At 53.7% G+C, this 56,097-nt stretch carries 56 protein-coding genes and 2 pseudogenes (1 of these 58 only partly in view); 27 read left to right on the top strand and 31 right to left on the bottom strand.

Translation table 11 applies throughout. From position 1 onward, the window contains the following. Positions 1-239: 239 nt before the first annotated feature. From ABLU96_RS06975 to ABLU96_RS07010, 8 genes are all read right to left on the bottom strand, one after another. Positions 240-434: a hypothetical protein gene (locus ABLU96_RS06975; RefSeq protein ID WP_064406390.1), complete on the bottom strand. Its 195-nt coding sequence runs from the start codon at positions 432-434 to the stop codon at positions 240-242. Between the two features lie 10 nt (positions 435-444). Next, entirely contained in the window at positions 445-1,143 is a 699-nt protein-coding gene (gene urtE, locus ABLU96_RS06980) for an urea ABC transporter ATP-binding subunit UrtE (protein WP_064406392.1), read from the bottom strand. A gap of 9 nt (positions 1,144-1,152) precedes the next feature. Beyond that, positions 1,153-1,950, bottom strand: a complete 798-nt coding sequence (urtD, locus tag ABLU96_RS06985; protein ID WP_025105756.1) for an urea ABC transporter ATP-binding protein UrtD — start codon at positions 1,948-1,950, stop codon at positions 1,153-1,155. Beyond that, positions 1,950-3,023, bottom strand: a complete 1,074-nt coding sequence (gene urtC, locus ABLU96_RS06990; protein ID WP_014229497.1) for an urea ABC transporter permease subunit UrtC — start codon at positions 3,021-3,023, stop codon at positions 1,950-1,952. Before urtC ends, urtD begins: the two co-directional genes overlap by 1 nt. Further along, the gene (gene urtB, locus ABLU96_RS06995) at positions 3,023-4,597 is read right to left on the bottom strand and encodes an urea ABC transporter permease subunit UrtB (protein WP_348862404.1); all 1,575 of its coding nucleotides are present in this window, start codon (positions 4,595-4,597) and stop codon (positions 3,023-3,025) included. The genes urtC and urtB overlap by 1 nt, the downstream gene beginning before the upstream one ends. 84 nt (positions 4,598-4,681) lie before the next feature. Beyond that, positions 4,682-5,953, bottom strand: coding sequence for an urea ABC transporter substrate-binding protein (gene urtA / locus ABLU96_RS07000; RefSeq protein WP_014229499.1), 1,272 nt, complete (start codon positions 5,951-5,953; stop codon positions 4,682-4,684). Between the two features lie 177 nt (positions 5,954-6,130). Further along, a complete protein-coding gene (locus tag ABLU96_RS07005; protein ID WP_032719179.1) occupies positions 6,131-7,234 on the bottom strand; it encodes a cobalamin-independent methionine synthase II family protein in 1,104 nt (367 codons plus the stop codon). A 149-nt stretch (positions 7,235-7,383) separates the two neighbouring features. Continuing rightward, on the bottom strand, positions 7,384-7,776 hold the full coding sequence (locus ABLU96_RS07010) for a rhodanese-like domain-containing protein (RefSeq protein ID WP_049082190.1): 393 nt from the start codon (positions 7,774-7,776) through the stop codon (positions 7,384-7,386). 67 nt (positions 7,777-7,843) lie between these two features. Between ABLU96_RS07010 and ftrA the strand changes: the two genes are divergently transcribed. From ftrA to ABLU96_RS07025, 3 genes are all read left to right on the top strand, one after another. After that, a complete protein-coding gene (ftrA, locus tag ABLU96_RS07015; protein ID WP_064377322.1) occupies positions 7,844-8,854 on the top strand; it encodes a transcriptional regulator FtrA in 1,011 nt (336 codons plus the stop codon). Positions 8,855-8,989: 135 nt separating this feature from the next. Then, complete coding sequence (gene mgtS / locus ABLU96_RS07020) at positions 8,990-9,085, top strand: protein MgtS (RefSeq protein ID WP_004102377.1); 96 nt, start codon at positions 8,990-8,992, stop codon at positions 9,083-9,085. Between the two features lie 494 nt (positions 9,086-9,579). Continuing rightward, the gene (locus ABLU96_RS07025) at positions 9,580-11,034 is read left to right on the top strand and encodes a DASS family sodium-coupled anion symporter (protein WP_064406395.1); all 1,455 of its coding nucleotides are present in this window, start codon (positions 9,580-9,582) and stop codon (positions 11,032-11,034) included. A gap of 180 nt (positions 11,035-11,214) precedes the next feature. On the opposite strand, the gene ABLU96_RS07030 is transcribed toward ABLU96_RS07025, so the two are convergent. Then, positions 11,215-12,246 (bottom strand): methionine synthase, encoded by a 1,032-nt coding sequence (locus ABLU96_RS07030; RefSeq protein WP_049083439.1) that lies wholly within the window; start codon positions 12,244-12,246, stop codon positions 11,215-11,217. Between the two features lie 27 nt (positions 12,247-12,273). Further along, the gene (locus ABLU96_RS07035; RefSeq protein WP_025105763.1) at positions 12,274-13,251 is read right to left on the bottom strand and encodes a DUF1852 domain-containing protein; all 978 of its coding nucleotides are present in this window, start codon (positions 13,249-13,251) and stop codon (positions 12,274-12,276) included. Positions 13,252-13,432: 181 nt separating this feature from the next. Between ABLU96_RS07035 and ABLU96_RS07040 the strand changes: the two genes are divergently transcribed. Then, positions 13,433-13,714: a hypothetical protein gene (locus tag ABLU96_RS07040; RefSeq protein ID WP_064406398.1), complete on the top strand. Its 282-nt coding sequence runs from the start codon at positions 13,433-13,435 to the stop codon at positions 13,712-13,714. A gap of 127 nt (positions 13,715-13,841) precedes the next feature. Continuing rightward, on the top strand, positions 13,842-14,153 hold the full coding sequence (iraP, locus tag ABLU96_RS07045; protein WP_004851215.1) for an anti-adapter protein IraP: 312 nt from the start codon (positions 13,842-13,844) through the stop codon (positions 14,151-14,153). A gap of 188 nt (positions 14,154-14,341) precedes the next feature. On the opposite strand, the gene ABLU96_RS07050 is transcribed toward iraP, so the two are convergent. From ABLU96_RS07050 to ABLU96_RS07060, 3 genes are all read right to left on the bottom strand, one after another. Beyond that, positions 14,342-15,550 (bottom strand): diguanylate phosphodiesterase, encoded by a 1,209-nt coding sequence (locus ABLU96_RS07050; RefSeq protein ID WP_064406400.1) that lies wholly within the window; start codon positions 15,548-15,550, stop codon positions 14,342-14,344. A 236-nt stretch (positions 15,551-15,786) separates the two neighbouring features. Next, on the bottom strand, positions 15,787-16,221 hold the full coding sequence (locus ABLU96_RS07055) for a GNAT family N-acetyltransferase (protein WP_064377314.1): 435 nt from the start codon (positions 16,219-16,221) through the stop codon (positions 15,787-15,789). Between the two features lie 386 nt (positions 16,222-16,607). Next, the gene (locus ABLU96_RS07060) at positions 16,608-17,678 is read right to left on the bottom strand and encodes a LacI family DNA-binding transcriptional regulator (protein ID WP_064406403.1); all 1,071 of its coding nucleotides are present in this window, start codon (positions 17,676-17,678) and stop codon (positions 16,608-16,610) included. A 207-nt stretch (positions 17,679-17,885) separates the two neighbouring features. Between ABLU96_RS07060 and ABLU96_RS07065 the strand changes: the two genes are divergently transcribed. Both ABLU96_RS07065 and ABLU96_RS07070 read left to right on the top strand, forming a co-directional pair. Continuing rightward, positions 17,886-20,993, top strand: a complete 3,108-nt coding sequence (locus ABLU96_RS07065) for a beta-galactosidase (RefSeq protein ID WP_064406404.1) — start codon at positions 17,886-17,888, stop codon at positions 20,991-20,993. Between the two features lie 55 nt (positions 20,994-21,048). Further along, entirely contained in the window at positions 21,049-22,299 is a 1,251-nt protein-coding gene (locus ABLU96_RS07070; protein WP_025105768.1) for an MFS transporter, read from the top strand. A gap of 73 nt (positions 22,300-22,372) precedes the next feature. Here ABLU96_RS07070 and ABLU96_RS07075 read toward each other — a convergent pair whose 3' ends face one another. From ABLU96_RS07075 to ABLU96_RS07085, 3 genes are all read right to left on the bottom strand, one after another. After that, on the bottom strand, positions 22,373-23,461 hold the full coding sequence (locus ABLU96_RS07075) for an AAA family ATPase (RefSeq protein WP_064406407.1): 1,089 nt from the start codon (positions 23,459-23,461) through the stop codon (positions 22,373-22,375). Between the two features lie 102 nt (positions 23,462-23,563). Further along, positions 23,564-23,824: a hypothetical protein gene (locus ABLU96_RS07080; protein ID WP_014229513.1), complete on the bottom strand. Its 261-nt coding sequence runs from the start codon at positions 23,822-23,824 to the stop codon at positions 23,564-23,566. 28 nt (positions 23,825-23,852) lie between these two features. Then, on the bottom strand, positions 23,853-24,107 hold the full coding sequence (locus ABLU96_RS07085) for a hypothetical protein (RefSeq protein WP_032694471.1): 255 nt from the start codon (positions 24,105-24,107) through the stop codon (positions 23,853-23,855). Between the two features lie 381 nt (positions 24,108-24,488). Between ABLU96_RS07085 and ABLU96_RS07090 the strand changes: the two genes are divergently transcribed. Further along, entirely contained in the window at positions 24,489-24,761 is a 273-nt protein-coding gene (locus ABLU96_RS07090) for a CsbD family protein (protein WP_004851233.1), read from the top strand. 63 nt (positions 24,762-24,824) lie between these two features. Here the strand turns inward: ABLU96_RS07090 and ABLU96_RS07095 are convergent, their stop codons facing one another. Next, the gene (locus ABLU96_RS07095) at positions 24,825-25,136 is read right to left on the bottom strand and encodes a hypothetical protein (protein ID WP_025105771.1); all 312 of its coding nucleotides are present in this window, start codon (positions 25,134-25,136) and stop codon (positions 24,825-24,827) included. Positions 25,137-25,298: 162 nt separating this feature from the next. On the opposite strand from ABLU96_RS07095, the gene ABLU96_RS07100 reads away from it, so the two are divergent. The 7 genes and pseudogenes from ABLU96_RS07100 (at position 25,299) to ABLU96_RS07130 (ending at position 31,532) form a co-directional block, all read left to right on the top strand. Beyond that, positions 25,299-25,838: a DUF2058 domain-containing protein gene (locus tag ABLU96_RS07100; protein ID WP_025105772.1), complete on the top strand. Its 540-nt coding sequence runs from the start codon at positions 25,299-25,301 to the stop codon at positions 25,836-25,838. A gap of 114 nt (positions 25,839-25,952) precedes the next feature. Further along, on the top strand, positions 25,953-26,429 hold the full coding sequence (locus ABLU96_RS07105) for a cold shock domain-containing protein (RefSeq protein ID WP_032749004.1): 477 nt from the start codon (positions 25,953-25,955) through the stop codon (positions 26,427-26,429). Positions 26,430-27,374: 945 nt separating this feature from the next. After that, complete coding sequence (locus ABLU96_RS07110) at positions 27,375-27,635, top strand: hypothetical protein (protein WP_025105773.1); 261 nt, start codon at positions 27,375-27,377, stop codon at positions 27,633-27,635. Positions 27,636-28,323: 688 nt separating this feature from the next. After that, a complete protein-coding gene (locus tag ABLU96_RS07115; protein ID WP_218187240.1) occupies positions 28,324-28,953 on the top strand; it encodes a helix-turn-helix transcriptional regulator in 630 nt (209 codons plus the stop codon). A gap of 284 nt (positions 28,954-29,237) precedes the next feature. Then, positions 29,238-29,504, top strand: a pseudogene (locus ABLU96_RS07120) (SOS response-associated peptidase family protein); the annotation flags it as partial. 477 nt (positions 29,505-29,981) lie between these two features. Next, positions 29,982-31,250: a hypothetical protein gene (locus ABLU96_RS07125; RefSeq protein WP_133163272.1), complete on the top strand. Its 1,269-nt coding sequence runs from the start codon at positions 29,982-29,984 to the stop codon at positions 31,248-31,250. A gap of 117 nt (positions 31,251-31,367) precedes the next feature. Continuing rightward, positions 31,368-31,532, top strand: a complete 165-nt coding sequence (locus ABLU96_RS07130) for a hypothetical protein (protein WP_163520947.1) — start codon at positions 31,368-31,370, stop codon at positions 31,530-31,532. Positions 31,533-31,795: 263 nt separating this feature from the next. Here ABLU96_RS07130 and ABLU96_RS07135 read toward each other — a convergent pair. The 3 genes and pseudogenes from ABLU96_RS07135 to ABLU96_RS07145 all read right to left on the bottom strand — a co-directional run bounded on the left by ABLU96_RS07135 (position 31,796) and on the right by ABLU96_RS07145 (position 33,609). After that, positions 31,796-32,057 (bottom strand): annotated as a pseudogene (locus tag ABLU96_RS07135) (DNA polymerase III subunit theta). 156 nt (positions 32,058-32,213) lie between these two features. Continuing rightward, positions 32,214-32,705, bottom strand: a complete 492-nt coding sequence (locus ABLU96_RS07140; RefSeq protein ID WP_064406410.1) for a hypothetical protein — start codon at positions 32,703-32,705, stop codon at positions 32,214-32,216. Beyond that, complete coding sequence (locus ABLU96_RS07145) at positions 32,692-33,609, bottom strand: hypothetical protein (RefSeq protein WP_133163271.1); 918 nt, start codon at positions 33,607-33,609, stop codon at positions 32,692-32,694. Before ABLU96_RS07145 ends, ABLU96_RS07140 begins: the two co-directional genes overlap by 14 nt. Between ABLU96_RS07145 and ABLU96_RS07150 the strand changes: the two genes are divergently transcribed. Next, positions 33,583-34,083, top strand: a complete 501-nt coding sequence (locus ABLU96_RS07150) for a tyrosine-type recombinase/integrase (protein WP_224244123.1) — start codon at positions 33,583-33,585, stop codon at positions 34,081-34,083. The genes ABLU96_RS07145 and ABLU96_RS07150 overlap by 27 nt on opposite strands. A 153-nt stretch (positions 34,084-34,236) precedes the next feature. Here the strand turns inward: ABLU96_RS07150 and dcp are convergent, their stop codons facing one another. Then, the gene (gene dcp / locus ABLU96_RS07155) at positions 34,237-36,279 is read right to left on the bottom strand and encodes a peptidyl-dipeptidase Dcp (RefSeq protein WP_348862406.1); all 2,043 of its coding nucleotides are present in this window, start codon (positions 36,277-36,279) and stop codon (positions 34,237-34,239) included. Positions 36,280-36,450: 171 nt separating this feature from the next. On the opposite strand from dcp, the gene ydfG reads away from it, so the two are divergent. Beyond that, positions 36,451-37,200, top strand: coding sequence for a bifunctional NADP-dependent 3-hydroxy acid dehydrogenase/3-hydroxypropionate dehydrogenase YdfG (ydfG, locus tag ABLU96_RS07160; RefSeq protein ID WP_004851244.1), 750 nt, complete (start codon positions 36,451-36,453; stop codon positions 37,198-37,200). Between the two features lie 90 nt (positions 37,201-37,290). Continuing rightward, complete coding sequence (locus tag ABLU96_RS07165) at positions 37,291-37,977, top strand: GntR family transcriptional regulator (RefSeq protein WP_004851246.1); 687 nt, start codon at positions 37,291-37,293, stop codon at positions 37,975-37,977. Between the two features lie 43 nt (positions 37,978-38,020). Here the strand turns inward: ABLU96_RS07165 and ABLU96_RS07170 are convergent, their stop codons facing one another. The 6 genes from ABLU96_RS07170 to ABLU96_RS07195 form a co-directional block, all read right to left on the bottom strand. Next, the gene (locus ABLU96_RS07170; RefSeq protein ID WP_025105778.1) at positions 38,021-38,452 is read right to left on the bottom strand and encodes a universal stress protein; all 432 of its coding nucleotides are present in this window, start codon (positions 38,450-38,452) and stop codon (positions 38,021-38,023) included. 277 nt (positions 38,453-38,729) lie between these two features. Further along, entirely contained in the window at positions 38,730-40,193 is a 1,464-nt protein-coding gene (locus ABLU96_RS07175; protein WP_064406426.1) for a mannitol dehydrogenase family protein, read from the bottom strand. 235 nt (positions 40,194-40,428) lie between these two features. Then, positions 40,429-41,805 carry an MFS transporter gene (locus ABLU96_RS07180; RefSeq protein ID WP_029946863.1) on the bottom strand — a complete coding sequence of 459 codons (1,377 nt, stop codon included), beginning with the start codon at positions 41,803-41,805 and terminating at the stop codon, positions 40,429-40,431. Between the two features lie 43 nt (positions 41,806-41,848). Beyond that, positions 41,849-42,868, bottom strand: coding sequence for a Zn-dependent oxidoreductase (locus ABLU96_RS07185; RefSeq protein WP_025105779.1), 1,020 nt, complete (start codon positions 42,866-42,868; stop codon positions 41,849-41,851). Positions 42,869-42,882: 14 nt separating this feature from the next. Further along, positions 42,883-44,097, bottom strand: a complete 1,215-nt coding sequence (gene rspA, locus ABLU96_RS07190) for a starvation-sensing protein RspA (RefSeq protein WP_004851257.1) — start codon at positions 44,095-44,097, stop codon at positions 42,883-42,885. Between the two features lie 205 nt (positions 44,098-44,302). Further along, positions 44,303-44,629: a YnfA family protein gene (locus tag ABLU96_RS07195; protein WP_014229526.1), complete on the bottom strand. Its 327-nt coding sequence runs from the start codon at positions 44,627-44,629 to the stop codon at positions 44,303-44,305. Positions 44,630-44,765: 136 nt separating this feature from the next. On the opposite strand from ABLU96_RS07195, the gene ABLU96_RS07200 reads away from it, so the two are divergent. Together ABLU96_RS07200 and speG are read left to right on the top strand one after the other, a co-directional pair. Then, positions 44,766-45,107 carry a DUF1283 family protein gene (locus tag ABLU96_RS07200; protein WP_004851259.1) on the top strand — a complete coding sequence of 114 codons (342 nt, stop codon included), beginning with the start codon at positions 44,766-44,768 and terminating at the stop codon, positions 45,105-45,107. 62 nt (positions 45,108-45,169) lie between these two features. Next, positions 45,170-45,730, top strand: a complete 561-nt coding sequence (speG, locus tag ABLU96_RS07205) for a spermidine N1-acetyltransferase (protein ID WP_004102449.1) — start codon at positions 45,170-45,172, stop codon at positions 45,728-45,730. On the opposite strand, the gene ABLU96_RS07210 is transcribed toward speG, so the two are convergent. After that, positions 45,724-46,434 (bottom strand): YnfC family lipoprotein, encoded by a 711-nt coding sequence (locus ABLU96_RS07210; RefSeq protein ID WP_014229527.1) that lies wholly within the window; start codon positions 46,432-46,434, stop codon positions 45,724-45,726. The two genes, speG and ABLU96_RS07210, sit on opposite strands and share 7 nt — an antisense overlap. 102 nt (positions 46,435-46,536) lie before the next feature. Here ABLU96_RS07210 and ABLU96_RS07215 point away from each other — a divergent pair, with 102 nt between their 5' ends. The 6 genes from ABLU96_RS07215 to clcB all read left to right on the top strand — a co-directional run bounded on the left by ABLU96_RS07215 (position 46,537) and on the right by clcB (position 52,945). Further along, complete coding sequence (locus tag ABLU96_RS07215) at positions 46,537-46,788, top strand: DUF1161 domain-containing protein (RefSeq protein WP_004119709.1); 252 nt, start codon at positions 46,537-46,539, stop codon at positions 46,786-46,788. A 148-nt stretch (positions 46,789-46,936) separates the two neighbouring features. After that, positions 46,937-49,372, top strand: a complete 2,436-nt coding sequence (gene ynfE, locus ABLU96_RS07220) for a selenate/tellurate reductase subunit YnfE (RefSeq protein WP_233933189.1) — start codon at positions 46,937-46,939, stop codon at positions 49,370-49,372. Positions 49,373-49,382: 10 nt separating this feature from the next. Then, positions 49,383-50,000 carry a DMSO/selenate family reductase complex B subunit gene (locus ABLU96_RS07225; protein WP_064407386.1) on the top strand — a complete coding sequence of 206 codons (618 nt, stop codon included), beginning with the start codon at positions 49,383-49,385 and terminating at the stop codon, positions 49,998-50,000. Between the two features lies 1 nt (position 50,001). Beyond that, complete coding sequence (locus tag ABLU96_RS07230; RefSeq protein WP_025105783.1) at positions 50,002-50,859, top strand: DmsC/YnfH family molybdoenzyme membrane anchor subunit; 858 nt, start codon at positions 50,002-50,004, stop codon at positions 50,857-50,859. A 40-nt stretch (positions 50,860-50,899) separates the two neighbouring features. Beyond that, complete coding sequence (gene dmsD, locus ABLU96_RS07235; protein WP_064406420.1) at positions 50,900-51,508, top strand: Tat proofreading chaperone DmsD; 609 nt, start codon at positions 50,900-50,902, stop codon at positions 51,506-51,508. 141 nt (positions 51,509-51,649) lie between these two features. Further along, a complete protein-coding gene (gene clcB / locus ABLU96_RS07240) occupies positions 51,650-52,945 on the top strand; it encodes a voltage-gated ClC-type chloride channel ClcB (protein ID WP_064357329.1) in 1,296 nt (431 codons plus the stop codon). On the opposite strand, the gene bioD is transcribed toward clcB, so the two are convergent. The 3 genes from bioD to ABLU96_RS07255 all read right to left on the bottom strand — a co-directional run bounded on the left by bioD (position 52,898) and on the right by ABLU96_RS07255 (position 55,968). Beyond that, entirely contained in the window at positions 52,898-53,593 is a 696-nt protein-coding gene (gene bioD / locus ABLU96_RS07245; protein ID WP_004851267.1) for a dethiobiotin synthase, read from the bottom strand. The two genes, clcB and bioD, sit on opposite strands and share 48 nt — an antisense overlap. A gap of 127 nt (positions 53,594-53,720) precedes the next feature. Further along, positions 53,721-54,941, bottom strand: coding sequence for a sugar metabolism global transcriptional regulator Mlc (gene mlc / locus ABLU96_RS07250; protein ID WP_014229533.1), 1,221 nt, complete (start codon positions 54,939-54,941; stop codon positions 53,721-53,723). Between the two features lie 133 nt (positions 54,942-55,074). Next, the gene (locus tag ABLU96_RS07255; RefSeq protein WP_025105786.1) at positions 55,075-55,968 is read right to left on the bottom strand and encodes a LysR family transcriptional regulator; all 894 of its coding nucleotides are present in this window, start codon (positions 55,966-55,968) and stop codon (positions 55,075-55,077) included. Between the two features lie 118 nt (positions 55,969-56,086). On the opposite strand from ABLU96_RS07255, the gene ABLU96_RS07260 reads away from it, so the two are divergent. Beyond that, positions 56,087-56,097, top strand: the 5' portion of a protein-coding gene (locus ABLU96_RS07260; protein WP_014229535.1) for an MFS transporter. Its footprint extends 1,240 nt past the window's final position; 11 of the gene's 1,251 nt are visible here — the first part of the coding sequence; the start codon lies at positions 56,087-56,089; the stop codon falls past the right edge of the window.

The raw sequence follows: 56,097 nt of genomic DNA on the forward strand, positions 1-56,097 counted from the left end.
TCCATCGCCGTCTGCGAGCGGTAGCCCGGACAGATGCGCAGCATCGCCTCCGGGAAGCCATATCCAATGCGCCCTGTGGTGAGCTCCCCGAGGCGGCGCAAAGCGCCTTGCCCGGGCTACGAGTCCATCGCCGTGTGCGAGCGGTAGCCCGGACAGATGCGCAGCATCGCCTCCGGGAGCCATATCCAATGCGGCCTGTGGCGATCTCCCCGGGGGCGGCGCAAAGCGCCTTGCCCGGGCTACGGGTTCATCGCCGTGTGCGAGCGGTAGCCCGGACAGATGCGCAGCATCGCCTCCGGGAAATCATATCCAATGCGCCCTGTGGCGAACTCCCCGGGGGCGGCGCAAAGCGCCTTGCCCGGGCTACGGGCCAGCAGACTGCTGTATACCTGTAGCCCGGCTAAGCGCAGCGCGAGCCGGGGGGAGGCCGCCATCCGGGGCGAGTTAAATGGTGACCATCCCGCGGACCCCTTCGGCTTCCATATCGCCGCCGTTGCCCTGCTGGATAATCGCGCCGCGCGACATCACCAGATAGCGATCCGCCAGACCGGCGGCAAAATCATAAAACTGCTCGACCAGCAGAATCGCCATATCCCCGCGGTTCGCCAGCTGACGAATCACCTCGCCAATCTCCTTAATCACCGACGGCTGAATGCCCTCCGTCGGTTCATCAAGAATCAACAGCTGCGGACGGCTGGCCAGCGCGCGGCCAATGGCCAGCTGCTGCTGTTGCCCGCCGGAAAGATCGCCCCCGCGCCGCTGCTTCATGGTTTTCAGTACCGGAAACAGCTGATAAATCTCTTCCGGCACCGCGCGCGCGTCGCGGGCGGAAAAGCGGGACAGCCCCATCAGCAGATTCTCCTCAACCGTCAGGCGCGGAAAAATCTCCCGCCCCTGGGGCACGTAGGCGATCCCCGACTGCACCCGCTGGTGCGGTTTACGGTGGGTGATATTCTTCTCCTGCCACAGCACCTCGCCGCTGCGCGCCGGGATCAGCCCCATCAGGCACTTCAGCAAGGTGGTTTTCCCCACCCCGTTGCGCCCGAGCAGGCAGGTGATCTCGCCCTGGCGAGCGGCAAAATCCACTCCACGCAGGATATGGCTGCCGCCATAATATTGATGTAGTTGATTAACCTGTAACATCCGCGCTCCTTAGCGTCCGAGATAAACTTCAATCACCTGTTCGTTGGCCTGCACCTCGCGCAGCGACCCCTCCGCCAGCACCTGTCCTTGATGCAGCACCGTCACCCTGTCGGCGATGGTTTCGACAAAGCCCATATCATGCTCGACCACCATCAGCGAATGCTGCCCGGCAAGGGTGCGGAACAGCTCGGCGGTATATTCTGTCTCCGCATCGGTCATCCCGGCGGCGGGTTCGTCCAGCAGCAGCAGATGCGGCTCCTGCACCAGCAGCATGCCGATTTCCAGAAACTGCTTTTGCCCGTGCGACAGCAGCCCCGCCGGCCGATAGCGTTCGCCCTCCAGCCGCAGCAGGCGCAGGGTTTCGCTGATTCGGTCGGCCTGCTCGCTGTTCAGGCGCGCCCGCAGGCTGGCCCACACCGATTTATCACCTTTCATTGCCAGTTCGAGATTCTCTGCCACCGTCAGCGCCTCAAAGACCGTCGGTTTCTGAAACTTGCGCCCGATGCCCTGGCGGGCGATGGCGATGGGATCGAGGGTTGTTAAGTCCACCGACTGATCGTAAAGCGCCCTGCCGCTCTGCGGCCGGGTTTTGCCGGTGATGACGTCCATCAGGGTAGTTTTACCGGCGCCGTTCGGCCCAATCACGCAGCGTAGCTCGCCCACACCAATCTGCAGCGACAGGTTGGTCAACGCCTGAAAACCGTCAAAGTTGACGTTAATCTCTTCCAGCTGCAGTACCGGATCGGTCTGCTCGCGAAAGCGGTCCGTCGGCAGCTGGCGGGTAAATAGCTCTTCATCCAATGGCATCAGCGATCTCCTTTACGCAGCAGGCCGATAACGCCACGCGGTAAAAACAGCGTCACGATAATAAAAATCAGTCCCAGAAAGAGCTGCCAGTACTCCGGCATCGCCACGGTAAAGTAGCTTTTCGCGCCGTTGACCAGCCCCGCGCCGAGCACCGGGCCGATTAAGGTTCCGCGACCGCCGAGCGCCACCCAGATGGCCGCTTCGATAGAGTTGGTCGGCGACATTTCGCTGGGGTTGATGATCCCGACCTGCGGCACGTACAGCGCCCCCGCCAGGCCGCACAGTACGGCGGAAAGGGTCCATACCAGCAGCTTAAAGCCGCGCGGGTCGTAGCCGCAGAACATCAGGCGGTTTTCAGCATCGCGCACCGCCGTCAGCACGCGGCCAAATTTGCTTTGCGCCAGCAAATAGCCAATCCACAGGGTGAGCAACAGCAGCAGTACCGTGGCCATAAACAGAGCCGCCCGCGTGCTGATGGCGGTAACGGAGAAACCGAGCAGCGTGGTAAAGCCGGTAAAACCGTTGTTACCGCCAAAGCCGGTTTCGTTACGGAAAAACAGCAGCATCCCGGCGTAGGTGAGCGCCTGGGTCATAATCGAAAAATAGACGCCTTTGATTTTCGAGCGGAAGGCAAACCAGCCGAAAACCAGCGCCAGCAGGCCGGGCACCAGCACCACCAGCAGCATAGCCCAGGCGAAATGCTGGGTGCCCCACCAGAACCACGGCAGCTCGCTCCACGACAAAAACGACATAAAGGCCGGCAATCCGTCGCCCGCCGCCTGGCGCATCAGGTACATGCCCATGGCGTAGCCGCCGAGAGCAAAAAAGATCCCATGGCCAAGCGAGAGCATCCCGGCATAGCCCCAGACCAAATCCAGCGCCACGGCGACAATGGCGTAGCAGAGTATCTTGCCGGTCAGCGTCAGCAGCCAGGTGGAGACCGCCAGCGGATGCGTGGCGGGCAGCAGCGCCAGAAACGGCATACTTAGCAGGCCCAGCAGTAGCAGCACGCCGAACCAGCGCAGCGGGCGCGGCGCTTTGCGCGCCAGCGTTAAGGTAATAGGTTGGCTCATCAGTCAATAACCCTCCCTTTGAGGGCGAACAGTCCCTGGGGACGTTTCTGGATAAACAGGATAATCAAGACCAGAATCAGGATCTTACCCAGCACGGCTCCCATCTGCGGTTCAAGGATTTTGTTAAAGATGCCAAGACCAAACGCCGCCGCCACGCTGCCCGCCAACTGACCAACGCCGCCGAGCACCACCACGAGGAAGGAGTCGATAATGTAGCCCTGGCCCAGCTCGGGCCCGACGTTACCGAGCTGCGACAGCGCGACGCCGCCCAGCCCCGCGATCCCCGAACCGAGGCCAAACGCCAGCATATCGACCCGTCCGGTCGGCACGCCGCAGCAGGCCGCCATCGCGCGGTTTTGCGTCACCGCCCGCACGTTCATCCCTAGCCGGGTCTTGTTCAGCGTCAGCCAGGTAAAGAGCAGCACCAGCAGCACGAAAACCAGTACCGCCAGACGGTTCCACGGCAGGATGAGATTCGGCAGAACCTGCACGCCGCCGGAGAGCCATGCCGGATTGGCGACCTCAACGTTCTGCGCGCCAAACAGCATGCGCACCAGCTGGATCAGCATCAGGCTGATCCCCCATGTGGCGAGCAGCGTCTCAAGCGGGCGCCCGTAGAGATGACGGATCACGGTGCGTTCCAGCACCATACCGATACCGCCGGTGATCAGGAACGCCACCGGCAGCGCAATCAGCGGATAGAAGGCCAGCCACTGCGGCGCCAGCTGCGCCAGCGCCTGCTGAACCAGCCAGCAGCTGTAGGCGCCAATCATCAGCATCTCACCGTGGGCCATATTGATCACCCCGAGCAGACCGTAGGTGATGGCCAGACCGAGCGCGGCGAGCAGCAGGACAGAACCGAGGGAGAGGCCCATAAAAGCCTGGCCGAGAAGATCGCCCAGCAGCAGACGGTGCTGGATTTTACTCAGGCTCTCCTGGGCCGCCGCGCGAATCGCCGGGTCCGGCTCATGCCGGGCATCGGTATACGGCGTCAGCAGCGCCTGGGTTTCCGGGTCACCGGAGTGGCCGAGCAGCGCGATGGCCGCCAGCCGCAGTGCGGGCTGAGGACTGACAAGCTGTAAACGGGCCAGCGCAATTTCCAGCTGCGACTTCACCGCGCCGTCGGTTTCCGCCGTCAGACGCTGCTGTAACAGCCCCGCCATCTCAGGCGTCGCTTCGCGCTGCAGGGTTTTCGCCGCCGCGGCCCTTTCCGTGACGTTGTCACTAACCAGGAGATGCGTCGCCAGCGCGCCTGCCGCCAGGTTACGCAGGCGGTTGGTCAGGCGCACCGGTTTTGTTGGGCCGACGGGCGCCGGAACCGCGCCCAGCGCCAGCAGGCTGTCGCCCTGTTTGCTGAACGCATGACCGCCGCTATCAGATTGCAATGTTTCACTTTTCAGCGCCCGCAGCAGCGGTAAACGCGGCGCTTCGGGCGCGGCGGCCCACTGTACCAGCAGCTGAGCCTGCTGGCTGCGATTGGCCGCCACAAAATCGTCGGCGTCCGCTGCCTGCGCCCGCCACGGTATCAAGACCATCAGCAGCGCGAAGTAACACATGAGGCGTAATGCGTTCATGGTCGTTCTCCTTTTCGGGGAAATCCGGGCTTCGGGCCCGGAAGACTGAATCATTCCCCCCGGCGCAGCGCCGGGGTCTAACGCTTAGTTGCTGACGGTTTTAACCGGGTGATCCGGCTTTTTATCATTCCCGGCAATCCACGGGCTCCACGGCTGGGCGCGTACCGGCTCTTCGGTCTGCCAGACCACGTTAAACTGGCCGTTGCTTTCGATTTCGCCAATCATTACCGGCTTGTGCAGGTGATGGTTGGTGGCATCCATGGTCAGGGTAAAGCCTGACGGCGCCTTGAAGGTTTGGCCGGCCATGGCATCACGCACCTTGTCGACATCGGTCGATCCTGCTTTCGTCACCGCCTGCGCCCACATGTGCAGGCCAACCCAGGTCGCTTCCATCGGGTCATTGGTTACCACGGTATCGGCGTTTGGCAGCTTGTGGGCTTTGGCGTAAGCGCGATAGTCGGCAACAAACTGTTTGTTGGTTGGGTTATCGACGGACTCGAAGTAGTTCCACGCCGCGAGGTTGCCCACCAGCGGTTTAGTATCAATCCCGCGCAGCTCCTCCTCGCCCACGGAAAAGGCTACCACCGGCACGTCCGTCGCTTTCAGCCCCTGATTAGCCAGCTCTTTATAGAACGGAACGTTGGAATCACCGTTGATGGTAGAGACCACCGCGGTTTTACCGCCGGCGGAGAACTTCTTGATATTGGCGACGATAGTCTGATAGTCGCTATAGCCGAACGGGGTATAGACCTCTTCGATGTCTTTATCCTGAATGCCTTTGGCGTGCAGGAAAGCGCGGAGAATTTTGTTGGTGGTGCGCGGGTAGACGTAGTCGGTACCGAGCAGGAAGAAGCGTTTCGCCCCGCCGCCGTCTTCGCTCAGCAGGTATTCCACCGCCGGAATCGCCTGCTGGTTTGGCGCCGCGCCGGTGTAGAAGACGTTCGGCGACATCTCTTCGCCTTCATACTGTACCGGGTAGAAGAGCAGACCGTTCAGCTCTTCAAATACCGGCAGAACCGATTTGCGCGATACGGAGGTCCAGCAGCCGAACACCGCCGCCACCTTATCCTGCGTCAGCAGTTGACGCGCTTTTTCGGCAAACAGCGGCCAGTTTGATGCCGGATCTACCACTACCGGTTCCAGTTTTTTACCCAGCACGCCGCCTTTGGCGTTGATGTCATCGATAGCCATCAGGGCGACATCTTTCAGCGGGGTTTCAGAAATCGCCATCGTCCCGGAAAGCGAGTGCATAATGCCGACTTTAATGGTGTCGGCGGCATAAACCTGTAAGGAGAAGCCCATGCTAATAACAGAGGCGGAGAGAGCAAAAGCTTTTAATAGTGTTCGACGCTGCATGTGTGTCACTCCTGAATAGCGCAAAAACAAAAAAATGAATTAACGACTCACCGGAAGTGATAAGGCAAAAACGATGCCAGGTTGTGAAAGCGTCTGAAAGCGCGGCAGAATACGGGGAAAATAAAGGCGGGTGCACAGCGTTGCCTTAAAATAGTGCAACGCTGCGCTATGGAGAGATTACCAGACCTGCGCGGCGATGCCGGTGACCAGGCGGACTTTATCCCACTGCTGGGCTTCGGTCAGAGAGTTACCCTCTTCGGTGGAAGCAAAACCGCACTGCGGGCTGAGGCAAATTTGCGCCAGCGGGACGTACTGCGCCGCCTCCTGCAGACGAGCCTTCACCCCTTCCGGGTTTTCCAGCTCCCCGTTTTTAGTGGTGATCAGGCCCAGTACCACCTGCTGATGGCCGGGGCGAACGTAGCGCAGCGGCGCGAAGTCGCCGGAACGGTCATTGTCATATTCGAGGAAGAACGCGTCGATGTTAACGCCGCCGAACAGCACTTCCGCAACCGGCTCGTAGCCGCCCTCGGAGATCCAGGTCGAGCGGAAGTTACCGCGACACACGTGCAGGCCAACGGTCAGATCCTCCGGCTTCCCTTCCAGGGCCTTATTCAGAACGCGGGCATAAATGCGCGCCAGCTCATCCGGGTCTTCGCCGCGCTCGCGCACCTGCTGTCGCTGCTCATCGGAGCAGAGGTAGGCCCAGACGGTGTCATCAAGCTGTAAATAGCGGCAGCCCGCATCGTAGAAGGCGCGAATGGCATCGCGCCAGGTGGTTGCCAGGTCATCGAAATAGTCGGCGAGATCCGGATACACCGTCGCGTCGATATCTTTCCGGCCGCCGCGGAAGTGCAGCACGCTCGGGCTGGGAATGGTCATCTTCGGCTGAGCGCTGCCGCTGATGCTCTTCAGATAACGAAAATCTTCCAGCATCGGGTGATCGCCAAAGGCCAGTTTACCGGTGACGCGAACGCCGTGCGCTTTGGTCTGTACCCCGTTGAACTGAATGCCCTTTTCTGAATCGTAGCGCTCAACGCCCTGTAGTCCGTCAAAGAAATCAAAGTGCCACCACGCGCGGCGGAACTCACCGTCGGTGACCACATGCAGCCCGCACTCGCACTGCTGCTGCACCAGAACGCGAATCGCCTCATTTTCTATCTGCCGCAGCTGCTGCGCGTCGATGGTGCCGGCGGCCAGCTGCTGACGGGCCTGTTTGATGGCGTCCGGACGTAAAAAGCTGCCGACAATATCTGCGCGGAACGGGGCCTGATGACGTTGCATGGTGTCTCCTTAGCGGCGGGCAAAGTTAATTACCCACCGTGATAGTTCATTATTTGAATTTATAGACTTCTGGATGGCTATATGTCCAGATACTGGCATGCAGAGGTTTCATCGGCAAACGACAATATTTCATGGCACATGAAATAAATTCACTTTGCGAAAGGCAACCCTTCATCTTCCCAGCCGCTCAGGCCGCCGAGCATCATTTTTACCGGGCGCCCCAGCAGAGCCAGCTTCATGGCGGCGACGTCCGCCCCGTTGCAGTGCGGCCCGGCGCAGTAGACCACAAACAGCGTGTCATCAGGCCACTGCGCCATTCTGGTTTCATCAATTTGTCGGTGCGGTAAATGCAGGGCGCCCGGGAGATGACGACGGGCAAAGGTTTCTTCACTGCCGACGACGTGCAGCAGAACAAAATCCACTTCTCCTTCGCGCATCGCGCTGTAGACATCGGCGCAGTCGGTCTCGAGGCTTAGCTTATGACGAAACCAGGCGGCGGCGTCGGTAGAACTGGCGGGGGCAATAGCGGTTACAACACTCATGGCATCTTCTCCTTGTCTGTGATACCACTACTTTAATTAACCGCCTGCGCGACATCTGCCGAGAACCATGACTGAAAACGCTGAAATCCTGACAATTCCATCCGTGACGTTGTCACGCCATCGGGTTGTTGCCCTCGCCTACGATGGCCTGTGTACCTTTGAATTTGGCGTCACCGTTGAGATCTTCGGCCTGCCGCGCCCGGAGATGGGCGAACGATGGTATCGCTTTGCCGTGGCCGCCGTCGACGACGGTGAGCTGCGGGCAACCGGCGGAATTCGGCTCATGACCGACGGCGGTATGGCGCTGTTAGGCGAAGCGGACACCATCGTGGTGCCCGGCTGGCGCGGTATTGACTCCCCCGTGCCGCCAGCGCTGTGCGAGGCGCTGGTCGCCGCCCATGCGCGAGGCTGCCGGATAATTTCTATCTGCTCCGGGGTTTTCGTTCTGGCCGCGGCCGGGCTGCTGAACGGCCGCCAGGCGACCACCCACTGGCGCTATACCGACCAGCTGCGGGCGCGGTTTCCGCGCATTGAGGTGATCGATGACGTGCTGTACGTCGGCGCCGAAGGCGTCATGACCTCCGCAGGCAGCGCCGCGGGTATCGATTTATGTTTGCACCTGGTGCGCGAGGACTTCGGCGTCGAAGCGGCGAATCTTGTCGCCCGACGGTTAGTGGTTTCCCCCCATCGCGACGGCGGGCAGGCGCAGCAGATTGTTCGCCCGGTGGCCAAAGCGCGGGAGAGCCAGAGGCTGGGGCAATTATTTGATTTTCTGCACCAGAATCTCGCCGCTGGCCACACCGTGGCCTCGCTGGCGGAAAGAGCCGGCATGGGGCAGCGCACGTTTTTACGCCGTTTCGAAGACGCTACCGGCAAAACCCCCGCCCGCTGGCTGCTTGACGAGCGCCTTCAGCGCGCCACGCAGCACTTAACCCACAGCCGGCTGAGCGTTGAGCAGATTGCCGAGCTTTGCGGTTTCTCAAATGCCAGCACCCTGCGCCATCACTTCCGCCAGCAGTTTGCCCTTAGCCCGTTGCAGTACAGGAAAAGCGCGCTGGCGGGTAAAAAGGGAGAGTGATTCACATGGATAATAGTCACGCTGGGCAATTTGTTAAGCGTTTGTTTAGATTAGTCGGGTTAAGATGTATCCAACAACCGTAAACCCGTTCAATGAGGACAACATAGCGCATAGCAAAACTAATGGAGGTTAATCATGCTGGGAAATATGCATGTATTTATGGCAGTTCTGGGAACCATTCTGTTCTTTGGATTTCTTGCCGCTTACCTGAGCCACAAATGGGATGACTGATGAACGACGATAATCCCCATCCGTAAACGCCCCCTGCTGCCGATGCACCAGGGGGCGTTCTGCTTTTGGTTTGCAGGACTTCAATAGACCCCTGACTGTCACTCAAATCTGTTTCACTGTCCGTATTTTAGCTTCAGTGATAAAGCGCCCGTCCCCAGCGAACGCTCAATTTTTTGGCGGTAATCATTCCGGCACACGACGGCTCTAATAAAAATATTCACTTCATCTCATCAAAAATAGTCATGATGTTCTTTCTGATATCAAAGCCGATCGCGCAACGATATCTAAACCGATGCAGAGTATCCATATTTTTCCCAGCGCAACAATGTTAATTCAAGCCAATACAACCACACAAAACAAATGGATAAACATGGAATTTCTGGGCAATAGCATTGCTTGAAGCGAAATCAATTTTGTCTGCAGACCAATAATTGATTTACATCAATGCGGATAATTACACCAGGCCTAAAGATGGGCGAAAAAGAGGGCATCAGATGAACAATTCTAATAATACCATTGACGTTAAATTAGCATTTCCTCTGCGGAAGGGAGTAATTACTTTATTATTTGGAATAATACTCTGGTTTATTCCGCCACCGTCAGGTCTTTCTGCTAATGCATGGCATATGTTTGCAATATTTGCGACCACTATCTTTGCGATTATCCTGAAAGTCATGCCGATGGGGGCAGTCACTATGATTGCGCTCATCTTTTCTGCACTTACCGGCGTTACTCCGCTTTCAGCAAAGGGGGAGACGGTCGGTGCGCTTTCTGGTTTTGCTAATGCGACGATCTGGTTGATTGGTATAGCAATGTTTATTTCGCGTGCTGTTATTAAAACCGGACTCGGAAGGCGCGTTGCTCTATGGTTTATCTCTAAATGTGGCTCGAACATGCTTGGTGTGGCCTATGGTCTCGCGCTCTCCGATCTCGTACTTGGCCCAGGTATCCCCTCCGCGTCGGCCCGCGGGGGTGGAATTATGTATCCCATTACTCAGTCTATTGCCACTGCGTATAATTCAGAGCCAGGCGCTACAGCAAGAAGGGCCGGGGCTTTTCTGATGATCTGTGTGTCACAAATAGATGCCATCGTCTGCACGATGTTCCTGACCGCAATGGCGGGAAACCCGTTAATCGCTGAGCTGGCCAGAAGCCAGGGTATAGAAATTAGCTGGACGACCTGGTTTGTTGGGGCGATCGTTCCCGGTATTGCTTCACTGATCCTCATTCCTTTAACCATTTACTTTATATACCCGCCACAGTTGAAAAAAACGCCAGAAATTCCAGGCATTGCCCGAGAAGAATTAAAAAAAATGGGTCCTATGTCTTTGGCTGAAAAAATCCTGGCTTTCGATTTCATGTTATTGATTCTTCTATGGACCGTAGGTGACATTTTCTTTTCTATTCCCGCGACACTTTCGGCCTTTATTGGTCTGGCAATACTTCTGCTGTCAAACATTATGTCATGGAAAAATATTATAGAAGAGAAAACAGCATGGGATACAATGTTCTGGTTTGCCGTACTAGTGATGATGGCGAATGCTCTGAATAAGTATGGAATGATATCATGGATATCAAAAGGGATTGTAGGATATGTCAGCCATTTTGAATGGCTGACCGTATTCTTAATGCTGGTACTCATTTACTTCTATACCCGCTATTTTTTCGCGTCAGCAATGGCTCATATTTCTGCGATGTATCTGGCATTTCTTGCCGTCGCAATTTCCGTCGGTGCGCCGCCGCTATTTGCAGCTCTCGTGCTCGGCTATACTTCTAACCTCTCTATGGGGTTGACTCAGTATTCCGGCGGACCGGGTCCAGCACTGTTTGGCTCAGGTTACAACTCAACCGGGCAATGGTGGGGAGTGAGTTTTGTGGTTTCGATTGTATCGATTCTAATATGGCTGTTACTTGGTGGGGCATGGATGAAGGCTATCGGATATTGGTAGCCGATAGCCTGCCGTCAACATTATTTTTCCCGGGTTTAAGCAAGAGCCCGGGAAATTCACAGAATGGTAAAATTAAGCGCAGAACATCCAGTCAGCGTCCACGACTGGATATTGTTTTATTTCTACACTGACGTTGATGCTTGATTTTCCTGTCTTCGCCGGGATTAAAAATAATGAGAACTATTTACCCAGAAGCTCCCTGCGGATAATTTCCGCCCCGGCGCTTAGCGCATTGAGCTTGCCGCTCGCCACCGGACGCGATAGCGGCGCCATGCCGCAGTTGGTTGAAGGATAAAGCTTATCGGCATCCACAAACTGCAGCGCTTTACGTAAGGTCGCGGCGACTTCCTCCGGCGTTTCGATCGCATTGGTCGCCACGTCGATGGCTCCAACCATCACTTTTTTTCCGCGAATCAGTTCAAGCAGATCCATGGGAACACGTGAGTTATGACATTCCAGCGAGATGATATCGATGCTGGAGGTTTGCAGCTTAGGAAACGCTTCTTCATATTGTCGCCACTCTGTTCCCAGGGTCTTTTTCCAGTCGGTATTCGCTTTGATGCCGTATCCATAGCAGATATGTACCGCAGTTTCGCATTTTAGCCCTTCAACGGCTCTTTCTAAGGCCGCGATGCCCCAATCATTAACCTCATCAAAAAACACATTAAAGGCTGGCTCATCAAACTGAATAATGTCGACGCCGGCGGCCTCCAGTTCCCTGGCTTCCTGATTAAGTATCTTCGCAAACTCCCAGGCCAGTTTTTCGCGGCTCTTATAGTGATTGTCATAGAGCGTATCAATCATGGTCATGGGACCCGGCAGCGCCCACTTAATCGGCTGGCTGGTGAGCTGACGTAAAAAACGCGCATCTTCGACAAAAACGGGTTTTTGACGCTCGACGGCGCCCACGACGGTCGGAACGCTCGCATCATAGCGATTACGGATTTTAACGACTTCGCGTTTTTCAAAATCGACGCCGCTGAGGTGCTCAATAAACGTAGTAACAAAGTGCTGACGGGTTTGCTCGCCATCGCTGACGATGTCGATACCGGCGCGCAGTTGGTCAAATAAGGACAGGCTCAGCGCGTCTTTTTTCCCGGCAATTAACTCTTCATTCTGCAGTTTCCATGGGGACCACAGTTTCTCCGGCTCTGCAAGCCAGGACGGTTTCGGTAAGCTGCCGGCTGTTGAAGTGGGTAATAATTTTGTCATTATCGATAGCCTTATATATGCGATGTCTTAAAGAGCGTAATGAGCAGACCATTGCTGCAGAATATTTTTATACGGTTTAATAAAGTGCTCTTCGGTAAACTTCCCCTGCTCTACCGCCAGCTGGCTGCGCTCTTCACGATCGTAAACAATTTTGGTTAATGAATGGTCCTGATGATGCAGATCGGGCTGATAGCAGAGTCCTGCGGCAGAGTTGGCGTTGTAGATCTCCGGGCGGTATATCTTCTGGAACGTCTCCATCGTGCTGATGGTGCTAATCAGCTCAAGGCTCGTGTAATCGCTCAGCAAATCCCCTGAGAAATAAAAGGCCAAAGGCGCAACGCTGTTTTTCGGCATAAAGTAGCGAACCTTCAGGCCCATTTTGCCAAAATATTGCTCAGTCAACGATGAACCCTCTGGCCGGTATTCGAGCCCCAGGACAGGATGTTGATTTCCGGTCTGGTGATAGGTGTCTTTGCTGGAGACGCTAAGGCAAATGACCGGTGATTTTTTGAAATTGGCCTTGTACTCCGCTGAATTGACGAAATGTTTAAATATGTTGCCGTGCAAATCGCCGAATCCTTCCGGAAGGCTAAAACCTGCGCGTCCTTTATTATGGTCTAACAGCAATACGCTAAAGTCGTAGTCGCGAACGTACGAAGAGAAATTATTGCCAACGATACCCTCAATACGTTCATCGGTCTTTTTATCAATAATGCTGGTTTGCAATATTTCAATTACCGGAAAGGTATCGCCGGTGGCGCTGATATTCATTTCGGCTGAAATAATTTCCAGCGCAACGGCATAGCGATCGCCTTTGGGGTTATCCCAGTGCGCCAGCGTATTGAAACGATTGTCAATCATGACTAAGGTATTGCGCAGATTCTCCTGGCGATTTTCCCCTCTTGCTAAATTAGCAAAGTTGGTTGTAATACGCGTATTTTCTGAGGGGTTATAGTTTTCATCAAAGAGAGTGCGTTTAATAGTAAAGGTAAATTGTTGATTCATCGCAGATGTGCATCCTAAGTTCTGAGATAAAAACTGCAGTCCTTTCTGATGGTTGCAGGCTGGCGCAGGCTTCCATAAGCAGTCTTCATCTTCATATTATCTATATCGAATACAGCATGTTATGCCAGAGCCATTAGATGAGTGAAAGCGAGTTAATTTCATTACAACATGAGCCATATTCATGGTCTGGCGTCAGCCCATGCTGTATCTCGTTGGACAGAGCCAGCCGCTCTTGCCAACGAGCTTGTCCTCCCGGTTAAACATCCGCACATTTTCCTGTCGCCTGTATGAGTTGATGCTGAAGCAAGAAATATCAGAGGTCGGCCAGGCTAAACACGACCTCAAGCCTGGCGTCTTTCTTTTCAACAACCGCACTCTTCATGCTCCTTTGCGCTCTGTCGGGCGCGATCGTTGGAGGAATATGGAAGTGGGACCGGCGCGTTTTCATGCTTTACTTTGGTGATGTCCAAAACCTGACTAACGCTACCGATATTTTTTCTGGCATATTTATGTTCTATGGTTAATTCGGATTATCAACAGCGAATATAGCCATCAACAACCCGCTCTAACTTATTGATTTGAGGGATACAATGAATAATGTCATTCTCAGCATAATTGCTAAAATTTCCGCCATGGATGCCGAAAGTAAGCAGCTAGCTGCCCAGGTCGAGGCGCAGTCTTTGCTCATTAGCGCGCTGATGCTCGCTATCGGCAAGGAAGGCGGCGTCGCGGAATTAGTTAGCAGCGTAACGAAAGCGATAAATTCAGTACTGGAATCATCTGAAGACGTTCTGAAGACGGACGCAGAACTGCTTCTGACCAAGTTTCAGGAACAAATAGCGCTCACGCAGTTGATAAGCACCCACGAAGATGAAATCAGTCATGACAGGCTAGATGATTAACAAGGGTCAGTCTGTTATAGATTGGGAATATGCAGGGCTTGCGGTTAGTCATGAGCTTACCGGCCATCAGCAACTATTGGCCGGTTCAGCTTCAGAAAATAGGGATACTCCAGGCGGAATACGCAATGTCTACTCGCCTGCGCTGCTGCCGGAGGCAAACCGCTCGGTACATTAAGGCAAATCAGGCTTCACTTTTCCCCAGGCCAGCGTATGTCACCGACGCCGTTGACTTTCGGCATGGCAAATAAAAAGCCCTGGAAGCGTTTAATACCCGCAGATTCGAGCCAGCACCACTCCTCTATCCGCTCTATGCCTTCGGCAACCACCGCAATCTCAAGTTCACGGCAGCAGTTGATAATCGATCTTACCACCGCTTGTTTAGGGCCGCTCTGATGGATATCGGTAATAATCTCGCGGTCGATTTTAACTTTATCAGGCTGAATTTTTGTCAACAACGAGAGTCCAGCATAACCGGCGCCAAAGTCATCAATTGCCAGCCCCATACCAGAGACGCGCAGTTTTTTTATCGCGCTGCTGAACTGGCTAAAACCGGAGATCATTTCATCTTCCGTCACCTCCACGATCACCTGTTCGGGTTCAAGACCCTGTTTTTTTATTTCCTGCAACAGGTATTCAATGGCATCAGGAATAACAACCAGAGACATCGGAAGGATATTAATGGATATTTTATGGTCGCCAATATTGATTTCTTTCGCCAGGGCAAAGGCAACTGATTTCGCTTTGAGATCAACTTCATAACGTTGCTCTGGCGGAATCGAGGCAAAGAAATTGGCGGGACTACCGCCGTCTTTATCACGAATAAGTGCTTCAAGCGAAGTGATATTCCCGGCCAACGGTTCGATAATGGGCTGGAAAGCAAACTGACAGCATTGACCGGCAAAAAACGATTCTTGCGGCGCATGAAATGCATGTTTACGCGAATGAAGCGACCATTTGTCAGGCCGTAAAAAGGGTGACGGCGCGACATCGCTTTTTTGACTGATAAAAGTATGGATAAATTTATAGACGCGCTCTTCGGTGGAAAGATAACCTTTCAGTTGGCTAAGCTGGCGAACCTTTGTCAGGACGTCAGCGGTTTGCAGTTTATTCAGGTCAAAAAACATCATCCCTACGTTTTCAAAGCGCCGGCGCGGCGCGTAATCACGCATCAGCTCGACAACCTGATGGTGGCGATCGTCTTGCTTGATCGTGCTGAATAGCTGCTCAAGCACGCACTCATCCCCCTCAAGTATCTGAAGGTAAACATTATCTTTTAAAAGAAGTATGCCCGTAATCCCGCGTGCTGCGTTCTCAGCATTCGCTTTTTCAACCAGCAGTATGAGATCGGTTTCTTGTGTTAAATGCATCTGACTTCTGTAAATCAGAGTTGTCAGCATAATCCCATCCAGATGTTTGCCAGGAGAATGGAACTGTGTAACACAGTTTACCCTTTTAACCCAGGCTATCTGTCATAATTAACTGGACCGGCTGTAGCCGACTAAGTTTATCCGATTATTTACGGCAGCAACCGGCAAGGGCCAGCGAAATAATCCTCAGCGGCCGGGTAATGGCATTGATTCATTCAGCAGCCATTTAAACCGTTTGGTAAATGCGTTTTTTTAAGAGGTATTTACTAGCCAACAAATCCCTGCTCGCGCATACGCGCTATCGCCTCTTCGCTGGCGCAGACCATGCCCGTGGTCAGCGTTTCAAAACCAAAGCGGCGATAAAAGCCGACTTTATCCACCACCGAGTAGATGAAGGTTTTGCCGAACGGCCGCAGCCGCTCGCTGACCGATTGCATCAGCTGCTGCCCGTACCCCTTTCCCTGACAGCGCGGGTGCACCGCGACATCCGCCAGATAGCTGCACCAGGTCAGGTCGCTAATCGCCCGGGCAACGGCAATAAGCTGCCCGTTTTCATAGCCAAACCAGCAAAAGGTACTATGGCGAAACGCGCGCTCCACCAGCGCGACGTCCCGCTGATTGAGACCTGCGGCGGCGATAATCTCCGCCACCGTCTGCCAGTCAACCGAGTCTACGTGCTCTTTATCTTTTAATATCATCATGACGTTGCCTTTCACTCGCCTGCTTTGGCTTTCAGCATAGCCGAATGGCGCTAAAAAAAGCGCGCCCTGCCGCCCCCGGTCAACAGCATTTTATGCTGGATAAAAAAGTATAAGCCGGGGAAATTTTCTGACACCGCGGCGTGAAAACAGCGCATTTATGCTTAGCAGCGGCGAGTAATCGACCTACTGGCAGAATTAAATAAAATAACGCCATATTCCAACGACCGAAAACGGGCAAAAAAAAACCGCCATGTGACTGGCGGTGAATGAATGCTTGCATGGATAGATTGTGTTTTGCATTTTTACGTTCAGGGCATAACCCCCTGAGTACGCTTGTCCGATAAGCTATCACGCGCAACATCAATGAAAGCTAAACGGACTGTTGCTTACAGCTTTTCCACCAGCGCTTTGATCTGCGCGACAAGACCCTCTTTCTTCTCCTGCGTGGCGCCCGCGCAGGGCCAGGTGGATTGGCGGATAATCAGGCGCGTCGGCAGCAGCTCGCGGATCTTCATCTGCGGAGCGGCCATGAGCTGAATGAGCAGTTCTACTGCCCGCTTCCCGAGAACATTAAAATCCTGGGCGACGGTGGTCAGCGGCGGCTGGAAATAGAGGCTGTCCGCGGTATCGTCATAACCGGTGACCGAGATCGCCTGGCTGCCGGTGCGGTTAAGCTGCGCCAGCGCGCTAAGCACTCCAAGCGCCATCTGATCGTTAGCCACCACGATGGCGCTAATGCGCGGATGATGATGCAGGAGCTCAAACGTTTTGTTCCAGCCGCTGGCGGCGCTCCAGTCGCCAAACACCGTCACCGCATTACTGACGCCCAGCCGATGCAGCGCCTCGCGCCAGCTGCTCAATCGCATGCGCGCGGAGACCGAGCTCTCCGGCCCGGCCAGCAGGCCGAACTCCCGGTGCCCGGCGTCCCAGAGATGCCGCACGCACGCGCCGCAGCCGTCGCGATGATCGAAACGCACGCAGCACACGTCGGTCTCCGGCGAAACATCAAGAAACATGCAGGCGATATCGGGGTTTTCCACCACCAGCCGCTCCGCGAGGCTGCTTTCGAGAGGCAGGCTGATAATCGCGCCGCGAATATGCTGGGCGCGAAACTCATTAAGCCGCGCCTGCAGCGACGGATAGTCGACCTGCACCGGCATCGCAATCGAGACCTCAAGCTGATGCAGACCGGCGTAGCTTTTCACCGCCGCGGCGATTTGTGAAGGCGCGTGCAGCGTCAGCGAAGCGGTTATCAGCCCAATCGACGGCGCGGATTTCCCCGCCAGCAGCTGAGCGGAACGGTTCGGTACGTAGCGCAGCGCCTGCATCGCGCGGATGACCTTATCGCGGGTTCGTTCAGACACCACGTCCGGATTATTCAGCACCCGGGAGACCGTCTGCTGAGACACGCCGGCCTCGCGGGCCACATCGTCAAGCGTTGCCAGGCGACGCTGCATAGTGCACTCCTTCTGAATCAAAACCTCAATGTCGTCCGCTAACATTTTATGTTTAAAAGACGACAAAAATCAGCTGTTTTTCCAGCTTTTCGTGATCGCCAGTGGGTTTCATTTTCGCCAATATTGCGGCTATAGCGAAAATAACTGATAACAAAATCATATTGTCTAGCGAATGACATTTTTATCACTTATCCGTCAGGAATACGTATGCAACAACACGACTCTCTTTCCGCCGCAGGAGCAACGTTCCATCAGATTCTCGCCCGCGAAGACTGGCAGAACCAGACCATTACCCATCTCAACCGTTTACCGGCTCACCCGGCTTTCGCCAGCTGGCGCGATACCGACGCGGCGCGGAAAAACCAGCCCTCGGCGTTCCGCCGCCGGCTTGACGGCCAGTGGCAGTTCTCCTGGGCTCGCAGCCCGTTTGACGTGGATGCCCGCTGGCTGGAAGACGATCTGCCGGACAGCCGCAGTACGCCGGTGCCGTCAAACTGGCAAATGGAAGGCTACGACGCTCCGATCTATACCAACGTCCGCTACCCGATCGACACTACGCCGCCGCGCGTGCCTGAGGAGAATCCGACCGGCTGCTACTCGCTGACGTTCAGCGTCGATGAGAGCTGGCGAGCCGACGGCCAGACGCAGATTATCTTCGACGGCGTTAATTCGGCTTTTCATCTGTGGTGCAACGGCGAATGGGTCGGTTATTCGCAGGACAGTCGCCTGCCCGCGGCCTTCGATCTCTCGCCCTACCTTCAGCCGGGTGATAACCGCATCTGCGTGATGGTGATGCGCTGGAGCGCGGGTACCTGGCTTGAAGACCAGGATATGTGGCGCATGAGCGGCATCTTCCGTTCGGTCTGGCTGCTGAACAAACCGACCCTGCACCTCTGCGACGTTCAGCTCACGCCGCAGCTCGATGCGCTCTATCGGGATGCCGAGCTGCTGGTGAACTTAAGCGTCGCCGCGCCGGTCGCGCTGCTGGAGGCGCTGACGGTGAAGATCGAACTGTGGGATGACGATCGTCTGGTCGCCAGCCACCAGCAGTCGCCGGGTTCGCCGATTATCGATGAGCGCGGAAGCTATGCCGAACGCGCGGCGATTCGTCTGCCGGTAGAGCGACCGGCGCTGTGGAGCGCGGAAACGCCAAACTGCTATCGGGCGGTGGTGTCCCTGTGCCGCGGCGATGAAACGATCGAGGCTGAAGCCTGGGATATCGGCTTTCGCCGGGTTGAAATCAAAAACGGCCTGCTGCTGTTAAACGGCAAACCGCTGCTGATCCGCGGCGTCAACCGTCACGAGCACCATCACCAGCGCGGCCAGGTGGTGACCGAAGAGGATATGGTGCAGGACATCCTGCTGATGAAGCAGAACAACTTTAACGCCGTGCGCTGCTCGCATTATCCAAACACCCCGCGCTGGTATGAGCTGTGCAATCGCTATGGCCTGTACGTCGTTGACGAAGCCAATATTGAAACCCACGGCATGGTGCCGATGAATCGTCTTTCCGACGATCCGGCCTGGCTGCCGGCCTTCAGCGCCCGCGTCAGCCGGATGTTGCAAAGCAATCGCAACCACCCGTCGATTATTATCTGGTCGCTGGGGAACGAATCCGGCGGCGGCGGCAACCATGAAGCGATGTATCACTGGCTGAAGCGCAACGATCCCTCCCGCCCGGTGCAGTACGAGGGTGGAGGCGCCGACAGCACCACCACCGATATTATCTGCCCGATGTACGCCCGCGTTGAGCGCGATCAGCGGATTCCGACGGTGCCGAAATGGGGGATCAAAAAGTGGATCAGTCTGCCGGGCGAGCAGCGCCCGCTGATCCTCTGCGAATACGCCCACGCGATGGGCAACAGCCTCGGCAACTTTGCTGATTACTGGCAGGCCTTCCGCGACTATCCGCGCCTGCAGGGCGGGTTTATCTGGGACTGGGCCGATCAGGCCATCAGCAAAACCTTCGACGACGGCAGCGTCGGCTGGGCCTACGGCGGTGATTTTGGCGATACGCCGAACGATCGCCAGTTCTGTATGAACGGCCTGGTCTTCCCCGACCGCCGCCCGCACCCTTCATTAATTGAAGCGAAACACGCGCAGCAGTACTTCCAGTTTACCCTGCTTGCGCAATCCCCGCTGCGTATCAGCATCAGCAGCGAATATCTGTTCCGCGCCACCGATAACGAAGCGCTGCGCTGGCAGGTCCAGGCCGCCGGAGAAACCTTTGCCGAGGGTCAAGTGAAGCTTGAGCTGAGCCCTGAAGGCCAGGGCGAGCTGACGCTGTGCGATGCGCTGACGCTGCCCGTGGGCGCCGAAGCGGTGTGGCTGACGCTGGAGGTTGTCCAGCCGCAGGCCACCGCCTGGTCCGACGCCGGGCATCGCGTCGCCTGGCAGCAGTTCCCGCTCGCCGCCCCGCTGGCGCTGCGCCGGCCTTCCCCCGTCGGCACGGCGCCAGCGCTGGAGAGCAGCGACGCGGCCTGGACCGTACGCAGCGGCTCGCAGCAATGGACTATCGACCGGGAGAGCGGCCTGCTGACCCACTGGCAGGTAGAGGGTGTGGAACAGCTGCTGACGCCGCTGCGCGACCAGTTTGTGCGCGCCCCGCTGGATAACGATATCGGCGTCAGCGAAGTGGAGCGCATCGACCCCAACGCCTGGGTTGAACGCTGGAAGAGCGCCGGGCTCTACGGCCTCAGCGCCCGCTGCGTACAGTGCGACGCCCAGCGCCTGGCCCATGAAGTGGTTATCGATAGCCGCTGGCACTATCTGCGCGGCGACGAAGTGGTGATTGTCAGCCACTGGCGGATGACGTTTGATGGCGAAGGCAAGCTGCATCTGGCGGTCAATGGCGAACGCGCCGGCACCCTGCCGCCGCTGCCGCGCATCGGGCTGAATTTCCAGGTTCCGGACCAGCATCAACCGGTTTCCTGGCTCGGCTACGGCCCGCATGAAAACTATCCGGACCGCCGCACCAGCGCCTGTTTCTCCCGCTGGCAGCTGCCGCTGGAAGAGATGACCACACCGTACATTTTCCCGACGGAAAACGGCCTGCGCTGCGATAACAAAGCGCTGGACTGGGGGCGCTGGCACGTCGCGGGCGATTTCCACTTCTCCGTACAGCCCTACAGCACCGCGCAGTTAATGAAGACCGATCACTGGCACAGGATGAAGCCGGAAAACGGCGTCTGGATCGCGCTTGATGCTCAACACATGGGTATCGGCGGCGATGACTCCTGGACACCCAGCGTACTACAGCAATGGCTGCTGCTTGAGACACAATGGCAATATCAGTTAACGATTCATTTCCAATAATAATCGGGGGCGCCAGCCCCCAACCTTACAGGCATAATAATATGGAATATTCACAATGAAACTCTCTGAACTCGCGCCACGAGAACGGCATAATTTTATATATTTCATGCTGTTCTTTTTCTTCTACTATTTCATTATGTCAGCCTACTTCCCCTTCTTCCCGGTGTGGCTGGCGGAAGTAAACCATTTAACCAAAACCGAAACGGGGATTGTCTTCTCCTCCATTTCGCTATTCGCGATAATTTTCCAGCCGGTGTTTGGCCTGATTTCCGATAAGCTCGGCCTGCGCAAACATCTGCTGTGGACGATTACGATTTTATTAATCCTGTTTGCCCCGTTCTTTATTTTTGTTTTCTCTCCGCTGCTGCAGATGAATATCATCGCGGGCGCGCTGGTGGGCGGGATCTATCTGGGGATCGTCTTCTCCAGCGGCTCCGGGGCGGTAGAAGCCTATATTGAACGCGTCAGCCGCGCCAACCGTTTTGAATACGGTAAAGTGCGCGTCTCCGGCTGCGTCGGCTGGGCGCTGTGCGCCTCAATCACCGGCATTCTGTTTAGTATCGACCCCAATATCACCTTCTGGATCGCCTCCGGCTTCGCGCTGATCCTCGGCGTGCTGCTGTGGGTCTCGAAGCCGGAAAGCAGCAATAGCGCCGAGGTTATCGACGCCCTGGGCGTCAACCGTCAGGCTTTCTCCATGCGCACCGCCGCCGAGCTCTTGCGGATGCCGCGCTTCTGGGGCTTTATTATTTATGTCGTTGGCGTCGCCAGCGTCTATGACGTTTTCGACCAGCAGTTCGCCAACTTTTTTAAAGGCTTCTTCGCCAGCCCGCAGCGCGGCACCGAAGTGTTTGGCTTCGTGACCACCGGTGGGGAATTACTCAATGCGCTGATCATGTTCTGCGCGCCGGCAATTATTAACCGAATTGGCGCCAAGAATGCCCTGTTAATTGCCGGGGTAATTATGTCAGTCCGAATTTTAGGCTCGTCTTTCGCGACCTCGGCGGTGGAAGTGATTATATTAAAAATGCTGCATATGTTTGAGATCCCCTTCCTGCTGGTTGGCACCTTTAAATATATCTCGTCGGCATTTAACCCAAAACTTTCGGCGACGCTGTTCCTGATCGGCTTTAATTTATCGAAACAGCTGTCGGGCGTTGTGCTCTCGGCGTGGGTAGGACGGATGTATGATACCGTCGGCTTCCATCAGGCTTATCTGATCCTGGGCTGTATTACCCTGAGCTTTACCGTCATTTCGCTGTTTACCCTGAAAGGCAGCAAAACCCTGCTCCCGGCCGCAGCATAACGCCAGGCCGCCGGAAACCCTCCGGCGGCGCGTCGGCAATACACCGTTAAGACGCCGGGTAAGGCAGTTGCCGCTAGCCGGCGATCCGCGTTTCCCCGTCGCTATTTTCCAGCCCGTAAAGGCGCGCTTCCGCCATCGATGAAATCAGCTCAGCCAGCTCGACGGAGTGGCTGGTTAACCAGATTTGGCTATAGCGGGCCGCTTCGACAATCAGCCGGGCCAGCGCCGGGAACATCTGGCGATGCAGGCTGTTTTCCGGCTCGTTAATGGCCAGAAATGCCGGAGGGCGCGGGCTTAATAGCGCCACCGCCAGGCACAGGAAGCGCAGCGTGCCGTCGGACATTTCCGCCGCCAGTAAAGGCCGCCAGACGCCGTTACGGCGCATCTTCATCGAGAAACGCGAGTTTTCGTTTTCACAATAAAAGGTACACGCCGGGAACGCTTCGCCGAGGATCTCATGCAGCAGCTCTTCGGCGCCGATTTCCACGATGGTCTGAAAGGCGGCGGCGAGGTTATGCCCATCGCTGTCGAGCACCGGCGAGCGGTAGCCTACCGTCGGGTGTCGCAGCGGTGAGAGTCTGCCAATATTGAATTCGTGATAAAAGCGCCAGTGGCGCATGGTTTCCCTGACCCGCGAGACCTCCGGAAAACGGTGCGGCTCGCCCAGTTGGCCAAAAATCGATTCATTCTCGTAAATGGCGTCGGTAAAGGTACTCTTTTCGCCATTCACATCCACCAGGAACGCCGCCTGGTTTTTACGCTCCAGCACGCGCGATGAAGGACGTCGGGAAAATCCCGCCAGCCAGATCGACTCCTCTTTAACGATCGGATCCAGCTGAAACTGGGTAGGGTAAGGCAGCTTTTCCGGAAAACCCACCTGCAGCTGGTAGTCAAACTCGTCGGTCAGACAGCCAATCTGCAGCCGCCGCGGAAAGCGGTCGGTCGGCGCGCCTGGCCCGGACCACATAATGTTTTCCAGCCCGCCCTCATCGCTGATATAGCCGGAAAACTTCCCGTCGGCGCAGGCGGTTAACAGGTGGATGGCTTTATAGATATTGGATTTACCGCAGCCGTTGGGGCCAAAGACGATATTCAGCGCACCGAGTTCCAGCTCAATATCCCTGACCGATCTGAAATTTTTTATCCGGATATGGTTAATCATAGATTCCCGAAACTGATAAAAGCGTTTGGCGCTACTGTATCGGAGGCGAAAGGAAAACAAAACAGGCGCGGACCGGACGACGGCTTGCCGCCCGGCTCCGGCTTAGCTGAAGAGTTTTTTCATGCCGCGGGTCAGCGCGACTCTTTTGAGTTTGTCTGTATCCTCATGGCTCTCGTTGAAAACGCCGAAAAAATAGCGTTCATCGTCAATGGTCTGCGATACGATTCTGTAGCTCAGCGGCTGGCCGGATTTCGCGCCGTACTGCGCAGGCGTCACGGAAATCTCCGTCGCGTTATCGGCAACGCTAACCATCAGGCCGTCGCCCTTCCCTCCAACCAGCATCACCTTAATTAACGGGTGCACCATGTCCCTCCCGGGTTGAGGTCAATGATTAATTTTCGATGGCCGCAGGCTGACAGTTGGCCGTTGCGCCGCCGTGGCCGGACTTGTCTTTAGCGGAGGCCGGCTGAGCGCCCTCTTTACCAACAACGGGCGGTAACGGCACGCCTTCTTTGTCCACCGCAGGCGACGCCTTCTGGCAGGTCGCCGTTTTCGTGGCCTCTGCGCCCCAGACAGGGGTTTGCAGACTCAGGATCGCCACGGGAGCAAGCAGCAACGTGTTCTTCAGTACTTTCTTATAGTTCATACCGGCCTTGAGTAAAAAAATTTCTTTCTTATGCTGAGCTAAGCGCTGATTATTAGGAGTAAAAGCTGACAAATGATGAAGGAAAAAAGAGGAATTGTGAACATCAATAGTTCTTATTTATGAATTGCCGCCTTTCCTGCCCCCGCGCCTGACGGATCTTATATCCAGGAATTACCTTAATCAATTGAAATGACGGCAATCCCCCCATTCTGGCGACGTTTCTTTTCGCCAGAGTGTAGCGCTTTTGTGGCAGAAACAGCGACCTGGTTTATATCCCGGACGTTGTGGAAAATTCCTGGAGTGAGGCTCACCGACGGCTGAGCATTTGTACTTCGCTTGTTAGCCACTAGACTTAAATAAGTCAAACGAAAGGAGACTCCCATGTCATCACAAGAGTATGAAAACGACGCGCAGAATCTGGCGGACAAAGTGAGCAACAAAGTCAATGAATTCGCCGGGGAAGCCCAGCAGCAATTTGGTGATGCGGTTGATTCGCCTAAACATCAGCTAAAAGGCGCGGCCCGTAAGTATGCCGCTCAGGCGTCGGATGCCGTCTCAGAGGTCTCCGAGCGCGTAAGGGAAAATCCGCTGACCGGGCTGCTGGCGGCCGGCGCTATCGGGCTGGTGATTGGTTTACTGGCGGGACGGAAATAACCCATTATAAGGCCCTTTGGGCCTTAATTTTTTTGCCTGCGGCGCGCTTATGCTAACGCTGACTCAAATCGCCACGACTTCAGCTACGTTAAACTGAAAAACGTAAGGGTCGGACAACAGGTGGAATTGCTCATCATCCGCATAGGTCACTGCGACATGATACGCTTCACCGGCAAAGGCGATGACCGCATCCAGATTGTGCCAGTACGTTGCCAGGAAGAAGTGTTCCCACTCCCCCTGCGTTTCCCGTCTGACAAACGCCCCCGCGTTGCCGCTGATGCCCTGGGAATGCTGTACGCCTGTCGCCTGCAAATGAACCGCAAACGCATCGCCAAACTCAACGGGAACACAACCATGCCAGGTTCTGACAATCATCTTTACACCTCATAAAAAATCAATAAAGATGCATTTATAGCAAATAAATGGCGATAATAGTGATTTTTTATGCAATTGCTTTGTGCGAATCATACCGCCTGGTACATCCCGGACATTTGCAGGTATAATCTCACTCATTATTCAGCGGATTCAGACACGAAGATGACAAAACTCACCTTACAAGAACAAATGCTTAAAGCCGGGTTAGTGACCAGCAAAAAAATGGCCAAAGTTCAGAGAACGGCGAAAAAGTCCCGCGTTCAGGCTCGCGAAGCCAGAGAAGCAGTGGAAGAGAATAAAAAAGCGCAGCTTGAGCGAGATAAGCAGCTTAGCGAGCAGCAAAAGCAGGCGGCGCTCTCGAAAGAGTATAAAGCGCAGGTTAAGCAGCTTATTGAAATGAATAAAATCGATATTTCAAAAGGCAATATTGATTTTAACTTCACGGATAACAACTTCATTAAAAAAATCGCCGTGGATAAACTCACCCAGGCACAGCTGATTAGCGGCCGTCTCGCCATTGCGCGTCTGGCCGGTGATAACGACGGCGAGAGCAAATACGCGATTATCCCGGCGAGCGTCGCCGATAAAATCGCCCAGCGCGACGCCAGCAGCATTGTCTTAAACAGCGCGCTAAGTGCGGAAGAGCAGGACGAAGACGATCCATATGCTGATTTTAAAGTTCCCGATGATTTGATGTGGTAAGCAATGCGGGCCTGCGCAGACCGGCGATTCAGGCCTGGTCTGCGCAGGCGTTGTGCTTTACACTGCGCGCGGCAAAAATTGAGTAGATAAACGATTAACCAGGCGGTAACGGCGATGAACGGAACGATCACAACGTGGTTTAAAGATAAAGGTTTTGGATTTATCAAAGATGAAAACGGCGATAATCGCTATTTTCATGTGATTAAGGTTGCCAACCCTGAACTCATTAAAAAAGATGCAGCAGTCACTTTCGAACCCACCACCAATAACAAGGGTTTGTCAGCCTATGCGGTAAAAGTCCTGCCGGAAAGCAAATATATCTATATTGCAGGCGAGCGGATTAAGCTTACATCGATCAAATCTTTCCTGGTGTACAGCGAGGAAGAGCCCGCCGATGCCCGCATCGACAAAGAGAATGCGGTCCTTTCCGTAGGCCTGTTGATGGGAAACATCAGGCCAAAATCCGCCGCTAAGCCTGGCGAAATGCGCTCGGTGAAAAAGCTGGCCATTACCACCTTCCAGGGAACCACCCTCATCTTCTCGGAAGATGAGATAGACATTGAGGCCACGGTAAAACTGCTTAAGGTGTGAAAGCGTACGGCTCAAACAACCGGGCTCTGCGCCCGGTTTGGGAGTGATGACAAATCTGTTTAAACATCTTCCCCGGATCTTCACCGGGTGGCGGTTGACGCCTTACCCGGCCTGCCAATACCAGAGTCACAACCTGCCGCGCAATTTCTTCGGACTCGTGCAAGCGAAGCGCCGTTAGGTAATTCCAGCCGTTCTGTTCTTTATCCGCAATGGGACGCCGGGCTCTGCGTCCTTTATTAACCAGATAATTTTTCTCCTCCCTCAGCCAATATCCGCCTGCCTCTCGGTTTATTCCAGTCGCGTGCGTTTTGCCCGTAAAACATGACGCAAAATACGCTAATCCGCATTAGCTGTTAAAAAAGGTTATTATTACCCTAAATAATTCGAGTTGCAGGACAAGGCACTCGTGCCTTGAACAGCGCTTACGCTGGCCTCGAAGGGGCGAGGCCACAGGCAGACATCATATTGAGCCCTGCTGATACCCTATTTTCATTTGCCTTGCGCACGGTGATGAGTAAGGTAAGTCCTAAAATGTTCCCGGCGGTAAACGGTTTGTTGGTTTTGCCCGCAGCGCGAGGCTAAAATTTTGCCGCTATGGTACTGCCTCCATAGCACATTGCTCACCTGCAGCTCTTGCATACGGTTTGCAGGTGAGCAGCCTTATCCGCAGCAAAATTTACTTATTCACATTTTATCCGCTGATTTCTTGATATATCGGCGATCCGTTCCATAATGAAGTCTACGCACATCGCGCCCTTCTTTAGGGGATACGCCAGTAGCAGCGCTTTTGGACATAACCGCTTCTGCAGCTAGCCCCCATCCGGCTTGATCATCGACATCTCTCAGTAACAGAGTTTTTGGATGTTATTCAATAGCTTATTCCTGTGAAGTCAGAAACGCGTTTTCTCAAAAAAATCTTGAAATGAGGATTTAAGCCCATGAAATATGTATAGTTACCTTGATATAGAAAAAATCAAAGCCAATCTTGAGTGGATTGTTAATCAATCTTCAGCAAACTCTGAGATGCCCTCAGTTTCCGATCGCAAAACAATCTACAGCCTTCTGGAGCTCATACAGACCTATGACGGACTGCTGGAGTTAATTGTCCAATACGGAATTACCGTAGTCGATAAGGAAATCATCGAAGGCTTGTCGCTTACAGAAGAGTTTATCGCTAAGGTCAAATCGAATGCGAATGCATTTTAACCATACCCAGGCACCTCTACAGTATCACTTCCCCATCTTGATGAATGTAAGGCTTCAGTTTGGGAAGGAAAAACGGACCCGACGCTCGGTCCTCGTTACGTGACAATCGCCGGACTAACCCAGTCCGCGGTTTTTCAGCCTCAGCTCAATCTTAAGCGCGCGCTCGCGACACTGGCGACAAAGCGCAGTTAAATCAAAACCCGTGCCGCGAGACAAAATGGCCTCGCGGAAGCGCTGGCCCTGTTCGCGGGTTAAACCACCCTGCTCAACGCGTCCCGGATAGCTACGCGGTGGAAGTATCAAATCAACGGCATGCATGCCGTTAAATGACGAATAGCGCCTCGCCCTATGATTCAATGGACGCCGCTAAAGATTAGCTTTGGATGCTATATTTATAATGATTTTCTGAATGATTGTCATTAATTAATAAAAACCGTGAATGCAAATTAATAGTGGCATTACAAATCTTGGCATTTAGTGCGATTAAAAACGCTGAAAAACAAACAAATCACCTACACAAGCTGCTGATTTGGCTGCGAATTTTTATTAAAAAGTAAAGCCACTCTTTCTATAAACCTATTGCCATTATATTCAATAGGAAATATCCTAATCTCATCAGGCGTTACTTAAATAAAACATCATACGGCGGTCGAAATTTTTCCACCGTCTTTTTAAAAATAAGAAAATCATGCTAAAAATCGCCATCATCACCAAAAACATTTATTTAGAAAAGGCCATAGAGGAACTGACCCAAGAAATTGCGAGCACCAAAGGTATAAGCGACCTTTGTTTTCAAAGCAATAACATAAAAGATCACTTCAAAAAACCAGACATAATTTTTACTGAGATGGAAGTTGGCGAGTATTTATTATGCCAGGAAATGAAAAGATATAAATCAGAGTGTCCAGCGGTGGTAATTTTCACCAAAAAAGAGATAACGTTTAATCCTTCCCTGCTGCCTTTATGCGTTCAAAATGCTGTCACTTTATTTCATAAAAGCAGCCTTGAAACGATCAAAAAAAACCTGTCCATTCTCTTTGATGAATTTGTCGCGGGCGATAAGAAACGTATAACGATAGAGAAGAATCGCTGTTTAAAATGCCCGCATCAGTCATTGAGTCGTTCGCAACTAAAAATCATTAATGCCATAAATCTTGGCCTTAATAATAATGAAACAGCAAAAAACCTTGGCATCGATCACAGAACCGTATACTCTCATAAATTGAGAATAATGAAGAAATTCCAGTTAGAAAACAATCAGGAGCTTATCAGATTCTCCTCCATCGTCATGAGAAGAACATCTCTCTATTTTAATTAGAACTTCATACGTTTGCTTTTAAAACTCAACTTTTGCTTTTTTCTGTCTTGAAAATACGAAAACCCAGAAATCAGTGAGACCAGCAGTAAAAAAACCGCAAACACCAGAAGAAATATATTAGCCATACTCAATCCGTTCAATAAAAGATATGCAAGAGATAAGACAGATGATAGAGTGAAGAACATTCACAGAGCAAGTTCGCTTATTAAATTTAAGAAATCCATGCAACAATGTAAGTAAACTCCTAATATTGCAAGGAAGCTATATTTAATATATTAATATTATTGTTTAAGCCTCTACGGCAACATGGGAGAGCAATTTGTTTTGCAGACGGCTGGTTTGAATGGAAGCGAGCAGGCGACAAGAAACAGCCTTACTTCATCCACCGTTAAGACAGAAAGCCCATCTTCATAGCGGCTATCGGCAGCGTCCCTTTCGAGCGTGGGGATGAAGATGAGGGATTTTTGATTGTCACCGCTGCAGCCTATCACGGTCTCGTCGATATTCACGACCGCCGGCCACTCGTTCTGGTGCCGGAATCAGCGCGCGAATGAATGCGGCAGGATATCGGCAGCAAGCAAAATCAAGGGGCAGCTTGATAGCCCACATATAAAGAATTCATATAAAACATAGAAAATAATAATTTTAACTTATTACTTATGCATCGCATTTTCTACCTGATATGAACTCAGCAATCACACTTTTCTCGGCTCAGGGTCATAATAACTGAAATCCTCTCGCATGCAACTTCACCGACCTAAAATAAAAACTCTCTTGCATCAAAGTCAGTCAAATAGTTTGAATAAATACACGCATGGGTAATTGCGCCAAAATAAAAAACGATTTAATAACTCAGCCCATGACTTAATAACACACCAGAAAACAAATAATTACTCGCACTATCCTAAGATAAACTTTCATTTTTTAAAAAAGACATCAGACACTTAACTTGACTAACTTCATCTAAGGTACGCAACCGATACTGGGCGGACTGCAAGCTAAGATATAAATTACATTCAAAATGTGATATGAATGACAATGATAATATTGTTTACACAAAACCGCTTGGCTTAGCTAAACTGGATATTATTGAATCTCTTTTGGGAGGTTATAATAGCCATGTTCAGAGCATGGCTCGACGTAGTACTATTATTACCCCATGCAAAATTTTCAGCCCAACCATGAAAGGGGAAAACATGCGAACAGCTCTTGCAATGCTAACATTAATAATACCCGCATATGCTAATGCAGATACTTGCGAAAGTATTATCGGGTTATCAAAAATCACCCACATAACGGTTCGAGATCAAAACTCTATTGAGCAAAATGCAGATTATTTCTGCAAAGAATATAGCAAAGGCACATCGGTATCCAATAATTCTAAATTTGGTGCCAGTTACAGCGTTCTTTCAGCTAGTTTCGGAAGTTCGAATGCTACAGTAATTCAAGTAGCTAGCAGATATTGCTCAGCAGAAAGTAACTACTCAGAAAGTCAAGACGCCTACAAACAATATATAGAATCCATTGCGCCAGGTGCATATGATGCCTACAAACAATGCACCGAAGCAAAAAACAACATGACATATAATGTAGATAGTATCCTGCCATCAGAATTTTCAATGTCTGTAGGTTTCGCATCGCCAGGCTCTCATGATAAGTCAGCTTCAATTGCCTATTCTGCATCTAACGGTGTTTCATGTAAGTGGAATGACTCAGAGACCAAATCTATAGTTATTCCAACAGGATCTACAGCTATTCTTGAGTGCAGCAGAAACGAACAAAGTAAAAAAGCTTTTGTTAAAATTGTAAGAACAGATTCAACGGTGCCCCCTCCTTTAACCCTATCTTGGCAGGCATATGATAATCAAGACAATCCTATAGATGCTCTAACAACAATCGATGATCGTTTAAAAAACCTAGAAATGGAGTTGACAAGACTACAACAAAACAGTGTTGTTGGTTTTATGTCAGATACCTGTCCTTCTGGATGGATACCTGTGCTAAACGCACAGGGCAGATTCCTTAGAGGTATAGATAGTTCAGGATCTACAAAAATCGACCCGGCAGGAATACGTATCCCAGGAAGTATCCAAGAGGATATGATCGCAAAACATACGCATACTTATCAATCCGGGTTTCATTCTGGTGAATCAAATAATGGGACAGGGGCTGACCCTAACAAGAAAAATGCGGTATTAACTAGTACAGATGAGGGTAAATCAAAGGATGGAGAATTAGGTCCTGAAACTAGGCCGAAGAACATGGCCGTTCTATTCTGTACCAAAGAGAGAAGGTAATACCCATAACGCATAGTTAAATTCAATTAAGTGACCGCTTACTGTACCTTTTGTTATACGATCTGCATCGGGTCACATTATGCGCCAGCTGCCTATCCAGCAAGGACACATATCACGATGGGTATGAAATTGATTTTTGAATCAGCGCTGGCTCTGGTCGCTTCAGTCATTGACAGCGTAACTGCATATCTTAATGCCGCATGTGGGATTGCAGATCTCAAATGGATAGCGGCTATCGATAATGATAGCCGCAATATGATTATGCTGTCAGGCTTGACATAAATTCTGCAAGCAGAGCGTTAATCTTCGCCATTACTGACATATCCTGATGCGCAGCAACACCTGGAAGCACGATAGACAGAGCAAAATCATACGTCCCCATCAACGATGCACCACCTATTCCTAGTCTCCTCTTTGAAAACAGTACCAGTCTGCAACGATTGAGGCCAGAATGTATTCTTCAGCAGACAGCTCCACGCCTTCCAGCACCACAACTTATATTGGCGCGGTATAAATAAAAGGGCGGGGAACTATCCCGTGCATAATCATTTCTTGGCGTTCTGCCCGGCAATCTCGATGTAGCACGGATCGGATGCCGCGGGAGTTGAATGCTCTGTTCGCGGTAGTAGCGTACACCCCCCATGAAGTATTCCCGGAGGTGTTCAGGTTGTTCTCTGGCGACCTACTCTACTCAGCTATCGCCGACATATTCAGGCGCGCTTTGTATGTAACGCCACTGGCGGCCAGATCGACGTTAACCTGGTCTCGCACTTCCTGGCTTTTTGCTGCAATATTCCACTTCAACACAAGAAAAATCCCCAGTGGTGCTGAGGGGATAATAGCTCACTTCTAACTGTACTGCTTGGCATTTGCTCTAAAGGACTTTTACCACAGAATTGATAATTGCTAACAAACAAATAGTTAGTTATGAAAGAAACTGTAATGGTCAAAAACATACCGCAGCTAATCATTTTTTTCGGTATTATTTTGCTCTGAAGCCTTTAAGGCTTTTGATTGTAGTTCTTTAACTTTTAACCATAGTTGTCCAGAAACAACAATTTTTCCTAACGCATTGACCAACCCTTCCTGATCCCAGCAGTCTGTTCGTTCACCCATAAATTCAATTGTGAAAGGGTACCCATCAGGATCTTGCTCCCAACGGGCAATAGAGGCATTCCCACCACTGCTTAGAACTATCTTTAATGTTCCAGTAGAACCTTTACTATCTAATGAGACAAGTGGAGGAGCACTCTGATTTATAATGGCATAAGTTTTTGCTATTTCTGCAAATGCACTAGGTTTTTGTATGTAGCGTTCAATGGTAAACAGGCCGTCAGTTTCATCAGCCAGCTCACTATTTAACGAGGAAAAAACCTTATCGACGCTCTCGCGGTTTTTCTCAACTCTATTCGCTTCGCCCATACCAGTTTTGATAAGTTCTTTAAACTGAAACATTTTTAACCTCTCTTTTACATATACATCCAATAACCGGCATGTGGTCAAAATAATGCTTGCTATCCATTATGGCAACACGTAGTTTGTCAGTCAAAACTACTCCCGTAGAAGACTCTTTAAGATACCATGGCCCACAATGGAGAAAATGGCCTGAAAAAATGATCTGATCGAACGTAGACCAGTGATTGCGATTACCTGATTTGCTATAACACGTCCCAAAGTCATGTTGTTGCTCATCTATAGTGAATGGCATTCTAGCAGCAAGAGCCTTCCAGTACGGGTTATATAACCAAAAATTAGGCTCTGAAAGTACTAAGGCTCTATCGTTTGTTGCGCGTATGTTTTTGAACAAACTTTGTGAATATGGTTCATCATTATAATCCCCCATTAATATAACCAGTTGCCCCCCCTCAATGAAACGCTCGATATAACGTCTTAAACCTTTAGAACATTCGTCTCTAAAGTCATCCGCAATTTTACGGAGTTGACTTGGCCAATGCGAGACAAAAATATTTATGACAGAGGAAGCATCCCCATTAATAACAATAATCAATTGTTGAGCAACTTTTACTATAGATGTTCCTAGTCTAGCGGTATGTGCCATACCTTGTATAACGCTAATTTCACCTGATTCATAAATATAACCGACATCAAACTCTGCTCCAGTTAATGTTCTGTCTGGTAAAAACTGAGCTGAAAGTGATAACCCAAGTTTACCAAGCTCGCTGGATATATGATTAAATGAGTCCTTATTTACCTCACATAAAGCTAAAAACATTATTTTTTTGCTGGTAAATAAATCCACAATAACTTCAACCGCATCAGCCATGTTGGCAGGCGCACGCATCTCCTTAATACCTGGTGGCGAAATCGCGCAATTCCAAAATGCGAATATAAATTCCAAGCCCCCTCTCCCCATGCATTTAATAATGCTTCACATTATAGCAACGATGTATCGGTTTGGGAGGGATACCTGCACGTTAAGCAACAAAAGACAGGTGTGAAACTTGCTATTCCACTCAGTTTGCGCAGTGAGGTGCTGGACGTTAGCCTGGCACAAGTGATCAAGCGCTGTAGGGATCGGGTTGTTAGCCCGTGGCTTCTTCACCACGTAACGTCCAGCGGTAAAGTAAAAGCTAGTGATCAGGTTGGCGAGAACAGTCTTAGCGTTTCCTTCAAACTCGCAGTGGATAGCACCAACCTTTCCGTTGAAAGAGGGAAAACAATGCCCACTTTCCATGAGCAACGCTCGCTGTCCGAACGTCTGTACGAGGCTCAGGGAATCAACACCCAACAGCTGTTAGGGCACTCATCGGAAAAAATGACCGCGCAGTATCATAACGATCGAGGTCTCGACTGGGTGAAAGTGAAGGTGTAGCTACGTGAAAAATTGGGCCGTACCCCCATGCAAATTTAGCAAAATTTAAAGATTTATTTTGGAGAAAAGTTTTGGAGGGATTTTGGGGAAGAAAAAAAAGACAAAAAAACCGGGCGCTGCGCCCGGTCTTCTTCTACTCGTCAAAACGCTCGGCTAGCTCAGCCCGCGGTTTTCCAGCATCGGCTCAATCTGCGGATCGTGTCCGCGCCACTGGCGATAAAGTTCTGCTAAATCAGTACTATTGCCGCGAGACAAAATCGCTTCGCGGAAGCGCTGGCCGTCTTCACGGCTTAAACCACCCTGCTCAACAAACCACTGGTAGCCGTCATCCGCCAGCATTTGGGTCCACAGGTAAGCGTAATAGCCCGCGGCGTATCCGCCGCCGAAAATATGCGAAAAGTAGCTGCTGCGATAGCGCGGCGGCACGGCGGCCAGATCCATATTCTCCGCACGCAGGGACGCGGCTTCAAACGCATCGACATCGTCCGGGAGTTTATCCTCCCTCACGCTATGCCAGTGCATATCCAGCAGCGCCGCTGCGAGCAGTTCGCTCATGTCGTAGCCTTTATTAAACTTCGCCGCGCGGAACATGCTGTCGCGCAGCGCGGCCGGCATGTTTTCTCCGGTTTGATGATGCCGCGCATAGTGGGCAAATACCTGCGGCTCGCTGGCCCAGTGTTCATAAATCTGTGAAGGAAACTCAACAAAATCGCGCGGCGTATTAGTTCCCGACAGACTGGCATACTTCTGGCTGGCAAACAGGCCGTGCAGGGTATGCCCAAATTCGTGAAATAAGGTGATGACCTCATCCCAGGAAAGAAGCGCGCTATGTCCGGCTTTGGGTTTCTGGTAGTTACAGACGTTATAAATTACCGGATGCTGCGCACGCAGGGTGGATTGTTCAACAAATACGCCCATCCACGCCCCGCCGCTTTTGCTGTCCCGCGAGAAGTAGTCGCCGTAGAACAGCGCAATTCCCTCTCCGTTAGCGTCGATAATTTCCCATACCTGCACGTCCGGATGATAAACCGGAATGTCGAATCGCTCGACAAAGCGAATACCGAACAGCTGTGTCGCCGTCCAGAACACGCCGTCGCGCAGGACGCGGTCGAGGGCAAAATAGGGCTTGAGCTGCGCTTCATCGATGGCAAATTTCGCCCTGCGCACCTGCTCGGCGTAATAGAGCCAGTCCCACGCCGCCGCGCGGAAATCACCGCCTTCATTATCAATAACTTGCTGAATATCCGCCAGCTCCTGCTCGGCCCGCGCCTTCGCCGCCGGAGCGATTCGCCGCATAAAGGCAAACGCCTCTGCCGGATCGCCCGCCATCTGATCGGCCATTGACCAGCTGGCGAAGTCATCAGCGCCCAGCAGCTGCGCTTTGCGCGCGCGGAGCTCCGCTAGCCGCAGTACCAGCTCGCGAGTGTCATTCGCATCGCCCTTCTGATTTCGCGTCCAGCCTGCTGCAAACAAATTCTCTCGCGTCCGCCGGTCCTGCAGCGAAAGCAGCGCGGGCTGCTGGGTCGTATTGAGTAAAGGCAGCAGCCAGCGACCACCTAATCCCTTCTCCTGCGCGGCTTCTGCCGCTGCGCTTATCTCATCGTCGCTAAGCCCTGCGAGCTGATGAGCGTAATCCACCACCAGACCACCAGATTTTACCGCCGCCAGCAGGCGCTGCTGAAACTGGCTTTGCAGCGCTGCCGCTTCGGTATTCAGCGCGCGAAGCGCCGCTTTTTGATCGTCCGCAAGCGTGGCTCCCGCAAGGGTAAAGCGTTGCCAGGTCACCTCCAGCAGACGTCGGGATTCGGCGTCAAGGGAGAGCGACTCTCGCCGCTCCCACACCTGCTTCACGCGTTGAAAAAGGGCATCGTTGAGCCAGATATCATTCGCCAGTTCCGCCAGCTCAGAGGAAAACTGCTCATCAAGCGCCTGAATGGCCGGATTGGTCTCCGCGCCCGCCATAGCGAAGAAGACGTTGGTTACCCGAGCCAGCAGCTGGCCGCTCTGCTCCAGGGCTTCCAGCGTGTTGGCAAAATCAGCCGGCTGCGGGTTATTCGCGATAGCGGCAATCTCTGCGCGCTGGCGACGAACGCCCTCGTCGAAGGCCGGACGGTAATGACTCACGTCAATCAAATCGAAACGCGGCGCCTGATAAGGCAGCAGACTGACGCTAAAAAAAGGATTGTTCTCCGACATCTTCATCTCCTGAACACGATTATTCTGTAAGATTAGGCAACTCATTGATTGACCGCAATGATTACTCTGTTCACCGCCGCGTTCGGCGGGGAGGTCTGGTGATTTCCATTACCCGTCGCCGGGATCGCGTGCTATGGTATGAAGACACAAAAATCGTTGAGGAACAGTAAGATGATTATCCTGGTTACCGGAGCAACAGCGGGTTTTGGTGAAAGCATAACTCGCCGTTTTATCGCTAACGGTCACAAAGTGATTGCCACCGGGCGTCGCGAAGAACGCCTGAAAACGCTTAAAGATGAGCTGGGCGAGAACCTTTATACCGCCCAGCTGGACGTGCGCAACCGTGCAGCCATTGAAGAGCTGATTGCCGGACTGCCGGCAGACTGGCAGGCGATTGATGTTCTCGTCAATAATGCCGGGCTGGCGCTGGGACTGGAGCCCGCGCATAAAGCCAACATTGAAGACTGGGAAGACATGATTGACACCAATAACAAAGGGCTGGTGTATATGACCCGCGCCGTTCTGCCGGGAATGGTTGAGCGTAATCGCGGCCACGTAATCAATATCGGTTCGGTCGCCGGCGCCTGGCCTTATGCTGGCGGTAACGTCTACGGCGCGACCAAAGCGTTTGTGCGTCAGTTCAGCCTCAATCTTCGTACCGATCTTCACGGTACCGCCCTTCGCGTGACCGATATTGAGCCCGGTCTGGTCGGTGGCACCGAATTCTCTAACGTGCGCTTTAAAGGTGATGACGCTAAAGCCGAGAAAGCTTACGAAAATACCCAGGCTCTGACTCCGGAAGACGTCACCGAAGCGGTCTGGTGGGTCGCAACCCTGCCAAAACACGTCAACATTAATACCCTGGAAATCATGCCGGTCAGCCAAAGTTTTGCCGGACTGAACGTGCACCGCCAGGGCTAAGCTCTGTAACCCGGCCCGCGGGCCGGGTCTGGGCTGGAAGACAAAAAACGCGTAAAATAGCGCAAATACCTCATATAAAAGTAATCATCCATGGCCGCAGAAGCACAACTGAATCCGACACAGCCCGTTAATCAGCAAATTTATCGTATCCTGCGTCGGGATATCGTCCATTGTCTGATCCCGCCAGGCACCCCTCTTTCGGAAAAAGAAGTCTCCGTGCGCTTTGACGTTTCCCGGCAACCGGTACGCGAAGCTTTTATCAAACTGGCTGAAAATGGCTTAATTCAGATCCGTCCGCAGCGCGGCAGCTATGTGAATAAAATCTCGCTCTCGCAGGTGCGTAACGGCTGTTTTGTCCGCCAGGCCATCGAATGCGCCGTGGTGCGACGCGCCGCAGGAATGGTGAATGATGAACAGCTCTACCAGCTTGAGCAAAATCTCAATCAGCAGCGTACGGCGGTGGAGCGGCAGCAGTTAACGGATTTTTTCCAGCTGGATGACGAATTTCACCAGAAGCTCTCGCAAATCGCCGACTGCCAGCTCGCCTGGGATACCGTCGAGAATATTAAAGCCACCATTGACCGGGTGCGCTATATGAGCCTCGATCATGTGACCCCACCCGATATGATGCTGCGTCAGCACTATGATATTTTCCAGCCGCTGGTCGCCCGCAATCCGGATGCGGTTGAAAAAGCCATGCGCCTGCATCTGCAAGAAATTAGCGAGTCCGTGCTGCTTGTTCGTCAGGAAAACAGCGACTGGTTCAGCGAGGAATAAAACGAGTTGCGGCAGAACAGGTTATCTGCCGCTAGAAATTGACTTACCTGACAACCAGAACCGGTATTTTAGCGTGACGTAAAATCGACTCAGCGTTTGAACCAAGAAGATGAGTGGATATACCCGGCTTGCGGGAACCAATAACGATAACGTCAAAATCCTCATTGCCGCTCACCGCCAGAATTTCATCGCGCACGTTGCCAAAGACCACTCTGGAATGAATCCGCTCGGCGGGAATGGAGAACAGACGGGATATTGTCTTCATCTTTTTCTCCGATTCCTCACGCATATAGGCCTCAAACTTACGTATATCGGCCGCAAAACCGCGTAAAATTGAGCTGCTGCTGTTCGGCAGAACGTTGAGCAGCGTAATCTCCCCTTCATCCGCTGATGCTAAAAACTCAGCATGGCGAACCGCTTTGTCACTTAAATCCATTTCAAAAACGTCTACGGGCAGCAAAATTTTTTTGTACATAGTCCGTTCTCCTTTTTTCTGAGGAAACTTAGTAAGTTAACTCATCATGCCATATTTACTTCACCAGGAGAATGAATAATCACCCCGATAAATATTTAATTCATTAAAATAAACATCAGTTATTTATACTTAACTGTTGTTAGATAAAGTTATGTATATTCAACGATCTGGATCAAAGATTGCGCCTGACGCGAAATATATTTCTGGCGGGAAAAGCGTTCAGGGATAAAGCATGAGGGCAATGCCGCCGGGACCGGCGGCACGCGGGTGAAATAAATTAGTTTGCCTGAGCCCAGGCCGCTACGGTCGCTTTTGCGCCGTGCCGCTGCAGGGATAAATAAGCGCGAACCACCGCGTTCACGAAACGGCTCTCCTGGGGCAGGCTGGCACCGAAAATAGCCTCAATACCCAGCAGCGCGCGCACGCGTTCTTCGCCGTCTGCGCTATTCTGTACGGTTTGCGCAATTACCGGCAGTAAAGGATCGGAGATTTCAATCGCCTGCCCCTGGTCATCCACCCCGCTGACATAGCGCATCCAGGCCGCGACGCCCATTGCCAACAGCGTAAAGTCGCCGCCATGCGCCAGGTGCCAGCGAATCGAATCCAGCATCCGCTGCGGCAGTTTCTGACTGCCGTCCATCGCTATCTGCCAGGTGCGGTGCTTCAGCGCCGGGTTGCTATAGCGCTCGATCAGCAGACCGGCATAGCGTGCCAGATCCACACCCTGCACGTTCAGCGTCGGCGCCTGCTCCTCCAGCATCAGCGCACGCGCGGCGCGACGGTAGTTTTCGTCCTGCATACAGTCATTAATATGCTGGTATCCCGCCAGATAGCCCAGCCAGGCAAGAAACGAGTGGCTGCCGTTCAGCATGCGCAGCTTCATCTCTTCAAAGGGCAGCACGTCCGACACCAGCTCAGCGCCGGCTTTTTCCCACTGCGGACGACCGGCGACAAAGTTGTCTTCAATGACCCACTGACGAAACGGTTCGCAGGCGACGCCGGCCGGGTCGCGAACGCCGGTGAGCTGTTCAATTTTCTCCAGCGTTTCGGCCGTCACCGCCGGTACGATGCGGTCAACCATGGTAGAAGGGAAAGTGACACTGCGCGCAATCCACTCGGCTAATTCGGCATCGACGGCGCGAGCATAGGCGCAGACGACATTACGCATGACGTGACCGTTTTCCGGCATATTGTCGCAGGACATCACGCTGAAAGCCGGCAGACCTGCCGCCTTGCGGCGTGCCAGCGCTTCTACCACCACGCCCGGCGCGGATTTCGGTTGATGAGGGTTTTGCAAATCGGCAACAATCAACGGGTGATCTAACTGCAGTTCACCGCTGGCCGGCGAGTGGCAGTAGCCTTTTTCGGTAATGGTCAATGACACAATAGCGACCTGAGGCTCGCACATTTTTGCCAGCACGCTTTCCAGACCATCGACCTGGGCATGCATCGCCTCTTTGACCACGCCAACAATGCGGGCGGTCCAGGCATCCGCCGACATTTCGGCGACGGTGTAAAGTAAATCCTGCTGTTGCAGATCGGCGATTTGCTGCTCGCCACCGATCAGGTTCACTTCTGTATAGCCCCAGTCGCTGCCGTGTTCTGTCGCCAGAATATCGGCATATACCGCCTGGTGAGCGCGATGAAATGCGCCAAAGCCCAAATGAACGATGCGCGGAATAAGACCGTTGCGATCGTAAGCTGGCAGCGTGGCGTTCGCTGTTAATAGCATATGTTCCATGGTGGCTCTCATACTTATGATTTCTGGATCCCCACGGTAAGTGGGAACCGGCTGGTGAAATAAACCATCTCATGCAATTGGTATGATATCTTTGACCTTTATCAACTACCATACAAGAAGACGGACGAGTTATACTTTCGGTATTTCTGGGAATAAAAGAGTGAAAATGCCGGGCTAATGGCCCGGCAGAGTGTTATTTACGGCGATTCATCATTCGGTGCGGAGTTTGTGTTTTTTAAATATATTGCCCGTTACCCACCGCTTTATTTTGCGGCGCGCAGTCTGCGGCGTCATTCAGCAAGCTCAGATCGCGGTCGCGCACTTCAGGCATCAGAATGGCGGAAATTAAGCCAATGATGGAGTAGCACACCAGCATCACAACAATGGGCATCCAGGAACCGGTCATATTGCAGAAAATACCGGCCAGCACCGGGCCAAAGCCTACGGCGACTAATCCCCCCGCCTCTTTTGAAATTGCCATGCGGGTAAAGCGATTACGTGAACCGAACATTTCCGCCATGGTGATGTTTTCCAGCGCAAACAGACCCAATACCGCGATATTATGAATGACGATCAGTGACGCCATGATGGTGCTCGCGCTATAGCTCTTATCCACAATAATCGACAGCATGGGGTACGCCAGAATAATGGCTGAAATATTAATGATAATATAGGGTAAGCGACGCCCCACTTTATCTGACAGCCACCCAAGAAATGGGATGGTAATAAAGCCGATAACAGAGCTAATCATTAACGCATCGGTAGGGATAGCTTTATCAAACAGTAATGTTTGTACCAGATAGCCCGCTAGGAAAGTTTGCAACAATCCTGAATTTCCCGCCTGTCCGAAGCGCAGACCCGTCGCCAGCCAGAAGGACTTACTTTTCAGCATGGCGCTAAAGGTACCTTCCTGGGTTGCTATCTCTTTCTGCAGGACGCTGTCTTCGCTCACTTTCTCAAAAACCGGGCTCTCTTTCAGATTGAGACGCAGCCAGATGGCAAAGATCATCACCACTACGCTTGCCAGGAACGGCACACGCCATCCCCACGCGACGAGCTGTTCACGGTCCAGCACGAAGAACATCACCGCCCAGATAGCCGTGGCGCTTAACGTACCGCAGTTGGTGCCCATAGCCACCAGCGAAGAGATAATTCCACGCTTACCTTTCGGCGCATATTCCGCCAGCATGGTACCCGCACCTGATATTTCAGCCCCGGCGCCCAACCCCTGAATAATACGTAAAGTCACAAGCAACACCGGCGCTAAAATACCGACCTGGGCATAGGTTGGCAGCACGCCAATAAGCGTGGTACAGATCCCCATCATGGTGATGGTAATAAACAGAACCTTCTTGCGCCCAATACTGTCGCCCATTTTACCAAAAATAAAGGCGCCGACGATCCGCGCAATATAGCCCGCGCCGTAGGTTCCCATTGCCAGAATCAGCGCCATGGCGGCGGATTGCTCCGGGAAAAAAATCTCATGGAAAACCAGCGCTGCGCCAAGGGAATAGAGTTGGAAATCCATAAACTCCAGTGCCGTGCCTAACCAACCAGATACGGCTGCACGAATGAGATCGGAAGTGGTTCTCTCATTTTTTACGGTAGTCATAATGATTATCTCTAATTGTAGAATACAGAGTCCGCACCTGTTGTTATTGGCTGAAGGTTAATAAAACCTTACAGCAACGTTTCCTGTCATTTTCAAAAAGCTCCAGTGCATCGATAACATGTTGATAAGCAAATTGATGAGTAATCAGCTCCTCCGGGTTAATTAAGCCTTGTTCCAGCCACTTTATGACCACCGGGAATTTATTGGCGTTAAGACGCGACGAGAAAATAGAGAGCTCTTTGCCGGTAATACCCTGCTGTGCAACCTGCGAAGGCTCCGTCGAGAATCCCATTAAAACAATTCTCGCCGCCGGAGAAGCCAGGGTGACCGCCTCTTGTAGAATCGAGGGATGACAGGCCGCATCGATAATCAGCGTCGGTAGTACCCCCTCCGCCTTCAGCGTATCCGCCAGAGGCACGACGCTGTTGTTAATCACCCAATCCGCGCCGTTACGCTGGGCCATCTCCAGGCGTTCATCAATGCGATCGACCACGATGACCTGCTTAACGCGATACACCCGCTTCAGCACCTGAATGGTCGTCAGGCCCATTGGCCCGGCGCCGTAGACCAGCGCGATATCCTGGTCGGTTGGCGAAACGTGCCCGGTAACGTTGGCCGCGATAGTGAAAGGCTCAATCATCACCGCATGTCTGTCCGTCACGTTGTCCGGAACCTGCCAGGCATTTTTCGCCGGCACCACCGCGTACTCGCTAAAGCCGCCATCCCGATGCACGCCGAGCACCACCAAAGAGGTGCAGACGTTTGGTTTGCCCACCGAGCAAGGATAGCAATGGCCGCAGCTGATGACCGGATCAACGCTGACCCGCTGGCCGATGGCTTTGTCGGTAACCCCTTCTCCGATGGCGTCGATAACGCCAAAAAATTCATGACCAATAACGCGCGGGTATTTGGCAAACGGATTGTGGCCGCGATAAATATGGCTATCGGAACCGCATATCCCCGCCAGCTTAATTTTTACCCGCACTTCGCCCGCGGCAGGCTGCGGGATCGGACGCTCTTCAATCACCAGTTCGTTGGGCTGGCGAATCACGATACTTTTCATTTTGACTTCCTTCTTTACCAGTTCCACAACGTGCCGTCTTCCAGACGCGCTACAGGCAAATAGGCCGGTTCATAGGGGTATTTCGCGGCCAGTTTTTCATCGAACTCAATTCCCAGCCCCGGTTTTTCACCCGGATGCATATAGCCGTTATCAAACGTCCAGCTGTGCGGGAAGACTTCCAGCATCTGTTCGGAATAGCCCATATATTCCTGGACGCCAAAATTCGGCACCCACAGGTCGAAGTGCAGCGCGGCCGCCATGCAGACCGGAGAAAGATCGGACGGCCCGTGTGAACCGGTGCGTACCTGATAAAGCGAGGCAAAATCGGCGATCCGACGCATCCCCGTAATCCCGCCTGCGTGGGTAATGGTGGTGCGGATATAGTCAATCAGCTGCTCTTCAATCAGCTGTTTACAATCCCAGATGCTGTTGAACACCTCTCCGACGGCAATCGGCGTGACGGTATGCTGACGAATTAAACGGAAACACGCCTGATTCTCCGCTGGGGTCGGATCCTCCATCCAGAACAGGCGGTAATCTTCAATACTCTTACCAAAACGCGCCGCTTCAATCGGCGTCAGGCGATGATGCATGTCGTGCAGCAGATGCTCGTTAAAGCCAAATTTTTCGCGTACGGCGGCAAACAGCTGTGGCGTAAAATCGAGATACTTCTCGGTAGACCACAGCTGCTCTTCCGGCCACTGGCCTTTGGTTGCCGGTTCGTAGGCCTGCCCTTTACCTTTCGCCATCCCGTAGGTGGTTTTCATCCCCGGCACGCCGCACTGCACGCGAATCGCTTTAAACCCCATCTCTTTGTGGCGCGCGTAGTCATCCAGCACTTCATCGATGGAGTGACCCGTAGTGTGGCAGTAGACCATCACGCCTTCGCGCGAAGCCCCGCCCAGCAGCTGGTATAGCGGCATGCCTGCGGCTTTCGCCTTGATATCCCAGAGCGCCATATCGATAGCGGAAATCGCCGACATCGTGACCGGACCACGACGCCAGTAGGCGCCCTTGTAGAAAAACTGCCAGATATCTTCGATGCGATGCGCGTCGCGGCCAATCAGCTGCGGACAGAGATGATCCCGCAGATAGGACGCAACGGACAGCTCGCGACCGTTTAGCGTCGCGTCACCTAACCCGACGATCCCGTCATCAGTGGTGACTTTAAGGGTGACGAAGTTGCGCCCCGGACAGGTGACGAAAACTTCAGCGGCAACGATCTTCATTTCTCATTCCTTACTTCTGTGCGGTTAGTGGGTAAAAGTAAACCATCAGACCTACTACCATACAAGTATAACAATCGAAAAAGACGCGGCAGATCACAGTATCTCATCGGGGATAAAAGCGGCGTGAACAGAGAAAGCGAGCGAGAAGGCAGGAAGAGATGGGCCGGGACAGCATCACCTGGCCCGGCTCACTCGGTAAAAGAGGCTATGCGCGTCCCCAGCCGGCCACAATAATCAGCATGCCGCACAGCGCAACCAGCGCGCCGGCCCAATCATAGTGGCTGAGTCTGACGCCATCGATAAAGCGCAGCCACAGCAGCGCAGTACACACGTACACCCCACCGTAAGCGGCATAAACCCGTCCGCTGGCCTCGGGGTGAAGCGTCAGAAGCCAGACAAAAAGCGCCAGCGCCAGGGCCGTCGGCATCAGCAGCCAGGGCGTCGCCCCGCGTTTTAACCAGAGCCAGGGTAAATAGCAGCCAATGATTTCGCACAGGGCGGTAGCAAAGAAAAGCAGCGTGGTTTTTAACATGCAAAGCGTCGTAAGTTGAACAAGCGTTAACGCATTCTACGTAATAATGGCCGTCGTTTACTCTGTTTTGTCGGGTATGCCGTCGAAAGGAGATGTAGTAAACTCAATCCAAGGGAATCGCTTAAAGGAAATCGTGATGAACACAACACTGAACAAACGCTGGTGCCTGACTGCCCTGCTGGCGCTGAGCGCGGTGGTCTTTACCGCATCGTCATTCGCCAAAACGGACAAGCTGGTCATCGAATCCGGCGACAGCGCCCAGAGCCGCCAGCAGGCCGCCATGGAAAAAGAGCAGTGGAATGACACCCGCACTTTACGCCAGAAGGTCAACAAGCGCGCCGAAAAAGAGTGGGATAAAGCCGACGTGGCTTTTGACGCCCAGGACAACTGCCAGAAGAGCGCGAACGTCAACGCGTACTGGGAGCCTAACACCCTGCGCTGCCTTGACCGCCGCACCGGTCGCACCATTACCCCGTAATGAATGGCGCCCGCACGGGCGCCACAATCACCAAAACTTCGCTATAACACACAGGTACTCCCATGACTGACGCTTATCACGTCAAACTCCGCCCGCTTGAGCGCGAAGACCTTCGCTTTGTCCACCAGCTCGACAACAACGCCAGCGTTATGCGCTACTGGTTTGAAGAGCCCTATGAAGCCTTTGTTGAGCTTTCCGACCTGTACGACAAACACATTCACGATCAGAGCGAACGCCGCTTTGTCATTGAATGCGACGGCGAAAAGGCCGGACTGGTTGAGCTGGTTGAAATCAACCACGTGCACCGCCGCGCCGAGTTTCAGATCATTATCTCTCCCGATTATCAGGGGAAAGGTCTGGCCACCCGCGCCGCTAAGCTCGCGATGGATTACGGCTTTATGGTGCTCAACCTGTATAAGCTCTACCTCATCGTCGATAAAGAAAATGAAAAAGCGATCCACATCTACCGCAAGCTCGGATTTATGGTGGAAGGCGAGCTGATTCATGAATTCTTTATTAACGGCGAATACCGCAATACCATCCGCATGTGCCTGTTCCAGCACCAGTATCTGGCCGAGCATAAACCGCAGGGCCAGACGCTGCTGAAACCAACGGCTCAGTAATAGTCAATAGTGCTTTTGATGGTGTAGTGGCGGGTTAGCGCAGGCTGGACGCTGTCGTCGACAACCTTAAGCTCGCAGCTTACCGGGTTGTCGTGACTGTCGTAATCGCAGGTCTGGCTTACGTTGCCCAGCGCGCGGTCATTGAAGGTGCTCACTGCGGTGTAGTCCATTTTTTTGCGCGGATCGGATGATGGCGTTGAGGCCACCGTAAATTGTTCACCTTTGGCTATGGTGGTTTTGCCCAGCGGATAGCCTTCTCTATCGTAGCGGTACGTCGCTGTACTCTCCTTGCCGCGAGCGGTGACGACAAACCCGTTATCATCGGTTTCCCAGGAGACCCCCGCCGAGGGCATTTCCGCCAGCTGACATTTGCCTTGTAAACGCAGGCGCTTTTCGTGGCTTTGCGCATCCAGGTAGTAGTTAGCGTCCAGCACCAACGCCGCGCCGGTTTTATTCTCCCGATCCTCAAATGCCAGCAGGTCAAAGCATCCTTCGCTGGATAAACGCCCTTTAACCCACTTCACCACTTGATCGTGTTCGTCATACAGCGTCTGGCTAAACGCTTTCACCGGCCCGCGCAGCGGATCGAACTCAAATTCGTTAGAAAAGCTGGCCATTTCCGGGGTGAAGGCCTGCGGCGCGCCCTTTTCATCGCAGGCGCTAAGCGCCCCGACAGCCAGTAACAGCAACAACCGTTTTTTCACGCGCGATTCCTTTTGTGCATAGTTCAATCATATTAGCAAATACAATTGTTTACACCACTTCTGCTATGCTTAAATCTGGATAACGTTAATAAGGAGTTTATGATGAAACTATCACCCTGGCTATGTGCGGCTCTGCTGCTGGGTTCGACAGCTGCTTTCGCGGCGCCGGATTCCTGCGAGCGGGTAAAAAGCGATATTCAGCAAAAAATCATCAACAACGGCGTCCCGGAATCGGGCTTCAGCCTGACGATAGTCCCGAACGACCAGCCCGATCAGCCTGGCGCACAGGTTGTCGGCCACTGCGCCAACGACACCTTTAAAATCATCTATACCCGCGACAGCGGTGCGCAGTAACCTCGCCGAATGTCTGGAGAAGTCTTATCCCTCGGTTGACCAGGGATAAGATCTCTCTACTCCATTTTAAGTATCATTCCTCACTCTCCACGCCGACCTTACGAAGGCGTTGGCATTACGCCATTATAACAAAATCATGGAGTGAGCAATGTCTAACCAGGAACATACCGACGGCCTTACCCGTCGAACGCTAATCAAATCAACCGCCCTTGGCTCGCTGGCTCTCGCCGCCGGCGGTTTATCGCTACCTTTCAGCCTGAGTCACGCCGCTGCCGCGGTGCAAGAAGCCGCTCACGGCGAGGAGCGTATCGTCTGGGGCGCCTGTTCGGTCAACTGCGGCAGCCGCTGCGCCCTGCGTTCACACGTGCGTGACGATGAAGTCGTCTGGGTCGAAACCGACAATACCGGCGCGGATATTTATGGCGATCACCAGGTGCGCGCCTGCCTGCGCGGCCGATCCATCCGCCGCCGCATTAATCATCCCGACCGCCTTAACTATCCCATGAAGCGCGTCGGCAAACGCGGCGAAGGCAAGTTTGTCCGCATTAGCTGGGAGGAGGCGCTGGATACGATCGCCGACAATCTCAAACGCATCGTCAAAGAGTATGGCAACGAAGCGGTTTATATTAACTACTCCTCCGGGATTGTCGGCGGCAATATCACCCGCTCCTCCCCTTACGCCTCGCTGGTCGCGCGTCTGATGAACTGCTACGGCGGTTTTTTAAGCCACTACGGTACCTACAGTACCGCGCAGATTTCCTGCGCGATGCCCTATACCTACGGCAGCAACGACGGCAACAGCACCTCCGATATCGAAAACAGCAAGCTGGTGGTGATGTTCGGCAATAACCCGGCGGAAACCCGCATGAGCGGCGGCGGGATCACTTACTATTTAGAACAGGCGCGAGAGCGCTCTAACGCGCGAATGATCGTTATAGACCCGCGCTACACGGACACCGCCGCCGGGCGGGAGGATGAGTGGATCCCGATTCGCCCCGGCACCGACGCCGCGCTGGTGGCGGGCATCACCTGGGTGCTGATTAATGAAAATCTGGTCGATCAGGCGTTCCTCGATACGTACTGCGTCGGCTACGATGAAAAAACGCTGCCGGCAGATGCCCCGAAGAACGGGCATTACAAAGCGTATATTCTTGGACAGGGCGATGACGGCGTGGCGAAAACGCCGCAATGGGCCTCGCGGATCACCGGCATTCCCGTCGACCGCATCATCAAGCTGGCCAGGGAAATCGGCAGCACCAGGCCGGCTTACATTTGCCAGGGATGGGGACCACAGCGCCAGGCTAACGGCGAGCTGACCTCCCGGGCGATCGCCATGCTGCCTATTTTGACCGGCAACGTCGGCATTAACGGCGGCAACAGCGGCGCCCGCGAATCCACCTATACCATCACCATTGAACGCCTGCCGGTACTGACCAACCCGGTCAAAACCGCCATCTCCTGCTTTAGCTGGACCGACGCCATCGATCGCGGCCCGGAGATGACCGCCACCCGCGACGGCGTTCGAGGGAAAGAGAAGCTGGACGTGCCGATTAAATTCATCTGGAACTACGCCGGCAATACCATCATTAACCAGCACTCCGATATCAATAAGACCCACGAGATCCTGCAGGACGAAAGCAAGTGCGAGACGATCGTGGTTATCGAAAACTTTATGACCTCCTCGGCCAAATACGCCGATATCCTGCTGCCGGACCTGATGACCGTCGAGCAGGAAGACATTATTCCCAACGACTACGCCGGCAATATGGGCTATCTCATCTTTATTCAGCCAGTTACCTCCGCTAAATTCGAGCGCAAACCTATCTACTGGATCCTCAGCGAAGTGGCAAAACGGCTTGGCGAGGATGTCCACCAGAAGTTTACCGAAGGCCGTACCCAGGAGCAGTGGCTGCAGCATTTGTACGCGAAGATGCTGGCGAAAGACCCGGCGCTCCCGAGCTACGATGAACTGAAAAATATGGGAATTTACAAACGTAAAGACCCCAACGGTCACTTTGTGGCCTACCGCGACTTCCGCAAAGACCCGGTCGCCAATCCGCTAAAAACACCGTCGGGTAAAATCGAGATCTACTCCAGCCGTCTGGCGGATATCGCCGCCAAATGGCAGCTGGAAAAAGACGAAACCATCAGTCCATTACCGGTATACGCTTCTACTTTCGAAGGATGGGACGATCCTCTGCGCGAGAAATTCCCGCTGCAAATGTTCGGCTTCCACTATAAAGCACGTACCCACTCCAGCTACGGCAACGTGGATGTCCTGCAGGCGGCCTGTCGTCAGGAGGTGTGGCTAAATCCGCTGGACGCCGAAAAGCGCGGGATTAAGAACGGCGATATGGTGCGCGTATTCAACGCCCGCGGCGAGCTGCGCATTCCGGCTAAGGTGACCCCGCGCATCATGCCCGGCGTGTCGGCGATGGGCCAGGGTGCCTGGCATGACGCCAACATGAATGGCGATCGTATCGATCGCGGCTCCTGTATTAATACGCTGACGACGCACCGTCCTTCGCCGCTGGCTAAAGGCAATCCGCAGCACACCAATCTGGTCGAAATCGAGAAGGTTTAAGGAGTAAACCATGAGCGCTCAGTATGGATTTTTTATCGATTCCGCCCGCTGCACCGGCTGTAAAACCTGCGAGCTGGCCTGCAAGGATTATAAAAACCTCACGCCTGACGTAAGCTTTCGCCGCATCTACGAATACGCGGGCGGCGACTGGCAGGAGGACAACGGCGTGTGGCAGCAAAACGTCTTCGCCTATTACCTGTCCATCGCCTGCAACCACTGCGAAGACCCGGCCTGCACAAAAGTGTGCCCCAGCGGCGCCATGCACAAGCGCGATGACGGCTTTGTGGTGGTGAACGAAGAGGTATGCATCGGCTGTCGCTACTGCCATATGGCCTGCCCGTACGGCGCGCCGCAGTACAACGCGGCAAAGGGCCATATGACCAAATGCGACGGCTGCTATGACGGGGTCGCCGAGGGTAAAAAGCCGATTTGCGTCGAGTCCTGCCCGCTGCGGGCGCTCGACTTTGGTCCCATCGAAGAACTGCGCGAAAAGCACGGTCAGCTTGCCGCCGTCGCCCCGCTGCCGTCCGCGCACTTCACCAGGCCGAGTATCGCGATCAAACCGAACGCCAACGCGCGTCCGTGCGGTGATACCACCGGCTATCTGGCCAATCCGAAGGAGGTGTAAAATGGGAAATGGATGGCATGAATGGCCGCTGGTGCTGTTTACGGTGCTGGGGCAAAGCGTTGCAGGGGCGATAATCGTCAGCGGGCTCGGCTGGCTTTCGCTGAATAATAACTCCGAAGCCCGGCAGCGCCTGGTGCGCTGCATGTTTTTTATCTGGCTGGTCATGGGGATTGGCTTTCTGGCGTCGATTATCCACCTCGGCTCGCCGCTGCGGGCATTTAACTCTCTTACCCGGGTCGGCGCATCGGCGTTAAGTAATGAAATCGCCAGCGGCGCGCTGTTTTTCGCCGTCGGAGGAGTGTGGTGGTTGCTGACGTTTCTCGGCAAAATGCCGGCAATCCTGGCCAAGGCCTGGCTTCTGCTCACCATGCTGCTCGGCTGCCTGTTCGTCCTGGAGATGACCCTGGTCTATCAAATTAATACCGTGCCGACCTGGTATAATGCCTACACCACCGCCGCCTTCTTCCTGACGATGGTGCTGTGCGGGCCGCTTTTCGCCGCCCTGCTGCTGCGGGTAGCCAACGTGCCTTTTAACGGCACGGTCTTCGCGTCGATGAGCGTCCTCGCGCTGCTGGCAAGCCTGGCCGTGGTCATTTTGCAGAACAGCGAACTGGCGGAGATCCGCAGTTCCGTGCAGCAGGCCAGCGCCCTGCTGCCAAACTACGGCTGGCTACAAATCCTGCGTTTAGCATTTTTGGCGCTGGGCCTTGGCTGCTGGATCTGCCCGTTGGCAAGAAAGAAAAACCCGCGCATCGCCAGCCTGCTGCTCGGACTGATACTGGTATTACTCGGCGAGTTTATCGGTCGCGGCCTGTTTTATGGCCTACATATGACCGTCGGTACGGCGATTGCCGGTTAATGAATGGGTGCCGCGGCACCCTCTGCAGTAAGGAATAGATATGATGCAATCGCAAGACCGCGATGCCGTCGCACTCAGCGCCCGTACGCTGGGGGCGTTGTTCTCCTATGCTCCGGGCAGCGAGCAGGCTGCTCCGCTGATTGCCGCCCTGCGCGACGGCAGCTGGCAAAGTCAGTGGCCCTGGCCGGTCGCGAACGGCCTGGCGGCGCAGTTCGCTCTCGAAGACGATGAACCGCTGGCGGACGCCTGGCAGCGGCTGTTCATCGGCCCGTGGGCGCTGCCTGCGCCGCCGTGGGGCTCCGTCTGGCTGGATAAAGAAAGCGTGCTGTTTGGCGACTCTACGCTGGCGCTGCGCGAGTGGATGCGGGCTAACGGCATCGGTTTGTCTGAGCAACGCGCTGAACCGGAAGACCACTTCGGTACGCTGCTGCTGCTGGCGGCCTGGCTTTGTGAATCCGGTCAGGATGAGGCATTTAACCAGCTTCTGGCCTGGCATCTTCTCCCGTGGTCGGGCCGCTTTCTGAGCGTGTTTATTGCCGGGGCGGGAAACCCTTTTTATCAGGCTCTTGGTCAGCTGGCGCAAGAAACGCTGACGCGATGGCAGGCGCGGCTGCCCTGCGCGGTCGCGGATAAGCCGCTCTACCGCTAATGCCCTGACGTTATGCCCGCCCGCCGGGCATAACGCATTTAGTGACAACGTCACCTTTAGCCTCTTTCGCACTTATCGCTTTTGCGTCTATGCTTATTCCCGGTAAAAATAAGCCCCATTCCCCGTTAACCGAATTCGCTGATGCATCGTCTTCACGCTTATCCTGATGTTCAGGTTATGTTTCGCCGCATGGTTATCGCCATGCTGGTCGGCGTCCTCGCCGCGCTCGCGGTTGCCCTGTTTCGCCATGCGATGACCGGTCTGGAAAGCCTGTTTCTGAGCAATGACAGCGGAAGCCTGGTGAACGCCGCCGAGTCGTTGCCACCATGGCGTCGGTTGCTGACGCCCGCGCTTGGCGGCCTTGCGGCTGGCGCCCTGCTCTGGCTCTGGCAGCGCCGCACCCTTGCGCGGCCCCGTGCACCAACCGACTATATGGAAGCGCTCGAGACCGGCGACGGTGTGTTTGATACGCCAGCCAGCCTGGTAAAATCGCTGGCCTCTCTGCTGGTGGTGACGACCGGCAGCGCCATCGGTCGCGAGGGGGCGATGATCCTGCTGGCGGCGCTGGCCGCGTCGCTGTTCGCCCGCCGCTTTACGCCAAAAGAAGAGTGGAAGCTATGGGTAGCCTGCGGCGCCGCCGCCGGGATGGCCAGCGCTTACCACGCTCCGCTGGCCGGGAGCCTGTTTATCGCCGAGATCTTATTCGGCACCCTGATGCTGGCGTCGCTTGGCCCGGTGGTGATTGCCGCGGTGGTGGCCCTGCTGCTGACCAATCTGCTGAACGGCGATTCGGCTCCGCTGTATCACGTTGAATTCCACGAAACCCTGAGCGCGACGCACTATGCGCTGATGCTGGCGACGGCGCTGCTGGCCGGGCTTTGCGGGCCGCTGTTTATCTGGCTGATGAGCTATAGCCACCGGTGCTTTGTCCGGCTGCGCCTGTCGCCTCCGTGGCAGCTGGCGCTGGGCGGACTTATCGTCGGTCTGCTGTCGCTGCTCGCGCCGGCCGTCTGGGGAAATGGCTATAGCGTTGTGCAAAGCTATCTTCTTTCGCCGCCGCTCTTCAGCGCCATGATTGTGGTGTTTGTCTGCAAGCTGCTCGCCGTGCTGGCCAGCAGCGGTTCCGGCGCGCCGGGCGGCGTTTTTACCCCAACGCTGTTTGTTGGGCTGGGGATTGGCATGCTGTTCGCCAGCCTGACCGGACTATGGCTACCTGATTACCAGGCTATCGCGATAGTGGTTGGCTTAACCGGCATGGCGGCGTTTCTGGCAGCCACCACCCACGCGCCGATTATGTCCACGCTGATGATTTGTGAAATGACCGGACAATACGTTTTACTGCCCGGTTTACTGATTGCCAGCGTACTGGCGTCGGTGCTGTCGCGGACGTTACGCCGGGATTCTATCTACCGCCATCACCTCGCCGAGTATCGATAAGTCGATATACTGGCTCAGTTCACGCTGCTCCGCGCGCGGTAAGTAAGGCAGTTCACCGATCAGCGGCGCCGGCAGCTTTTTGCTCAGCACCTCGATGATTTCAGCATAATGCGCCAGGCCTGGGTTAATCCGGTTGGCCACCCAGCCGATCAGCGGCAGGCCGTCGTTGGCAATCGCCTGCGCGGTCAGCAGAGCATGATTGATACAGCCTTCCTGAATGCCGACGACCATTAACACCGGCAGCTGTTCCTGCACCACCCATTCCGAAAGCGGACGCAGGTCGTTCATCAGGCTGCGCCAGCCGCCGGTACCTTCAACCACCACATGTTCAACCTGGCCGCTGAGGCGCTGGAGACCATCCGACAGCAGTCCGTAGTTGATCGGGCAACTGTGCGCCACGCTGCTTTCATCTTCGCTTAACGCGATGGGATTGACAGCTTCATACGGTAACACCAGCGATGACACGCTCTGTAAGACCAGCGCATCTTTGTTCCGCAGTCCGTCCGGCGTCTCTTTACTGCCCTTCGCCACAGGCTTGTACCCGGCGACGCTTTTGCCGCTGGCAGCCAGTGCCTGCAACAGCGCACGGGAAACCACCGTCTTGCCGACAGCGGTGTCAGTACCTGTTATGAAGAAACGCTTAAACATCACTAACCCCACAGTTATGTTGATGAAATATACGGGAGAGAAATAATCAACTGTGGAAAAAGTCTACGCGATGCTGCCGGAAGCCAGCTTGAGATAGCGCAATTTTTGGTGTGAATATGAAAAAATGTTAACCCTGTAACAGTCGTATCAGCAGCGATCCGTTATAGAGGGCATCCTTTACCAGGGCCGCGCCAGCCATCGTTCCCCGGTTAGAAAACTGGGTGCTTTCCACGGCAATATGTCGGCTGTAGGCTGGTAACGATTGTTGTCGAATACAATCAGATATTGCCGGAAACAGAATATCCGCGGCGAGATTGAAGGGAGAGCCGATAAGGATTTTCTGCGGGTTAAAGAGGTTAACCATAATCGCCAGAATCCGTCCAACGTGGTTCCCGACGCCGCTGATAATGTCCCGCGCCAGTAAATCCCCCTGCAGCGCGGCCTGACATAGCCATTCAACGCTCAGCGGCTGCTGATGCAGCATTGAGCTCATCGACTTCGCCATGCGGATCTGCGCCAGTTCCAGCACGCTCTCCACGCTGGCAATGGTTTCCAGACAGCCATGGTTACCGCAATAGCAGCGTTTACCATACGGGTCGACCTGGGTGTGGCCGATTTCGACCAGACTGCTGCTGCCCGCGTGCAGCAGACGACCGTCGGTGATCACGCCCGCGCCAACGTTATGGTCGATCACCACCTGAATCACATCTCGCGCTCCCCGGGAGGCGCCAAACAGCGATTCGGCCATGGTCCAGGCGCTGATATCGTGCTGAATGTAAACCGATACGCCGGTATGATTGGCTAAGATTTCGCCCAGCGGCATGTCCTTAACGTCTTCATAAAACGGCATCCGGTGGATGATACCGTGCTCGGTATCGATGATCCCCGGCATGGTGACGGCGATGGCGGTTAAACGCTCCAGCTTCTTTTGGTGACGAATAAAGAACTGGTCAACCTGATCGAGCAGCCGGCTCGCGAAGGGCTGAACGTGCTGTAACGCCAGTTCCAGCTGCTCTTCCACCACCAGCGCGCTGCTTAAATCCCGTAGCGCGAGGTGGATCTCGCCGCGGCTGATGCGGATAGAGAGGTAGTGCCAGGCTTCGGTTTCCACCATCAAGCCAACGGCAGGCCTTCCCCGGCTCCCTGGCTCCTGGATCTCCGTCTCCTGGACCAGATGCGCTTCCAGCATTTCGCGGACGATTTTGGTGATGCTGGCAGGCGCCAGCTGCGCGAAGCGCGAGAGGTCGATGCGCGACACCGGGCCAAGCTGATCAATCAGGCGATAAACCGCGCCCGCGTTGGTCTGCTTAATTTGATCGATATGGCCTGGCTGACTGTCCGCTACCACCGTTGACTCCCTTTATTTTCGCGCTTCGAAATAAACTGATGGCTATGGTGAAGCACTTCAACGGTACTCGTCAAATTTTTGCTTAGCCTTGTGATTTACCGCACATTTTTAGCCGTTATTTGTCCTAAATGTCTCATGTGGCGCTGGCAAGCAGCGATTCACGAAAACGCCGGGCCGCTTGCCCCTGTTCGTGATGCTTCGACCACACCAGCCACATTTCCGACACCGCGTCCTGCTCTTCGATCGGCAGCCAGCACATTTCCAACAGCTGGACCCGCCTGAAGGACGCCGGTAAAATCGACACGCCAAGCCCGGCGGCCACCAGGCCGATAATCGTCATTGCCTCCCCCACCTCCTGGGTGATGGCTGGCGTCAGGTCGTAGCGGCGCATCAAGCCCAGAATGTCGTCATACAGCCCGGTACCCACATGGGGATCGAAAAACACGAACGGCTCCCGTGCCAGTTCCCGCAGGCTTACGCGCGGCTTGCTGGCCAGCGGATGATCGCGGGGCACCATCGCCAGCAGCGGTTCGCGCAGCACTCTTTCCCAGACCAGGGTATCCGGCAGCTGGGTATTACGCATCAGTCCCAGATCCAGCGCGCCCTCGTTCAGCGGCACAATCTGCTCGCGCGTGTTGGTTTCCCGCGTCTGAATATGCACATCGGGATAGCGGCGGCGAAAGGTCGACAGCGTGTCGGAAACCGCCTTGATAAAGGGGGCCGATGAGGTAAATCCAATGCGCAGCTCGCCGGTTTCGCCGTGGTGAAGCCGAGCCGCGCGCGCGGCAGCATCATCGACCTGCGAGAGGATCTGCCGGCTATCGGCGAGAAACTGCCTTCCGGCTTCGGTCAGGCTGACGCTGCGATTAGTACGAGCAAACAGACGCGCGCCAATTTGCTGTTCAAGGATTTGAATCTGCTGGCTAAGCGGCGGCTGAGAGATATTTAACCGCGCCGCCGCATGGCCAAAATGGAGCTCTTCCGCCACGGCAATAAAATAGCGCAGATGGCGCAGTTCAATATTCATATTTAAAACGTCTTATTTGAGATTATTAATATATTAGACAGAATATTTACATTTTCATACCCTGAATAAGTGGCCATTGCGGTCACTTAACTCTCTGTATATCAGCAAGGATTTTTCCGTGAGTCGTAC

Origin of the sequence: Klebsiella sp. CN_Kp106 (assembly GCF_040064575.1) — a bacterium.
Classification (GTDB): Bacteria; Pseudomonadota; Gammaproteobacteria; order Enterobacterales; family Enterobacteriaceae; genus Klebsiella; species Klebsiella michiganensis.

What these genes read in the sequence shown, in the direction of transcription:
- ABLU96_RS06975 (WP_064406390.1), bottom strand. Translation starts at nt 434, where the DNA reads ATGGCGGCCTCCCCCCGGCTCGCGCTGCGCTTAGCCGGGCTACAGGTA.
- urtE (WP_064406392.1), bottom strand. Translation starts at nt 1,143, where the DNA reads ATGTTACAGGTTAATCAACTACATCAATATTATGGCGGCAGCCATATC.
- urtD (WP_025105756.1), bottom strand. Translation starts at nt 1,950, where the DNA reads ATGCCATTGGATGAAGAGCTATTTACCCGCCAGCTGCCGACGGACCGC.
- urtC (WP_014229497.1), bottom strand. Translation starts at nt 3,023, where the DNA reads ATGAGCCAACCTATTACCTTAACGCTGGCGCGCAAAGCGCCGCGCCCG.
- urtB (WP_348862404.1), bottom strand. Translation starts at nt 4,597, where the DNA reads ATGAACGCATTACGCCTCATGTGTTACTTCGCGCTGCTGATGGTCTTG.
- urtA (WP_014229499.1), bottom strand. Translation starts at nt 5,953, where the DNA reads ATGCAGCGTCGAACACTATTAAAAGCTTTTGCTCTCTCCGCCTCTGTT.
- ABLU96_RS07005 (WP_032719179.1), bottom strand. Translation starts at nt 7,234, where the DNA reads ATGCAACGTCATCAGGCCCCGTTCCGCGCAGATATTGTCGGCAGCTTT.
- ABLU96_RS07010 (WP_049082190.1), bottom strand. Translation starts at nt 7,776, where the DNA reads ATGAGTGTTGTAACCGCTATTGCCCCCGCCAGTTCTACCGACGCCGCC.
- ftrA (WP_064377322.1), top strand. Translation starts at nt 7,844, where the DNA reads ATGACTGAAAACGCTGAAATCCTGACAATTCCATCCGTGACGTTGTCA.
- mgtS (WP_004102377.1), top strand. Translation starts at nt 8,990, where the DNA reads ATGCTGGGAAATATGCATGTATTTATGGCAGTTCTGGGAACCATTCTG.
- ABLU96_RS07025 (WP_064406395.1), top strand. Translation starts at nt 9,580, where the DNA reads ATGAACAATTCTAATAATACCATTGACGTTAAATTAGCATTTCCTCTG.
- ABLU96_RS07030 (WP_049083439.1), bottom strand. Translation starts at nt 12,246, where the DNA reads ATGACAAAATTATTACCCACTTCAACAGCCGGCAGCTTACCGAAACCG.
- ABLU96_RS07035 (WP_025105763.1), bottom strand. Translation starts at nt 13,251, where the DNA reads ATGAATCAACAATTTACCTTTACTATTAAACGCACTCTCTTTGATGAA.
- ABLU96_RS07040 (WP_064406398.1), top strand. Translation starts at nt 13,433, where the DNA reads ATGGTCTGGCGTCAGCCCATGCTGTATCTCGTTGGACAGAGCCAGCCG.
- iraP (WP_004851215.1), top strand. Translation starts at nt 13,842, where the DNA reads ATGAATAATGTCATTCTCAGCATAATTGCTAAAATTTCCGCCATGGAT.
- ABLU96_RS07050 (WP_064406400.1), bottom strand. Translation starts at nt 15,550, where the DNA reads ATGCTGACAACTCTGATTTACAGAAGTCAGATGCATTTAACACAAGAA.
- ABLU96_RS07055 (WP_064377314.1), bottom strand. Translation starts at nt 16,221, where the DNA reads ATGATGATATTAAAAGATAAAGAGCACGTAGACTCGGTTGACTGGCAG.
- ABLU96_RS07060 (WP_064406403.1), bottom strand. Translation starts at nt 17,678, where the DNA reads ATGCAGCGTCGCCTGGCAACGCTTGACGATGTGGCCCGCGAGGCCGGC.
- ABLU96_RS07065 (WP_064406404.1), top strand. Translation starts at nt 17,886, where the DNA reads ATGCAACAACACGACTCTCTTTCCGCCGCAGGAGCAACGTTCCATCAG.
- ABLU96_RS07070 (WP_025105768.1), top strand. Translation starts at nt 21,049, where the DNA reads ATGAAACTCTCTGAACTCGCGCCACGAGAACGGCATAATTTTATATAT.
- ABLU96_RS07075 (WP_064406407.1), bottom strand. Translation starts at nt 23,461, where the DNA reads ATGATTAACCATATCCGGATAAAAAATTTCAGATCGGTCAGGGATATT.
- ABLU96_RS07085 (WP_032694471.1), bottom strand. Translation starts at nt 24,107, where the DNA reads ATGAACTATAAGAAAGTACTGAAGAACACGTTGCTGCTTGCTCCCGTG.
- ABLU96_RS07090 (WP_004851233.1), top strand. Translation starts at nt 24,489, where the DNA reads ATGTCATCACAAGAGTATGAAAACGACGCGCAGAATCTGGCGGACAAA.
- ABLU96_RS07095 (WP_025105771.1), bottom strand. Translation starts at nt 25,136, where the DNA reads ATGATTGTCAGAACCTGGCATGGTTGTGTTCCCGTTGAGTTTGGCGAT.
- ABLU96_RS07100 (WP_025105772.1), top strand. Translation starts at nt 25,299, where the DNA reads ATGACAAAACTCACCTTACAAGAACAAATGCTTAAAGCCGGGTTAGTG.
- ABLU96_RS07105 (WP_032749004.1), top strand. Translation starts at nt 25,953, where the DNA reads ATGAACGGAACGATCACAACGTGGTTTAAAGATAAAGGTTTTGGATTT.
- ABLU96_RS07110 (WP_025105773.1), top strand. Translation starts at nt 27,375, where the DNA reads ATGTATAGTTACCTTGATATAGAAAAAATCAAAGCCAATCTTGAGTGG.
- ABLU96_RS07115 (WP_218187240.1), top strand. Translation starts at nt 28,324, where the DNA reads ATGCTAAAAATCGCCATCATCACCAAAAACATTTATTTAGAAAAGGCC.
- ABLU96_RS07125 (WP_133163272.1), top strand. Translation starts at nt 29,982, where the DNA reads ATGAATGACAATGATAATATTGTTTACACAAAACCGCTTGGCTTAGCT.
- ABLU96_RS07130 (WP_163520947.1), top strand. Translation starts at nt 31,368, where the DNA reads ATGGGTATGAAATTGATTTTTGAATCAGCGCTGGCTCTGGTCGCTTCA.
- ABLU96_RS07140 (WP_064406410.1), bottom strand. Translation starts at nt 32,705, where the DNA reads ATGTTTCAGTTTAAAGAACTTATCAAAACTGGTATGGGCGAAGCGAAT.
- dcp (WP_348862406.1), bottom strand. Translation starts at nt 36,279, where the DNA reads ATGTCGGAGAACAATCCTTTTTTTAGCGTCAGTCTGCTGCCTTATCAG.
- ydfG (WP_004851244.1), top strand. Translation starts at nt 36,451, where the DNA reads ATGATTATCCTGGTTACCGGAGCAACAGCGGGTTTTGGTGAAAGCATA.
- ABLU96_RS07165 (WP_004851246.1), top strand. Translation starts at nt 37,291, where the DNA reads ATGGCCGCAGAAGCACAACTGAATCCGACACAGCCCGTTAATCAGCAA.
- ABLU96_RS07170 (WP_025105778.1), bottom strand. Translation starts at nt 38,452, where the DNA reads ATGTACAAAAAAATTTTGCTGCCCGTAGACGTTTTTGAAATGGATTTA.
- ABLU96_RS07175 (WP_064406426.1), bottom strand. Translation starts at nt 40,193, where the DNA reads ATGGAACATATGCTATTAACAGCGAACGCCACGCTGCCAGCTTACGAT.
- ABLU96_RS07180 (WP_029946863.1), bottom strand. Translation starts at nt 41,805, where the DNA reads ATGACTACCGTAAAAAATGAGAGAACCACTTCCGATCTCATTCGTGCA.
- ABLU96_RS07185 (WP_025105779.1), bottom strand. Translation starts at nt 42,868, where the DNA reads ATGAAAAGTATCGTGATTCGCCAGCCCAACGAACTGGTGATTGAAGAG.
- rspA (WP_004851257.1), bottom strand. Translation starts at nt 44,097, where the DNA reads ATGAAGATCGTTGCCGCTGAAGTTTTCGTCACCTGTCCGGGGCGCAAC.
- ABLU96_RS07195 (WP_014229526.1), bottom strand. Translation starts at nt 44,629, where the DNA reads ATGTTAAAAACCACGCTGCTTTTCTTTGCTACCGCCCTGTGCGAAATC.
- ABLU96_RS07200 (WP_004851259.1), top strand. Translation starts at nt 44,766, where the DNA reads ATGAACACAACACTGAACAAACGCTGGTGCCTGACTGCCCTGCTGGCG.
- speG (WP_004102449.1), top strand. Translation starts at nt 45,170, where the DNA reads ATGACTGACGCTTATCACGTCAAACTCCGCCCGCTTGAGCGCGAAGAC.
- ABLU96_RS07215 (WP_004119709.1), top strand. Translation starts at nt 46,537, where the DNA reads ATGAAACTATCACCCTGGCTATGTGCGGCTCTGCTGCTGGGTTCGACA.
- ynfE (WP_233933189.1), top strand. Translation starts at nt 46,937, where the DNA reads ATGTCTAACCAGGAACATACCGACGGCCTTACCCGTCGAACGCTAATC.
- ABLU96_RS07225 (WP_064407386.1), top strand. Translation starts at nt 49,383, where the DNA reads ATGAGCGCTCAGTATGGATTTTTTATCGATTCCGCCCGCTGCACCGGC.
- ABLU96_RS07230 (WP_025105783.1), top strand. Translation starts at nt 50,002, where the DNA reads ATGGGAAATGGATGGCATGAATGGCCGCTGGTGCTGTTTACGGTGCTG.
- dmsD (WP_064406420.1), top strand. Translation starts at nt 50,900, where the DNA reads ATGATGCAATCGCAAGACCGCGATGCCGTCGCACTCAGCGCCCGTACG.
- clcB (WP_064357329.1), top strand. Translation starts at nt 51,650, where the DNA reads ATGCATCGTCTTCACGCTTATCCTGATGTTCAGGTTATGTTTCGCCGC.
- bioD (WP_004851267.1), bottom strand. Translation starts at nt 53,593, where the DNA reads ATGTTTAAGCGTTTCTTCATAACAGGTACTGACACCGCTGTCGGCAAG.
- ABLU96_RS07255 (WP_025105786.1), bottom strand. Translation starts at nt 55,968, where the DNA reads ATGAATATTGAACTGCGCCATCTGCGCTATTTTATTGCCGTGGCGGAA.